This is a genomic window from Flavobacterium sp. (assembly GCF_025352425.1).
Lineage (GTDB): Bacteria > Bacteroidota > Bacteroidia > Flavobacteriales > Flavobacteriaceae > Flavobacterium.
Map to the genome: position 1 here is coordinate 1 of NZ_JANXTI010000052.1, position 43,279 is coordinate 43,279.

Here is a 43,279-nt window from a genome sequence, read left to right on the forward strand (position 1 = left end):
TTCTAAAACTCTAAAATAATTTTTTACTATATTTGACATAGATATTGGTTTGTTTGGCGACATCAAGATACTGAATTTCAGTATCTTGACTAATATCTAATCAATTTATTTTACTTCAAATAATTACACCCAACGGGTTAATATATTGTAAGTTATATTGTAATTTTAGGTTTAACTTGCTATCTGAAAATATACTTCCATGAAAAAGGTTAAAACCATTTATTATCTAGACGACGATTTCGACGATTTAGGCTTATTCAAAGAAATTGTAGAAGAATTGGGGCATAATGTAAAGGTGTTTTCCAATGGTAAAAAAATGCTATTAACCCTAGAGATTAAAGAGGACAAGCCGGATTTTATTTTCTTAGATATTCATATGCCCGTCCTTAATGGAGAAGAAATCTTAGAAATAATCAAGAAATCAGATGATTTAAAAGATATACCTGTTGTAATGGTCTCAGGGGCTTACCCAAAAAAACTACTTCAATATTGTGCACAATTGGGAGTCAAATGTCTTGTGAAAAAGCACAATTTTCAAGAATTCAAGCAGAACATCAGTGATGTGTTAAAAGAATTAGAAGTTGCTAAGGTATAATTTCTCCAAAATTTAATTTAAATCACTGAAATCTCTAAGTCAAATCTTTATGTTAAATATATTCTTAACTCATAATCCGTAACTCATAATTCTTTTATCTTTGCCGACTGATTAAAAGAACTAAATGAAATTTGATTTATTACTAAAAGACCCCAATTCAAAAGCCCGCGCCGGAAGTATCACTACAGATCACGGCGTTATTGAAACTCCAATATTTATGCCTGTCGGTACTGTCGCTTCGGTAAAAGGGGTACATCAGCGCGAACTAAAAGAAGAAATCAATCCTGATATTATACTTGGAAATACCTATCATTTATACTTGCGTCCACAAACCGCTATTTTAGAACAAGCTGGCGGTTTACACAAATTTATGAATTGGGATAGAAATATCCTCACCGATTCCGGCGGTTATCAAGTGTATTCGCTTTCGGCTAATCGGAAAATTAAGGAAGAAGGCGTAAAATTTAAATCACATATTGATGGTTCGTACCATGTTTTTACTCCTGAGAATGTAATGGAAATTCAGCGAATAATTGGTGCCGATATCATTATGGCTTTTGATGAATGCACACCTTATCCGTGTGATTATCGTTATGCGCAAAAATCCATGAAAATGACTCACCGGTGGCTGGACAGATGCATTAATCACTTAGAAAAAGTGCCCACAAAATATGGATATGACCAAACTTTCTTCCCTATAGTTCAGGGAAGTACTTATAAAGATTTGCGTCAACAATCAGCAGAATATATTGCCAATGCGGGACAACAAGGAAATGCTATCGGAGGACTTTCTGTAGGCGAACCAGCCGAAGAAATGTATGCCATGACCGAAGTGGTTTGTGATATTCTCCCGGAAGACAAGCCACGTTATCTGATGGGCGTTGGAACTCCTATAAATATTCTGGAAAACATTGCCTTAGGAATTGATATGTTTGACTGCGTGATGCCCACACGGAATGCTCGTAACGGAATGTTATTCACCGCCAACGGAACAATCAATATCAAAAATAAAAAATGGGAAGCCGATTTTTCACCGCTGGATGAAATGGGTTATACGTTTGTGGACACCGAATATACGAAAGCCTATTTGCGCCATCTTTTTGCTGCGAATGAATACTTGGGTAAACAAATTGCCACCATTCACAATTTAGGGTTCTATATGTGGTTGGTTCGTGAAGCAAGAAAACATATCTTAGCGGGAGATTTCAGAACATGGAAAGACATGATGGTAAAAAATATGAGCCAAAGATTATAGTCTATGCTAAAAATAATTGACCGATATATTCTCAAACGCTACCTAGGAACATTCGTCGTAATGTTGTTTATGTTCATCCCTATTGGGATAGTGATTGATGTTTCGGAAAAGGTCAATAAAATGATTGAAAATCACGTTGCTTTCTCAGCTATTGCAAAGTATTATTTGGATTTTACTATTTATTTTGCCAATCTTTTATTTCCTATATTTTTATTTCTTTCGGTCATTTGGTTTACTTCGAAACTTGCGAATAATACCGAAATTATTGCAATACTTAGTTCCGGAATTTCGTTTTCAAGATTTCTGAGGCCTTATATTATTGGGGCAACCATTGTATCGGTTTTTACTTTGGTGATGACAATATATTTAGTGCCAAATGCAAGTGCCGGTTTCAATAGTTTTAGATTCACTTACCTTAATAATTCGGGTGTAGCAGGAATGCGTGATGATACTGATGTGTTTCGCCAAATTAGTAAGGATGAATATATTTTTGTCAGTAATTTTAATGAAGTTTCAAAAATGGCGTTTAATTTTTCTATGGAAAAATTTGAAGGTGATAAGTTAAAATATAAGTTAGTAGCAGGGAGAATTAAATGGAATCAAAAAGAAAAAACGTATACATTATACAATTACAGCAAAAGAAAAGTTGGAAAATTTGGTGATATTATCGAGTCGGGCGAAGTCAAAGACACTGTTTTTAAATTTGATTTAGAAGATTTAACGCCAGTAGTTTACATTGCCGAAACCTTGCCTTTAAATGAACTTAATAAATTTATTGACAAAGAAAAAGCGCGTGGTTCGTCTAATATCAATATTTATTTAGTAGTGCTTTATAAAAAATACAGCATTCCTGTTTCGGCTTTCATATTAACTATTATAGCGGTTTCAGTGTCGTCTATGAAACGCCGAGGTGGAATGGGAACTAATTTAGCTATGGGGATTCTTCTCGCATTTTCTTTTGTCTTTCTGGATAAAATTTTTGGAGTCCTGGCCGAAAAATCTTCAGTGCCATCATTACTGGCAGTTTGGACACCAAATATTGTTTTTGGAATCTTAGCCATTTTTCTTTTGCGAAATGCCAAGCGATAACCTGAAAAGTTATTTGCATCTCCATGTAATAGTATTTATTTGGGGATTTACAGCCGTGTTGGGCGCCCTTATTTCACTTGATGCTTTGCCGTTAGTATGGTTCCGAATGCTCTTTGCTGTTGGATTTATTGCTATTTATATATACTTCAAAAAGTTGCCTTTAAGAATTTCGAACAAAACTTTCCTGCAATTCATTTCTGCCGGACTCATCATTGCTCTGCATTGGTTTACCTTTTTTCATGCAATCAAAATTTCAAACGTTTCGATAACCTTAGCTTGTCTTTCAACAGGAGCTTTTTTCGCTTCACTGCTGGAACCCATTTTGTACGGAAAAAAAATTGTCTACTACGAAGTTTTCTTTGGTTTGCTTGTTGTCTTTGGACTTTATATAATTTTTAAGGTAGAAGGAAACTATTTATTGGGAATGCTTACTGCCTTAACCTCTGCTTTTCTTTCCGCGCTGTTTGCCGTTATCAACAGCAAGTTTGTAAAACAACACGATGCAGTAGTTATCTCTTTTTACGAGCTCAGTGGAGGCGTAGTGTTTTTTTCTTTTCTATTATTATTCACTAATAGTTTTTCTGCCAGTTTCTTTATGCTTTCCTCACAGGATTTCATGTACTTAATGATTTTGAGTTCAATATGCACGGCATACGCGTTTATTGCTTCCACTTCAATAATGAAGTTTTTAAGCCCTTATACGGTGATGCTTACCATTAATTTAGAACCCATCTACGGAATCATTTTGGCAGTATTAGTGTTTAAGGAAAAAGAAAGAATGAGCTTTGAATTTTACATCGGCGCATTCCTTATTTTACTGACAGTTATTCTGAATGGTATAATAAAATCACGTAAAAAATTGAGCTAAAGTTGTTTACAAATTATATGTAAAAAGGGGATTTTATCACAACTTAAATTTTATATTTGCTATTCGATTATACAAAAATAGTAACTTATGGAATATTTAGATTTTGAACTTCCGATTAAAGAATTAGAAGAACAACTCGATAAATGTCAAATAATTGGTGCGGAATCAAATGTGGACGTCACCAATACATGCAAACAGATTGAAAAAAAATTAGAGGAAACCAAAAGACAAATTTACAAAAACCTAACTGCGTGGCAGCGTGTACAATTATCCCGTCACCCAAACCGACCCTATACTTTAGAACATATTACCAACCTGACAAAAGGTACGTTTTTGGAACTTTTTGGAGACAGGAATTTTAAGGATGATAAAGCAATGATTGGCGGTTTAGGTCAAATAGATGGACAATCGTTCATGCTTATCGGACAACAAAAAGGAATTAATACTAAAATGCGTCAGTTGCGTAATTTCGGAATGGCAAATCCTGAAGGATATCGTAAAGCATTACGTTTGATGAAGATGGCTGAAAAGTTTAACATTCCTGTAGTGACCTTGATTGATACTCCCGGAGCCTATCCAGGATTAGAAGCAGAGGAAAGAGGGCAAGGAGAAGCTATCGCCAGAAATATTTTTGAAATGGTTCGTCTGAAAGTGCCAATTATATGTGTTATCATAGGAGAAGGCGCATCCGGTGGTGCACTTGGAATAGGTGTTGGAGATCGGGTTTTAATGATGGAAAACACCTGGTATTCTGTTATTTCTCCCGAATCCTGTTCTTCGATTTTATGGAAAAGTTGGGAATATAAAGAGCAGGCAGCTGATGCTTTGAAACTGACTTCTACAGATATGAAAAAATTGAAATTAGTTGATGATATTATTCCGGAACCGCTTGGTGGAGCCCATTACGATAAGGTAACCGCTTTCAAAACCGTGGAGCAATATATTATCAAAGCTTTTAACGAACTGAAAGATTTATCAACAGAAGAACTAGTTTCTCAAAGGATGGACAAATACAGCAAGATGGGCGAATATAAAGAATAATTTCTTACAAAAATATTTAAATCCGAAGCCCAATGGTTTCGGATTTTTTTTTGGTTATTAACAAAAACAAGAAACTTATAAACACCTTTATCGGATAACTCTATCCTTAAAAATACATCAAAATAGTTACATTCGCTTCATGGAAAACTTCAGAAATATAAACCCAATTAAAGTAGATAAAACTACCATAATAAATTTAGAAAAAGGCAAGTTGCCACCGCAGGTTCTCGACTTAGAGGAAGCCGTATTAGGCGCTATGATGATTGATAAAAAAGGGGTTGATGAGGTTATCGATATTTTGCAGCCGGATGCCTTTTACAAAGAAGCGCACAAGCATATTTTTGAAGCTATTTTTCAGTTATTCACAGATTCTCAGCCCATTGACTTATTAACAGTTTCTGCTCAGCTGAAAAAGAACGCCAAATTAGATTTAGCCGGTGGTGATTTTTACCTAATTCAGCTGACGCAAAAGATTTCTTCTTCTGCACATATTGAGTTTCACTCCAGAATTATTTTACAGAAATACATCCAGCGAAGCTTAATAAAAATCTCATCCGAAATCATCGAAGAATCTTATGATGAAACTACAGATGTTTTTGACTTATTGGACAAAGCGGAATCAAAATTATATGAAGTAACACAGGGTAACATCAAGCGAAGTTCGGAAACGGCTCAAAGTTTGGTAATCCAGGCCAAAAAACGAATCGAGGAAATTGCCAACAAAGAAGGCTTAAGCGGAATTCCTTCCGGTTTTGAAAAGTTGGACAAAATAACTTCTGGCTGGCAGCCTTCCGATTTGATTATTATTGCAGCCCGTCCGGGTATGGGTAAGACCGCATTTGTGCTTTCTATGGCGAGAAATATTGCTGTAGATTTTGGTCAGCCTGTGGCGCTTTTTTCCCTTGAAATGTCTTCTGTCCAGTTAATTACGCGTTTAATTTCTTCCGAAACCGGTTTGTCTTCCGAAAAATTGAGAACTGGAAAATTGGAGAAACATGAATGGGAGCAACTTTCCACGAAAGTGAAAGACTTAGAAAAAGCGCCGTTATATATTGATGATTCACCTTCGCTTTCCATCTTCGATTTGAGAGCCAAAGCGCGTCGTTTGTCTTCGCAACACGGAATCAAGCTTATAATTGTTGATTACCTTCAGTTGATGACTGCCGGTGGAAGCAACGGAAAAGGAATGGGCAATCGCGAGCAGGAAATCTCTACCATTTCGAGAAACCTAAAAGCATTAGCAAAAGAATTGGAAGTTCCTGTAATTGCATTGTCTCAGTTATCGCGTGCGGTTGAAACCCGCGGTTCAAGCAAACGCCCATTGCTTTCCGACTTACGTGAATCGGGTGCGATTGAGCAGGATGCCGATATTGTTTCGTTCATTTATCGTCCGGAATATTACAAAATTGATGAATGGGACGATGAAGAGCAAACTCCAACTACGGGTCAGGCGGAATTTATCATTGCAAAACACAGAAACGGTTCTCTTGAAAATATTCGTTTGAAATTCATAGGAAACCTCGGTAAGTTTGATAACCTTGAAGAATACGGAAGTTCATTTGACGATTTACCTTCAAAAATGAATCACGATGATAATCCGTTTCAAACGAAAAATTTACCATCACCGAATGAGGCTTTTGGAAGTAATATCAATTCCAATGACGACGATAGCGACGTTCCTTTCTAAAATACAATCCCGATTAATCTCGATTTGATATTAAGAGGAGAATGTCCAGTGGACATTCGGTAAAATAGCTGAGATATTTTTGAATACTTCAGCTATTTTTTTATGTTTTTCTTCACACTTAATCTGTTATCTTTGGGTATTATTTTACTAAAATGTTCAAAAAAACAATCTATATTTTTCTGGTACTGATTTCCTTTTCCGCAAAGGCAAATTTTATATTGCTGCCGATGGATGAAACTACACAAAAAAATCACCTTAAAGCATACGGAATTACCTATTGGGCATTAGACAAACAATATAAAGCCAGTTGGCTTTTGAATTATCGAGGCGGTTCATTTTTGTTGCCCGATGTTTCGGAAATCAGAAAGGAATGTCAAATTCGGGGCGTGAGTTTTGAAATTTTATCAGACGCGGAAGAACAATCTATCCTGGCAGATATTTCCAGTCCGTCACAGAATATGGAAGCGGTTGTACTTGAAAAAGCACCCAAAATTGCTGTGTATTCGCCACCCGGAAAACAACCTTGGGATGATGCTGTAACAATGGTTTTAACCTATGCTGAAATTCCGTTTAAAGTGGTTTACGATGAAGAAGTTTTAAGTGACCAATTGCTTTTATACGATTGGCTACACTTGCACCACGAGGATTTTACAGGCCAATATGGGAAGTTTTATGGTGCGTATCGAAATGCGCCTTGGTATATCGAACAAAAGAAAGATGCCGAAGCGTTGGCTGCCAAATTAGGTTTTGCCAAAGTATCTCAGGATAAATTGGCTGTTGCCAAAAAAATTCGCGATTTTGTAATTGGTGGAGGATTTATGTTTGCCATGTGTTCTGCAACTGATAGTTTTGATATAGCTTTAGCGGCAGATGGTGTAGACATTTGTGAACCAATGTTTGACGGCGACGATAGCGAACCTAATTATCAATCGAAAATTGATTACAACAAAACCTTTGCTTTCAAAAATTTTATTCTGGATAGAAAGCCTGAGCACTATGAATTTTCAGATATTGATATGACTGAAAAACGCCGTATTCCCTTTGAGAAAGACTATTTCACCTTGATGGAATTCTCAGCAAAATGGGATGTTATTCCAAGTATGTTGTGTCAAAACCATACTCAGTTGGTCAAAGGTTTTATGGGACAAACCACTTCTTTTGATAGTGAGTTGATAAAATCGAATGTGTTGATTTTAGGAAAAAATGAATTGAATGGCGAGGCTCGCTACATACACGGACAAAAAGGAAAAGGGTTCTTTACGTTTTATGGCGGACACGATCCCGAGGATTACCAACATAGAGTAGGAGATGAAGCAACTGTTTTAGACCTGCATCCAAACTCTCCGGGCTTCCGATTGATATTGAATAACGTTTTATTTCCGGCTGCGAGAAAGAAACCGCAGAAAACTTAGGCCTTCATAATATCCTCAATAATTTTAAGATGATGTTTGGTGTGCAATTTCAAAAACCAAATCGCACTTTTCAATTTCAATTCTCCAAAAAATGGATGTGTAAAGTAACTTTTAGTAGGAAGCTTTCCCATGTTGATAATGTTCTTTCTGGCAAGTTCGAGTTTGGTTTTTAATTCTTCAAACGTTGCAACATCAACAGGTTTAACTGCTTTTGGAACTTTTACTCTACCTCTCGGAATTGTATTTACGATTTGGATTAAGAGTCGCGTTTTATTAAATTTCCATTTGTAATTTGCAGGATTAGAGTTTTTCAGTTCTTCTACTACAGCATTAATAACAATTAAACTATGGTCAATTTTCCATCCGATAGTTGATTGAGAAACAGCCAAATTGGTTTTTTCGTAATTTGGAATTTGATTTTCGAGTTTGTCTAAAATTAATTGGAGTTTTTTCATAAGCAAATCTTCTAACTCTCCATTCCTTCGGTCATTATTTACAGTTTTGATATTCTTGTGCAATCTTAATAAGGTTGTCTTCAATTTTTAAATCAAATTCATTTTTTTTAATATCTTCCGACAGGCTTTTGCATGCTTTTAAATAATCGGCCAATTGTACACTTAAATTTTCACTGCTTCTGCGGTCTAACATTTGTCCTTTGGCTTCGGTTGTAATTTTAATAATGTATTTTTCAATTTCTACAGGATCGTGTAATACCATGATTTTATCTTCTTTGTGAATCATTTGGAAGAAAAAGGCATTATCAAAAGCAAAATTACCAATGTTTTGCATTTTTTTCATGGCTTCTCCTTTAACTGGCAATCCATAATAAAAAGTTTCCTTGTTGTTTTCAGTGATACAGAAATAGGCTTTGCTACTCGCTTTGAAGCTTTTAGTGCGTTCCTGATTTTTTTCGTTTTTATATTTGATACTGACTCTTTTTCCAAAATTATCTGCGGCATCTTCCGGTAATACCTGCCCCGTTTCATTGAGGTCTAACATTTGAAAATAAATGCTGATAACACCATCATAACGTTTGCCTTCTTCATCAATCAAATATCCTTTTTTGTTATAAATGTTGACACTTCTTTCTTTTGCCAAAGCTATTTTAGCCGCAAGTAGTTTGGCATTTTCATCACGAATTTGGTGTCCGAGAGTGTAGCCATGAGATATTAAGTCACATAAGAATTCGTACAGGAAAGTTGAGTTTCCTTCAGAATACATGCTTTTAGTGGCATACTCATAGTTTTTGCCATCAAATGTTGTTACTTTATAATTCGCCATCATACTGACAAAACCTAAAGAGGCTGCTTTATTGCCATCAATATCATAAATGTGTACATAATCGCGTGCACCGCCGCCAACTATGTATGGTTCAGTAACCATACGACCGACAATCACCAATTTTCCTGCGTTGGTAAACGTAATACTTTTGTCATTTTGGATTTGTGGATTGTACTGAGATTTTATTTGTTGTACTTTTTTCTTTTGCGCGTCGCCTTCAATTTTGGCTGATGCAACGGTTTTGCCATATTTATCACTAAGGCTTTCCCTTTGTGTTTCAAAGAAAGTCGCTAAGGCTTTATCGTTTATGCCGGAAGCATCAAGTAAATTATATTTTACCGTTAAATTGTGGGCAATAATACGTTTTACGTCAAAAGCAGTTATCAGCACATCATGCGGAATTTCGGTTTTGATTTTCCCGTCAGCATTAGTTACTTCGAGCCATTGATAAAACTGCGTGTCATTTACAGACAATCCTTTGAAATCAACAGAAAATTTCTTTTCGCCACTTAGTGTTGAGAAATCGTAATGATTACGGTACGGTTCGTTGATGATAGCTATTTCTACTTTGTCATAAAGAATTTTGTCTTTTTTAATCTGGATTTTTTGACCAAAGGTCAAGCAGGTTATTAGTAATGTGCAAATAAGAAAAATTATTTTTTTCATTTTTTCATTTTTTGAATAACAAATGTAAGGTAATCCATTTTTACTTTTATGATTAACAGATGTTTTTGATTTATTTTACGGTTATTAATTAAACAAAAATCCCAAACTTATAGGTTTGGGATTTTGTGTTGTTATTTATTCTTCACTTTCTTTATCTAAATACTCCTGAACAATATTGATTGCATTCGTAACAACATCGCTCAAAGCCGTAATAAAAGTACCTTCTTGTGCATTGTTGATGGCGTGTCTGATTGCTTCAACTTCTTTAGGAATAATTTCATGCGTAACATTTTTGCCGCTATCAGCTATTCCTTCCAAAATCAAACCAATTATTTCTTCCTCGGTTCTGCCACGCAAATATTTCTCTTGACGGATGATGATATGGTCAAACATTCTTGCCGCAATAGTAGCGCATTCTTTAATATCTTCGTCACGACGGTCGCCAACTCCGGCAATAATTCCGATTTTTTTGGTGGCTTCAACAGAACCTAAATATTCTTCGACACCTCTATATCCTGATGCATTGTGAGCGAAATCTATTAAAACCTTGAATCTTTTGAACTCAAAGATGTTCATTCGACCCGGAGTTTGTGCCGCACTTGGAATAAATGTCTGCAATGAAAGGCTGATATCTTCTGTTTTGAAACCTTGTAAATAAGCAGCTAAGGTCGCAGCCAAAACATTGGCAATCATAAATTTGGCCTTTCCGCCCATGGTTAACGGAACATGAGTCGCTCTTTCGACTCTCATTTTCCATTCGCCTTTCTTGATGGTAATAAATCCATTTTCATAAACCGCAACAATCTTACCTTCTTTTGAAAACTGCTTTACTTTTGGATTGTTTTCATCCATACTAAAATAAGCGATATTGCAACTTAATTCATTGGCAATCTTCAGACATTGTTCGTCTTCGGCATTTAAAATTGCCCAACCATCTTTCTTAACACTTTTTACAACCGTACTTTTTACACGAGCCAAATCATCTAAAGTATGAATGTCACTTAGTCCCAAATGATCTTCCTGAATGTTGGTAATAATGGCAATATCACAACGGCTAAAACCAAGACCGGAACGAAGAATTCCGCCACGGGCAGTCTCTAATACAGCAAACTCTACTGTTGGATCTTTCAAAATATATTCGGCAGAAACGGGTCCGGTTGTATCGCCTTTTTCCATCATGTGGTTTTGGACATAGATTCCATCAGAAGTTGTGAAGCCGACCTTGAATCCATTATTTTTTACAATATGGGCTAAAAGTCGGGTAGTTGTTGTCTTCCCATTGGTGCCGGTAACCGCAATAATTGGAATACGACTTGGTTTTCCCGGAGGATAAAGCATGTCAATGACCGGTGCTGCAACGTTTCTCGGCAAACCTTCCGATGGTGCAAGGTGCATTCTAAAGCCTGGCGCAGCATTTACTTCCAGAATGCAGCCTCCATTTTCTTTCAAGGGTTGGGTTAGGTTTTCCGCCATTATATCAACACCGCAAATGTCTAATCCAATGACACGCGAAATTCTTTCGCAAAGGAAAATATTTTCAGGATGCATCATATCAGTTACATCAATAGAAGTTCCGCCAGTGCTCAAATTCGCAGTTGATTTGAGATAAACAACTTCGTCTTTTTTAGGAACGGTTTCTAAGATATAATTTAATTTTTCTAATAAATCGGTTGTATCTCTATCAACATCAATTTGGGTTAAAACATTTTCATGTCCATAACCGCGACGTGGATCTTTATTGGTTTCCTCAATTAATTGTTGGATGTTATGTTTCCCATCGCCTTTCACGTGCGCAGGTTCACGTTTGGCTGCAGCCACTAATTTATTATCAATGATTAAAACCCTAAAATCATAACCTGTGATAAATTTTTCGACGATAATGCGATGGCTATATTTCTTGGCGTAAGCCAATCCTTCTACTGCACCTTCTCTTGTTTTTACATTGATAGAAGCGCCTTTGCCGTGATTTCCATCCAATGGTTTTAATACAATTGGATAGCCAATTTTTTTAATTATTTCATCTAAATCTTCTTCATCAACACAAATTCCGCCATTGGCAACGGGAATCGATGCCGCATCGAGCATTTTCTTGGTTTGCTCTTTGTTGCACGCAATATCCACAGCAATGCTGCTGGTTTTGCAAGTAATTGTAGCTTGAAAGCGCATTTGATTGATACCATAACCCAATTGTACCAATGAGTTTGTGCCTAATCTAATCCAGGGGATATCTCTAGATACGGCATCTTCAACAATACTACCCGTTGATGGACCAAGACGCACACGCTCTCTGATTTCACGCATTTTCTGAATATCAGCTTCAAGGTCATATGGTGTTCCGGCAATTAGAGCTTCGGCTATTGCTACGGAACTTTCGGCAGCAAACATTCCAACATTTTCTTCGGTATAACTAAAAACTACATTATATATTCCGGGTGTTTTGGTTTCTCGGGTTCTTCCGAAACCTGTTTCCATTCCGGCTAACGTTTGAATTTCTAAAGCAATATGTTCAATCACATGTCCCATCCAGGTTCCGCGTTCAATGCGCGAAAAGAATCCGCCGCGAACACCTTCAGAGCAGCGGTGCTCAATCATAGTGGGGAACATAGCTTCTATCCTTTCACGAAAACCATCAATTTTATTGGTTGGAAATTGTTCCATTTCTTCCAAATCGAGACGCATTTGGATTAATTTTTTACGTTGGACACTCCAAATATTAGGACCGCGAAGTGCCTGAATCTTATCTATTTTCATGATTAGGAATAATTAGTAAAAGTAATTAGTAATGATTTTGTTAAAAATAGGAAATTTTTATTGTTGAAATGTATTTTTTTTACAGAAATGGTAAAAAAGTAAAACTGTCTTTTAAGTTGTATTGATTTTCAGATTTTTAGGGTGACTGAAACACACGACAATTTCATTCTAGCCCCGATGGAAGTGGCACGAAGTAGAACGGACAGCGGGAACACGGAAACCAAGAAAGCCAGAAACACCCGCTCCTAAATAAAATCAATTATTTTTTGATATAACTCGGCGTCATGCATGCTGTGTCCTAAACCTTTCGTTTCTATATAGATGGCGTTTTTCCAAGTGTTGGCATATTTGCGACCTTCATCAATAAGTACGACTTTATCTTCAATATCATGTGCAATGAATGCTTTCTGTGTAAAGTTTTCGGCAAATTTATGGCCCGAAAAATCATTGATATGAATGTTAAATTTTTGAAAATAATAATCCTCTAGCCCGGATTTTATTTTGTCGTTTAAACCTAGAAGTTTTACAAAATTGTCGCTTAAAATCTTAAAATCTGAGGGAGCACCAAGTAAGACCACTTTTTCTAAATTGGAATTTTTGTACTTGTTCAGATAGTAAGTAATGGCTGCACCGCCTACAGAATGGGCGATTACAGTTTGGGGTTGGTATTTTTGAGTTAGTACATTAATATATTCGGCATATTTGGGTGCGTTAAACTCTTTGCCGGCACTCAACCCATGAGCGGGCGCATCAATGGCGATGATGGTTCTTCCCAAAGGTTTCAAATGGTTCAATAATTTTTTCCATCTGGATGCGTTGCTCTCCCAACCATGAACCAATAGTATTACCTCTTGATTTCCATGCCAGATATAGGTCTGGAATTTTTCGTTTTCGTATTCAAAAGTTTCATAGGTTGCGTTCTGTAAGGTTTTTGGCAATTTTTCTTTTTGGATTCTGCCTTTTCTGGGCTGACTGAAAAGGTGGTAGGCTTTATTTTTGGCCGATTCCAGATTGAAATAGCTCAAGATGTTGAGGTATAATCCAATAGATTTTGTGATAATAAATAATTGAATTTTCTTCATAAAAAAATCCCGAAAACATCGGGATTAGGGTATTATAGGTGAGCAAATAATTTTTGCATTTTCTCTCTTTCTTCTTCTGCTAAGGAAGCATCAACTAAGATTCTTCCGGAATGCTCATCAGTGATGATTTTTTTTCTGGCGGCAATTTCCACTTGTGTTTGCGGTGGAATTGTAAAGAATGAACCAGCAGAAGCGCCACGTTCAATGGATACTACTGCTAAACCATTACGAACGCTAGAACGGATTCTTTTGTAAGCGGCCAAAAGTCTTTCTTCGATTTGTCCTTCATATTCCGCTGATTTTTCGATTAGGAAGGCTTCTTCTTTTTGAGTTTCAGCCATAATATCGCTCAATTCTGCTTTTTTATGTTTTAGATGCGTAGATTTCTGATCTAATTTTTCTTTAGAATTTGAAATCACTTCTTTCTTATGTTCGATAGTAGCTTTTAATTCTTTTATTTGTTTTTCGGCCAATTGAATTTCCAATTCCTGGAATTCTACTTCTTTAGTCAATGAATTGAATTCTCTATTATTACGAACATCTTTTTGTTGAACCGTATATTTTTTTATGGCTACTTGATGATCATCAATTGCATTTTTTTTAGTTTTGATTTGCTCTTCAATAGTAACCAAATCACTTTTTAACTTATCTAAACGTGTACTTAAGCCAGTAACTTCATCTTCTAAATCTTCCACTTCCAAAGGCAATTCGCCTCTTACATTCCTGATTTCATCAATTCTTGTATCTATGATTTGAAGGTCATAAATAGCTCTTAATTTGTCTTCAACATTTAATTCTTTTGTAGCCGCCATATTTTATAAGTACTTAACTGGATTTGTATTTTCTTCCGAAAAAATGATTGCAAAATTAAGGTTTTTTTTCTTAAGAAATTCAACAATATAATTTTTTGTAAATCTTTCACTTTCAAAGTGTCCAATATCTGCCAAAACCAATTGATTTTCACCTTCATAAAAGTTATGATACTTCAAATCGGCAGTCAGGAAAACATCTGCATTCGCCTGAATAGCGTTTTTAATCGCAAAACTTCCCGAACCGCCAAGCACAGCAACCTTTTTAATAGGTTTTCCAAGAAGAGCACTATGTCGAATTCCGCCACATTGCATTTTGTCTTTTACGAATGCCAAAAACTGAACTTCAGACATTGGTTTTTCAAGTTCGCCAATCATTCCGAGGCCAATATTCTGATGGGAATTTTGTAAATCGTAAATCTCATAAGCCACTTCTTCGTAAACATGATTGGTAAACAATGCTTTTAGGATTTTGGATTGCAGGTGTTTTTCAAAAACAACCTCAATTTTGACTTCATTTGTTTGGGTTAATTCACCTTTGTTTCCAATAGTTGGATTGCTGTGTTCATTGCCTTGATAAGTGCTGAAACCTTCCGAATTGAAACTGCAGTTGGCGTAATTTCCAATGGTTCCGGCGCCAGCTTTGCCTAAAGCGAGACGAATTTGTTCCGCATTTTCAGGAACCGTATACGTTACAAGTTTTTGAATAAAGTTTTGTTTTGGAACTAAAATGGTAGTGTTAATCAAACCTAATGCATCAGAGAAGATTTTATTGACTCCATCTTTGTGATTGTCCAAAGCAGTATGAACGGCATAAATAGCGATATCATTTTTAATAGCTTTAAGTACAGAACGTTCAACATAATCCTTCCCCGTAATCTTCTTTAAACCTAAGAAGATAATAGGATGGAAGCACACGACCAGGTTGCATTTCTTGGAAATCGCTTCGTCAATCACGCTTTCTAAAGCATCATGGCAAACTAAAATTCCGGTTGCGACATTTTCCTGATTTCCAACAAGTAAACCAACGTTGTCAAAATCTTCGGCATACGCCAAAGGCGCCATTTCTTCAAGGATTAAGAGTATTTCTTTTATCTTCATTTTATGTTGCCCATTGGTTTAAATATTCCTTAATTGTCCAAATGCCATTTACTTTTTCAAGCAGCATAAAACTACCACTGTTGTGTTCAATACTTCGGTAGAACGCAACTTTTACTAAAGCATTATTTCCATCTCCAAAATATATTGGTTTGCTGATAATCATTAAACGTTGGTTGTTTTCACCATAGCGGTCCGAGACAATTTTATATTCTTCAAAAGACAAACACGCATTGACTTTGCTTTTCAAATATTGATTTTGATTGTCAAATAAGAGATTATAAGCGGTAGACCAGTCTTCGTCGACAGTAATGATGATTTGGCTTTTGATTTCCGCAGCATTCTTCTTAAGGAAATCACTTTTTGAAATAACTTCCAGAACTTCCTCGTTGTTTGGTGCTTTTTTGCAATAAAAACTCAGCAACTGAAGTCTTCCTTTTGCGATTACTTTTTCGTCTTTATAATATTTGGAAAAAATTATCTTCAATATAGCCGAGTTATCCGCTTCCTGCGAAAAAGCAACAGGAGAAATCAGCAGCAAAACGAATAAGATTTTTAGTAATTGGGGTTTCATTTGCATTGTCTAAATCAAATAATTTCATTCAAATATAAAAAATCGTTACTTTCGTAGGATGATTTTGTTGCGAAAATTACTCTTTCCTTTTGCCATATTCTATGGTTTTATCACTTCTTTAAGAAATTATCTTTATGATAAAGGTATTTTAAAATCGTATTCGTTTGATATTCCCGTTATTGCTGTGGGAAATCTGACCGTTGGTGGCACCGGAAAAACACCACAGATTGAGTATTTAATCAGGCTGCTTTCACCAAAATATAAAGTAGCAACCTTAAGTCGGGGTTACAAACGAAAATCGGAAGGTTTTGTTTTGGCAGATGCTTCTTCAAATGCAGAAATTCTTGGGGATGAACCTTTTCAGTATTTTAAAAAATTTTCAAACATCCAAGTTGCGGTTGATACTGACAGACGAAATGGGATTGAACAATTATTGAAACAAGAAACGATTCCCGAAATCATTCTGTTGGACGATGCTTTCCAACATCGCAAAGTAAAAGCTGGTTTTTATATCCTTTTAACGACTTACGGCGATTTGTTTTGTGATGATTTTATGTTGCCAACAGGAAACCTTCGCGAAAGCAGAAATGGAGCGGAAAGGGCGGACCTAATTATAGTTACCAAATGTCCGCTGAAAATTTCTGAGCTTGAGCAGCAAAATATCAAAAAGAAACTGGGTTTTGACCTGCCTGTTTTTTTTAGCAGTATTGATTATGATGATAAAGTTTATAATGAGACAAAAAGCATCGCAGTAGGCGAAGTAAAGACAATGAAAAAAATATTAGTAGCCGGAATTGCCAAACCAAAGTATTTTTTCGATTTTTTAAAAGCTGATACTGATGAAATTATAACATTTCCGGACCATCATCATTTTAGCGAAATCGAAATTTTATCTTTAAAAAAACAGGGTAAAGACAAAATCATCGTCACAACTGAAAAAGATTTTGTACGTTTGAAAGCTAAAATTTCAGAAACGCAATTATATTATTTACCAATCAAAAGTAAGTTCGTGAGCAATTCGGAAACTTTTGACCAAATCATTTTAAACTATGTGGGAACTTGTACAGGAAACCGTTAATTATATAAAGAATAAAACCAACTTCACGCCGGAATATGGTGTTATTTTAGGTTCAGGATTAGGAAGTTTTACCGATGATATCACTATTGAATTTACATTACCATACAACGAAATTCCAAATTTCCCTGTATCAACTGTTCAAGGACATAAAGGAGCGTTGGTTTTTGGAACTATCGGAACCAAAAAAGTTGTTGCCATGCAAGGACGTTTTCACTTCTATGAAGGCTATGATATGAAGCAAGTCACCTTCCCTGTTCGCGTTATGAAATATCTTGGTATTACTAAATTGGTTGTTTCTAATGCTTCAGGCGGTGTGAATTCTGATTATGAAGTAGGCTCAGTGGTAGTAATCAAGGATCATATTAATTTTTTCCCCGAACATCCGTTACATGGAAAAAATGACGAACGTTTTGGACCACGGTTCTTGAATATGAACGAAGCTTACAATAAAGCTATGATTAAAAAAGCAAAGGAAATAGCTGTTGAAAATAATATCACGGTTTATGATGGCGTTTACCTTGGTCTGCAAGGCCCAACATTTGAAACTTTTGCAGAATATAAAATGGTAAAAATTCTTGGTGCCGACTGCGTTGGAATGTCCACAGTTCCTGAAGTTATTGTCGCACGCCATATGGGAATAGAATGTTTTGGATTATCTGTAATTACCGATATGGGAGATGAGGAAACAAGCATGGAAGATGTTAGCCATGACGAAGTTTTAAAAGCTGCAGCAAAAGCAGAACCTCATGTTAGAAAATTAATTAAAGAATTGATTCTGCAGTTTTAACTCAAATTCGCAGCAATAATTTCATAGAAATTTTCTGGGTCAAAAGGTTTAGTGATTACATCGGTCATGCCAAATGACATAAGCATTTCCCTATTTTCGTTCAAAGAAATCGCCGTCAAGGCAATGATGGGTTTTTTTGTGTCAAATTTCCGAATTCGCTCCGTAGCAATGGTTCCGTTTATTCCTGGTAAATGAACATCCATCAAGACTAAATCGAAATCATTTTCCTTGCTAAGCAATTTAACCGCGTCTTCGCCATTGTCAATAATTTGACATACAATTTCTTTTTTCTCGAGCATTTTTTTGGTCACCATTTGGTTGATTTTGTTATCTTCCACCACCAAGATGTTTTTGCCTATCAATACCGAGTCCGAATAGGATTTTTCTTTTTTCACTACAATTTCTTTAGTTCCGTGCAGTAGATTTAATTCGAAATCAAAAGTAGTTCCAACACCAACTTTGCTGATTAAATTCACTTCGCCACCTAATAAATCAACCACTTTTTTAACAATGGTCAGACCTAAACCTGTTCCGCCGTATTTTCTGTTAATTTCAATAGAACCTTGCGAGAAACTTTCAAAAATAGTTTCCTGTTTATCCTCAGGAATACCAATGCCCGTGTCGCTTATCGCAAAATTTATTCTGGAGTAATCATCACCGGTTTCGACTACTTTGACTGTAACTTTTACTTCGCCATTTATGGTAAACTTCAGCGCATTATTAATTAAATTGATAAATATTTGTGACAATTTGGTAGGGTCGCCAAGCAGAATTTCCGGAACGTTGGGGTCTATTTCCAAAATAAATTTATTCTCGTTTTTGGATGCAATTTCATGCATCGCATTTTTAATATCCAACAACAATTGTTTGATATTAAAATCGATATATTCAATTTCTATATTATTCGAGTCGATTCGGTTAATTTCCAGGATTTCATTGATGAATGTCAAGAGGTAATTTCCCGAAAATTTCAAAGAATTTAAGTAGTGTATTTGATTCTCCTTAGGATTATCTTCAATCAATAAATGGGTAATTCCATTGATGGCGTTAAGTGGCGTTCTGAGTTCGTGGCTTACGGTTGATAAAAATTCTGCTCTGGCTTTTGAGGCTTTTTCCGCATTGTCTTTTGCAATTTGTAATTCGAAATTTTTCTCTTTTAGCGTATTGTTAGATTGTTTTCGGATGATGTTATTTTTATATAACGACAAACTCAAAAGTGACAGGATAGTAATCAGGGCAATTGCTAAAATGCTGATAAGCTTGGCAAATTTGTTGGTTTTCTGTTGCGTTTCATTTTCTTTCGCCATTTGATTAATGGCTTTCATTCGCTCGCTTTCCTTAAAACTCACATAGTCACTAATATTTAATTTTTTGTTGTATAAATGGGAAAGGCTGTCTTTTAAAGCTAAGTGTGCTTTTAAATACGTATACGACTTTTTTAAGTCAAGTAATTTTTCATAAGATTTGCTTAAATCCAAAAGTATCTTTGCTTTTTGATCTAAGTTTTTATCATCTGAGCTTAACTGCAATGCTCTATTGAGATAGTTTACACTTAAGTTGTTATGATTTAATTTTTGTTCAATTGTTCCGAGTTGGTAAAGCGCTTCAGCTTTGGTTTTGAAAACATCTTTTGTATCGTCTTTTGAAATGATTTCGTTAAACAACTTAGAAGCTAATTCCGTTTTTCCGTTGTTTTTATATAAAATCCCTTTTTGCAAATTCATAAAAGGCGAAGCGTCAATTTTTAATAGATTATAGATAGATTCTGCTTTATCAAAATTGTCTTCGGCTTTATCAAATTCTTCCAAATTCATGTAGCAAAGCCCAATGTTATAATAGCAAAAAGCATAGTCGGTTGATGGTAGAAGTAAATTGTAGATATTAGCACTATTCAAAAAGGACTCTAACGCATCATTCATTTTTTTTAACTCAAAATACGTTGTTCCAAGAAAGAATAATGCGTCAGCTTTTCCTTTTATATTATTGTGAAGTTTAGCATAATTATAGGCTTTCTGGGAGAAAGCAAGAGCAGATTTATAGTTGTTTGTTTTTTTATTGAAGTTGGCCAACTGGATGTAATAAGCAGTGCTGTCAATTTTATTAATTGATGGTTTTTGTCCAAAAAAGACAACTGGAATAAATATGAAAATCCAAATCCATTTCATTTTGTGAGGCCAGATAAATTATGCTGTTAAAAATAAGGAAATTATTTTTTTAACAACAGTATTAAATCAATTATTCGGGAAGAATAACCAATTTCGTTATCATACCAACCTACAACCTTAACCATTTTACCGATGACAGAAGTTAATTGGGAATCAAAAAGACAAGAGTTTTGATTGCCGATAATATCTACTGAAACTATCGGATCTTCTGTATAATCTAAGATTCCTTTAAGTGAAGATAGGGACGCTTTTTTAAACGCAGCATTGATTTCCGCAATGGTAACTTCTTTTTTCACATAACAGGTTATATCGGTCAAAGAACCATCAGGAACAGGAACGCGAATTCCACTACCGCCAATTTTTCCTTCCATTTCGGGAAAGATTTTAGTTAGCGCTTTTGCGGCGCCGGTTGTTGTTGGAACAATACTTTGGCTTGCTCCTCGCGCCCGACGCAAATCTTTATGGGGCTGGTCGTGTAAGCTTTGATCAGTTGTATAGGAATGTACGGTAGTGATATACGCTTGCTCAATGCCGCAAAGGTCGTTGATGATTTTAATCATTGGAGCTGCATTATTGGTTGTGCAACTGGCGTTAGAAACTATCTTTTCAGTTCCGTCTAATATGTTTTCGTTGACACCAAGAACTACGGTTTTAATTTCAGCAACTTCAGAAGGAGCAGAGAGAATTACTTTTGTGGCTCCAGCCAGAATATGTTTATTGATATCTTCGAAAGTGTTGTATTTTCCTGTGCATTCTATTACGAAATCAATGTTATTCCATTTAAGGTTTGAAATTTCCTTTTCATGGAAAAATAAATAAGATTTTCTATCTACGATTATCGACGTATCGTTATAGGAAACATTTAATGGTAAAACGCCATGGATACTGTCATATTTTACCAAATGCGACATAGTTTTGTTATCAGCAATGTCATTGATGGCGATAACTTCAATCGAAGGATGATTGAGCAGCAATCGAAAAAGACTTCTTCCAATGCGTCCAAAACCGTTGATGGCAATTTTTGTTTTCAAATTCGTACTTCGTAATTGTTAATTCTAAAGAATATGTTTTTCTGCGTGATAAGAAGAACGCACTAACGGACCACTTTCTACATGACGGAATCCCATTTCCTTACCTAGTTTTTCATATTTAGCGAATTGTTCCGGAGTAATGAATTCTTTAACAGGCAAATGCTTTTTACTGGGTTGAAGGTATTGGCCAATGGTAACGATGTCGACATTTTGTTCACTCAGATCCTTCATAGTTTGTATTACTTCTTCTTCGGTTTCTCCAAGACCAAGCATGATACCCGATTTGGTTCGGCGTATTCCCTGGTCTTTCAGATATTTTAAAACCGCCAAACTCCGGTCATATTTTGCCTGAATACGGACTTCACGCGTTAAACGGCGAACGGTTTCAACATTGTGTGAAACTACTTCAGGATTGGCTTCTACTATTCTGTCGATTATTCGTTCAACGCCTTGAAAATCAGGGATAAGTGTTTCCATAGTTGTGTCAGGATTCATTCTACGGATTGCCTGAACGGTTTCCAACCAAATGATAGAACCCATATCTTTTAAATCGTCACGGTCAACACTCGTAATTACCGCGTGCTTTATTTTCATAATTTTTATGGAACGCGCAACTTTTTCGGGTTCATCCCAATCTACTGTTTCCGGGCGACCGGTTTTTACACCGCAAAAACCACAGGAACGCGTACAAATATTCCCCAGAATCATAAAGGTTGCGGTGCCTTCGCCCCAGCATTCACCCATATTTGGGCAACTGCCGGAAGCGCAGATGGTGTTGAGATTGTATTTATCAACTAGACCCCGTAGTTCGGAGTATTTTTGACCGATAGGTAGTTTTACCTTAAGCCATTTTGGCTTACCTATATGTAAATTAGTATCAATAACTGATTCCATTCTTTATTTTTTGCGATACAAAGATACAAAGGTAAATGTTAGAATGGCGATAAGATGGTTTGGATTTTTTATTGTTTGGAATTCGCTCTTTTTCCCTGTTCGCGATTCATAATTGCGAGAAACGGCTGTTACTAGAAGTTGTGCCAAGTTTGATTTTTACGCAACATTTCACGTAATACTTTTCCAGTTTCTACTTTCCACACGTTCTTTTCAGCAACATTATTTAATAAAAAATTCCACGCAAAAAATTATATGCAACAATTTATGCGCAATACTTTCTGCGTATCAAATTCTACACAATAATTTCTACGTTACAATTCCAAGTAATATTCCGCAACATTTTTTTCGAATAGCGTTTAAATTTCTGTGTTTTATTTACCGAGAAATAAGGAAGAAGACTTGAATTTAAAAGTGAAAGTTCTGAGAAAAAGCGGAATTTCTAGTAACGTGCCGCGGCTTTGCGACAGTTGCGAACTTCGGAACGAATTATTTTCCAGTAAGATAATATTTCTTGCGAAACGCAAACGTGAACTTACCACAAAATTCGCAATTGCCAGAAACGGCTGTTACCAGCTGGCGTTTTAAGTAAAAAATTCAGGAATTACTATTCATCATCATCTTTTTCATATCCTTCATAATAGTATGACTGTTCAATTCCTTTAAAAATAACTTCTCTATTGTTTATTTCGTCAGTTAAGTTTTGACTTAATAAAGTTCTTAATTCCAAACCATTAATTGGGCTTCTTTCCATAGCTTGTAAGTAAAGTGATTTATCTACAAATTGCCAATTCACTAATTTTTCAATCCTTGTTTTTAAAATCATATCGAGCCATATACGCATTGTTCTTCCGTTACCTTCCATAAAAGGATGAGCTATATTCATTTCAATGTATTTTGAGATAATTTCTTCGAAATTGTTCTCAGGCATTTGCTCAATTTTTACCAAAATTTCGTTTAAATATATAGCGTTTGCAAATCTAAAGCCGCCTTTTGATATATTATGTTTGCGCACTTTTCCAGCAAAATCGTATAAACCATTAAAAAGATAATAATGTATCTCCATAAGACCTTTTGTTGTTCCAATTTCGATATTGTCAATATCATTTGATTCGAACAAACGATATGCATTTTCTAAACTATTTTTATCAATATTTTTCATATAAAATCAGATTTATACATCTGTATGTTTATTGTCAAAAATACTTCAAATGATTGTCATTTACTTCAAAAGACTTTACTTTTTTTGGAAGTAATTAATAGTGTTGATTTCCGCGGTGTAGCGTCCTGAAATAGGTTGACATTTTTTTACTCTGTTTTCAATTCAAATTTAGATAAATAATTTCTTTATTCCTACGATAAGATTTATATGGCATATCGGCATTTAAATGCACGCTAACAGGCGTTCTTCCATTTAAGCTGTCATGTGGTCTTAATGTGTTATAAACCTTTACAGCGCGTCTTACCATCTTCTGGGCAATTGTTTTGTTAGGAATAGTTTGATTAAGTCCAAACTCATATTTCATGGTTTTGTTCAATCGTTCTGCAAGCGCATTTTCATAAGGATCATATTGTTCGGTCATGCTTACTAGGATATCATTGTCTTGCAATATTTTGACGTATTCTGGCCAACAGTAATGGAATCCTCTGTCGGAATGATGAACTAGTTTTCTTTGGGGATATTTTCTATTTTTCAAATCCATTTTAAGCGCCTCTAATGATAATGAAGCTTTCATATTGGTTGCTATATGAAAGCCCATTACTTGTTTTGAATAGGCGTCGGTTACTAAAGCTAAATAGGCATTTTTCCCATTTAGTCTTAGATTACCCACCAAAACTTTCTTTCGGTTTAATGCTTATTTTTTTAGTTTTTAAATCATAATAGATATATCTAACTTCGGTATCATCTTGAATATATATATAACTCTTATTCCAGTTATGGTATGATTTAATTCTAGATTTGGGTAGAAGTTGAGCAATAATTTCTTTTTTAGCCACATTTCGCCCAATATATTGTCGGTAATAATTAGAAAAGTTTTCACCTTTTATTTTTATTTGCTTTTCAATTTCTCTAATATCATTTATACTAGGCGAAAAACTTTGCTTATTATTGGCAAAATACTCTTTTGTAAATATTATTCCCTTTATTCCTTTTTCATTGAAACATATAGTTTTTTGGGATTGTACGGTTGAGAAAATTAGAATTATTAGTATTGAAATAAATGTTTTCATATTAATAGATTTTAAATTTTAATTAAGGGCATCCGCCTGCAGTTAATTCTTGACTCCATACGCTTGCATAAGTTTGTCTTGTTGCTGGTGGTAGATTACCCCATGCAGTAGTATTGTGTAGACCTGACCAAGATATACCAGTTAGCGTTTCAGGTGATACGGAAATGTTTGCGGCGGTACAATATTCTTGAAGAGCAGTAACCATTTTTGTTACATAAAAATTAGCCATGTATTCATGATCTGGATTGGATTATTCATGTTGTTAACATATGCGTTCCATAGCGATGGAAAATCATTAGGATTTGGAATTAAATCTCCATCGCCTTCAGAAATAAGAAGTCTAATTGTTTCGGCATGGATTAATTCGTGTAGCATTGTTTTTGCAATCCAAATTTTTGATGCAGAGCTAATCATATTTGAATTAAGAGCAATATTTGCAAAGGTATCACCAAGTTGATAAGTTGTTCTACCATTTAAACAATTAGTTGAAGAGCATGTTCCTAAATTCGCAATATCCCAATCTAGATTAACAATTGGTTTTTCTCCAGAAAAATTTCTTAACAATCTTGCCATTAATCTTGTTTGTTTCATTTGGCCATACACGTTATTAGTGCATGGATTCGCTTCTAAATCGGTGCTATTAACATGCTTGCTTTCCCAAATAAGATCCTCCAAAATTTCCTTCGCTAAAATGCTAGCTTCATTACAATTGTCGCTTTTATATATATAATTCTGTAACGTATTGCATTGGTCATAATTATCATATAGCCATATTCTTGAATCGTTATCCAAACCTGATAAAAATGATTGTGTACACTTATCATATGGTGATAGAATACCAATTTGAGTTTTTATAGGGCATGGATCTGTTTCAGGTTCTTCAGGAGTGGGTGTGCCAATTGGGTCAAAAAAGCGCATAAAAACTTTAGAAGTACCTGGCGGAGGATATGGCGAATGCACATGAATAGCACTTGCTGGATTGTCTCTTGGTGTATCGGAAAAAAGCATAGCAGCAATCAAATCTACTATACCATTTCCACCTGTTCCATGACCTAAATTATCGCCACAATTTAAGCACCCTCCTCCGGGAGGAGGGTTGTTGTTGTCATTTCCACCACCTCCAGGCGTTGTAATTGTTGGTACTTCTCCTATATGAATTATCAAATCAGGATCAGGACATGGTGTGTCATTATACAAAACAAGGTAAGAAACTGTTCCTTTAAAATCTTTAAAGTCTTGAGTTAATTTATACTTTTCTGCAAATTCGTCAGTCATCGTATACTCAAAAAGTTTAACTACTGAATAGCCATCTTTTTCTTGGAAGAGTAAATTATAAAAAACTTTGTAATTATCTGTCGGTCGTAAAACCTTAAAGGTGTAATTTTCCTTTCCAAGACTATCTATAACTTTTAACACTTCGTCAGATTCTATTGTTCCAATACCTGTAATAACTACTCTATTATAACTACCTGCAATAGAAGAACCTTTAATTCTGATTTTGTTATTAACTCTGTCAAATATTTGTTGTGCTTTAGTTCCAGTTAAGGTTTCATATTTAAATTTGTAATCTTTTTTTATTTTCTCTTCATACAAATCTTTTTCGCAACTGAAAAGCAAAATAAGTGAGACAATCAATAAGGGCTTCGCAATTTTTTTAAATAGGTCTTTCATAATTTTTGTTGTTTAAAATTAATGTTTTGTAACAGATTTTTTTGACATTGATTGCCATTATAAAATGGCATTTTAATCTGTTCAAAAGACCAAGGTGGTATTGTCTTATTTGAACGCTTAGAAATTTGGCTATTTCAAATGTAAGTTAAAAGTGTTAAAGAAAAACAAATTGTACTTCTTTTTTTACGATTAACCATAATTGACGGACAGCAACGTCTTACGACTATCACATTAATTTATATCGCACTTTACAGACTTGCAAAGGAACTTGACAACCAAATGCTAGTTAACCGAATTCAGAAAACGTATTTAATAAATGAATTTGCACCCGAAGAAGAAAAGCTGAAATTAAAACCAACCGAAAATAATAAAGAAGCACTTCGACATATTCTAAATTCAACAGATGGAGAAGAATTTAAAGGCTATTCAAAAATTATAGAAAATTTTGATTATTTCAGGTCAGCAATTAATGCGGAGAACTTTGAAGTTATTCAGCGTGGACTTTCTAAACTCATTTTCGTTGATATTGCACTTGACAGACAAAAAGATAATCCGCAAAGAATTTTTGAAAGTCTGAATTCAACCGGTCTTGAATTATCACAAGCCGACCTTATTAGAAATTATATTCTAATGGGGCTTTCAAGAACAAATCAAGACAGAATTTACAAAAGCTATTGGGAAGTAATCGAGAAAAACGCAAAGGATGAAACATTGAATAAAACTCGTGTTTCTGAATTCATTCGTGATTACTTAACTCTTAAAAACAAAGAAATACCAAACAAAGGTGACGTTTACGCAAAATTCAAAGAGAAATATCCAACTTCCACCATTGACGAATTGGAGCTTGTTCTCACAGAATTAAAATCATTAGTTAAGTATTACAATAAACTAACTAACCCGAAAAACGAACCTGACAAACTAATACGAATTCAACTTGAATACATCAACAGGTTAGAAATAAATGTTGCGTTTCCTTTCTTAATGAAGGTTTATGAAGATTTTTCAAATGACATAATTGATAAAGCAACTTTTATTTCAGTTTTATCGACAGTTCAATCATTCACATTCAGACGTTTCATTTTAGGCTTGCCGACCAATGCACTTAATAAAATATTTATGGGCTTATACGACAAAGTTGAGCCTAACAATTATTTGTTTTCAATTCAAAAATCTTTACTTCAAAGGTCAGGTGTTCAGCGTTTCCCAAGAAACACAGAAACGATAAACGCACTAAAAGAAAAAGATGTTTACAACATTAAACCTAAAAACCGAACCTACTTATTAGAACGACTTGAAAACTTTCAAAACAACGAACCAGTAGCAATTGAAGGAAATTCCGACATAACTATTGAACATATTTTTCCGCAAAACCCTGACCCAAAATGGAAAATTGAATTAGGTGCGGACGAATACAATTTGATAAAAGAAAACTATCTCAACACAATCGGCAATCTTACTCTCTCAGGCAACAACGGCAAATTAAGTAACAAGCCATTTCTTGACAAGAAAGTAATGAATGTTGATGGCAAAGAGCAAGGTTATACTTTCAGCAGACTGTGGCTAAACAGAGATTTGAAAGAAAAATCAAAATGGGATAAAACAGAAATTGAAGAACGAGCAAATACTATTTCTGAACGCTTTATTAATATTTGGGAAATTCCTAAAATTGACATTGAACTCGAAGCAACTAATGACGAAATAAACATTTTTGATGCAGAAGACCCAAAACACAAGAAGTTAGAGTATGCTATTTTCTTCAATCAAAAACTTGAAGTTACACAAGTAGCAAAACTTTATATTGAAGTGTTCAAACAATTATTCGACTTACAACCAGAAACCTTTTTTACATCAGAAATTGGCGACCGACTTAGTTTGACAAAAACACCTGAAGCGAATGGATTAAGACAAGCAGTTCCAATAAGTGAAACATATTTTATAGAAGCAAACATTGACAATATGGGCAAGTTCGACAGAATAAAACAAGCCTTGACAATTTTTGGATTTGAAGACGAATTATCAATCAAATATGCTGACTAGAAAAGAAGGGCGAAGGCATAACAGCACCTACAAGAAATTGGGGGTTCAGTGGTTAATTGAACATCCAACCTCGCATCAACATTTGTGCTGGCTTGACAGTTTTGTGCTCCGAAATCCCCAACTTCTTGTAGCTGCAAAACGTTATGGGCAAGTTTACCGCAGAAAACTGCAAATCAGAACGTTAAACGAAAAATTGAAAACAAAAACTTTTAAAATTAAAATATGGCTGTCTACAAATTAATAGCAAAAGGTAATTATGGAAATATGCCTAAAGGTTATGAATTTCAAGTTGTTTCATCAACCATTCCAACTCCAGATGCGAAAGATATTGAAAATGAAATCGATAGACTTGGATTTAATTCACAAGCAAAATCATATAAAAGTGCAGGAAATTTTGAGGTTAAGAAAATTTAATAATTTGAACAATTAAAAATAAAAATTTAATGAATATCCAAGAAAGACTTTTAGAAATTTGGAATGAAAAATATATTAACGAATTGCCTGAAATAATTAAGGAAAGAGGATTTAATTATTCAATAAACAATGAACAAAAAGATATTCTGATTACTGGAATAAATCCATCATTTAGAAAAGGTGATGAAAATGGTAATGTGTGTTTCGATTTTAAGATAATCGCAAAAGAAACTAAATACGATACATATTGGACTAAGTAAAGCAAATGTTATTATTTGGATAAATAATATTGGGAAAAAAGAAGGAAGTTATTCAAATGGAAGCCCTTCGATGAGAAAATATGCTGAAATAAACTTTATTGAAAAGACAACAAAAATAATTTATAAAAGAATTGAAATCGCATATTTAGGGAATGCTCCACAATACATCGAAAGACAAGTCGGCTATTCAAATTATGACGAATTTTTCGGAGAAAGACCTGATGTGAAAATTCAAACGGCAATTATGGATGAAATTATTTGGAGTTTGAAAAACAATCCTGAAAATTATGTAGATAAATAATAATAAAGCCAGCTGGTAACAGCCGTTTCTCGCAATTGCGAATTTTGTGGTAAGTTCACGTTTACGTTTCGCAAGAATTTTTATCTTTAACGGAAAATAAGAAGTTCCGAAGTTCGCAACTGACGAGAAGCGGCGGAACGTTATATGAAACCCGTGAGCTACACGGAACGTTGAAAAGAAACTGCTCAAAAATCCACTATTTAAAAAACAATTACAAAATAAAAACCTTTACCTTTACTAAATGGTTTTCAACTTAAAAATACTTTTCATTTCTCTAATTTCGTGCTGTTATTTAAACACAGTATTTGAATTTTCAGACATTGAAGAAAAGCAAAATTTTCAAAATGAAACTCATATTTATATCTATCAATCTCCTTTAGATATAAGCACAACAAAAATTGAATCTCAAAAACAATTAAACGATACTTTATTTTACGCAAAACCAGAAATAGTTATAACTCAAAAATATATTTCTGAAAATGTAGCTAACTACAATCTTAATAAATATTCAGAACCACCCGAAAGGCGTTACATTCTTTACTCTTCACTATTAATTTGATATTATAAATAAAATTACTGTTACATAAATTATGTGACAAACATTCTATTTTATTTATAATATCAAATTACACTAAAATGCTAAACATATCATTTTTAGACCTTTCCTCGTTTACAGGATTAGTCGCCACAGTCGTGCTATCTTTCAACTTCCTTTTAGGAATGTTATTAAGCACAAACTACAAACGTCAAACGTATTGGAAAACGCTACCCAAAAAAATCAAAAACATTAATCTGTTCGTTTTTCATAATTGGACAGCCTACATCGCTTTATTTTTGGTCGTTCTGCATCCAACATTACTACTATTTGATGCTTCAACAAAATTCAAACTCATTGACATCATTTTTCCAATCAACGCACCAACACAAAAACTATTTGTTGCTTTTGGAACACTTTCAATGTTTGCAATAGTTACGGTTATCATAACAACCCAAAAAATAGTGAGAGATAAAATGAGTTTTCGCACTTGGAAAAACATACACCTTATTTCTTATGGTACGGCAATGCTATTTGTAATTCACGGAATAATAATGGACCCCTTATTAAAAAACCGCCCTGTCGATATTTTTGATGCCGAAAAATTAGTATCAGAACTTTGTCTAATTGTTTTAATTGGGGCTACTTTTATGAGATATAAATTCCACATTAACTCTAAAAAAGCAAAATGAAAAATTTATATTTATCATTGTTGCTCTTGTGTTTCATTAATTCAATAGCGCAAAATGACAGCATCAAGCATTTTAGTTATAATCCCGATGCAGGCTTACAGTACAAGAAAAATGATTTTCAATGGACAACTTGGGCATTTGCCGAAAGATTATTTTCACCAAATCAACTTCCTGTGTGGCGAAGAGCTCGGCAAGGAATGGAGTTTCAATTACCAAGTTATCCATTCAAAATAAACGGAAATAAATACCGTTCCACGGTATTTTACGAAGTTGATTTTACGGATAACAATTTCTTCCAAGATAGTAAACGCTTCAAAATTTTGGAAAACTTATTTGTAACTTTTCAAAATACAAATGACCCAAATAAATTCAGAATATTGTTTGGCGAAAACACTAGCATACTTTCACGAGAAGATAATTTGTCGTCAGGTAATCTTCCAACAATAAACCGAAGTTTAATACTAGAACAACACGGAAACACAAATAGTTTTGGCACACAATGGGGATTTCAAATTCAATCACAAATCAGTAAAAAAACTTTTTTACAAGCATCGATGCAAGACAATCGGGGTTCGCTCAATCAAGACCAACCCAATTTTCAATTTTGGAATGCATTAGCAATCAAAATAACACAAGCACTAATTCAACCTAATGATAAAAGTGTTGAAAAACTAAATATCGGTTTTGCAATCGACCATACACGCAACATAAATAACAAAAGTTTCACACTACTTTCGGCAATAAACAATGAAAATCTTGGTAATACATCAGCAACCGGAAACAAACTAACTTTTGAAAACAATGCAGATTATACAAACAAAATCGGAAGTCATTATTATACATTAGAATATGAAGCAATATATTCTAATTACTCCAACCAAAACTTAAATGTTTCAGGCGGTTACGGACAAATACAATTTCAAGTATTTGAGAATACTAAAATGGGCGATTTAGTTCCGTTTGTACGATATGATTTAGTTACACTAAATAATCAAATAGAAAACGCAACAGAACAAGCACTAAGATTAGGAGTTAATTATAATTTACCTTTCACAAATAAGTTAATCAATTTCCATGTCGAATACGCACATCATTCATTAAAAGGTTCACAAACCACAATCACAACATTACAAAATCAATTCGACGAATTCAGATTTGGAATTCGAGTAAACGCAACAAGATATTTACGATTTTAAATTTAATCGTTAGAAAATAAATCTTACAAATATTTTTTTGCTATTTTTGGTTTACTATTAATTCAAAACCAACTTATTATGGCATCAACATCCGAAGTAGGACACGCAAAAAACATTGCAAACCTAAATTTATTAAACACTAACATTATTGCTTTGGGCGCAACATACAACCCAAGTAATCCAAAATTACTTTTACCAAATTTACAAACCATCTACACAACATCTTTTACCCAACAAGCGAGTGTAAATAATCTGGTTGCACCCTACTCTGTTGCGGTAGATGAAAGAGAAGTAATCTTCAAGCCTTTAAACCGTGAATTAACCAAACTCCGAAAAGCCTACAAAGCAACAGAGGGAGTTACACAAGTGCAACTTGAAGATTTTATGACAATCATTCGTAAACTGAAAGGGATTAAAAAATCAAAAGATAATCCCTCAACCGACCCGAAAGATGAACAAGACAGCTATTCAACTTCACAAATGAGTTACGACCAACGTACAAACACAATGGATTTGTTAATCTCATTATTACAAAACACACCAAATTATAACCCAAACGAAAACGAATATAAAATCGCAACCTACCAAGCCAAAAAAGCTTCTATGCTGGTTAAAACCCAAGCCGTTGCAGACACTTTCATACCTTTAAACAATGCTCGTAGCACAAGAAACACAACACTATACAATTCAGAAGATAACCTTGTAGATACTGCTAACAAAGCCAAAGATTACCTATTCACAATCCTTGATGCGAGTTCAGCACAATACAAAGCTATCTCAAAAATAAAATTCAAAAAACGCTAAACCGAATAAGCAATGTCCAAATCGAACAAAGCCTTGGCGCAATCGAACAAGGCTTTGGCTCGACTAAACAAGACACAGGCACAATCGAAATAAGCATAGTCCAAAATAAACAAGACAATGTCCAAATCGAACAAGGCTTGGGTTCAATCAAACAAGACAATGTCCGAACTAAACAAAGCTATGTCCCGAGTGAAATAAACGAAGTCCAAAACAGAAAGTGGAAGAGCGAAACAGATAAAGAAGCTAAATAAAAAAAGCGGGCATCATATAACAGCCGTTTGGCAAGATTGCGAATTTTGTATTAAGTTCACGCTTCCGTTTCGCAAGAAGTATTATATTAGTGGAAAATAAACGGTTACGAAGTTCGCAACCTCGCCAAGCGGCGGAACGTTGTGTGCCCATATTATCGAACCGCCAATTCCGTTAAGCCTGATGCTGTGTAAACGTCATCGTGAACATAAACTATACTCCCAATAAAGTGAGCATTTGTCTTGTCGTTTTTACCCGTTTCGATAATGTCGTGAAGTAGCTGTTTACATTGAAAAAGTGTCCAGTCGTAATTTCTCTGATAAACAGGAATGGCAAATGTTGTTTCATTTGTCGCTAAGAATTTATCTACTTTGGTTTCGTTTGCTTTCATATTTTATTTCTGTCTGTCTGTTTGTTTACGACTTCCGTAGAAACTGTTTGCTAACGTTCCGCCGCTTCTCGTCAGTTGCGAACTTCGGAACGGATTATTTTCCGTTAAAGATAAAAATTATTGCGAAACGTAAACGTGAACTTATAACAAAATTCGCAATTGCGAGAAACGGCTGTTGTGTGCTGTTTTTTTATTTAATTTTCTTTTCAAATCTTCTTTTTGAACGTGCAAAAGCCGTTTCCTCCCAAGTAGAATCAAATCCTTGCCAAAAAATTCTTATCGTATAACTTCCCATATTTGTCCAAATTAAAACATCCATATCGTCATATTTGAAATAGATATTGTTGTTATCACCATTTTCATTTAAGAATTTTTTATTTTCTTCAATCGAAGTCACAATTTTATTTAAAAACTCAATTGCTTTTTCTTTTTCGAGATTCTTGAATGAATAACCTTGATACAAAACACCAGCTTCGTTCCAATAGTCACCATAAAAACCTAAAATTAAACCTTCTTTTTGTTTCGCTTCACATTTATATAACAAAGTTGTAAGTTCCCCTGAACTTGCCGCAGCAAGTGGAATAACTTCAAAAGGAACTATTTGTTCAGTAGTACCTAAAACATTTTTAAATAAAAATTCTTTGGATTTAAAGAGTGATATTTCTTTACTAAATTCTTTAGCTGTCCAAATATTATTGCTATTTACTTTAACTTGCGAAAAAGAATATGTTATTGACAATAAGAATGTTAAGGTTAAAAATTTAATTTTCATTTTTGTTTATTTTAGTTGTTTTTTAAGTTTTCAATTCTTTGATGAACAACTGCAAATTCTTCATCTATCATTTTTAGTTTATTAGAACTTATATTCGTTAATTGCTTTATCATATCATAAATCCCAATTATTTTATTCATTAATATATTAAATATGAATGTTACGCAGATAACAATAAAAATGCAGATATTTTTATATGAAAGTTTTGTTGTATCATCGTTTATTGAAATTAGAATAAACACTATTGGTAAAATATATAAAAGTCCAAATTCAAAATATTTTACTATTTTATATTTTGATGATTTTTTAATCAATTCGGGTAATTTTCTGCCAATTAAAAACATTTTTCCACTTAACCAAAAAAAACAAAACATTACCAATTCTACAATTAGTGAATCTTTATTTTCTATTATCCAATTTTTAATGATTTCAAAAGTCATCTTTTTTTTGTTTATGGTCGGTTTTCTGTCGCTCGAAAATAGCACACAACGTCCCGTGGCTTCACGAAGTGGCGAACTTCGTAACCGATTATTTTCTGTTAAAGATAAAATTTCTTGCGGAAAATAAACGTGATTTTACCACAAATTTCGCCATTTTGTGAAACCGCTGTTGTGTGAAGTGCCATTATTTAAGATATATTTCATTTTTAACGTAAGTATTATTCAGCCAAAAACAATGCTTTGTGTATTCATTTTGTTTTGTTAATTTGTCTTTTTTCGGCAATTCAAAAGTATCAGAAGCATCTTTTGCGTGAGGACGAACGTGAGAAATTGAACTAAATTTCTTGCTGGGAAAATTCGTGAAACGAATTTCCTTGCCTTTTTTATTAGTTTTTATTTCTTTTACGATTTCGCCTTTTGCAACAATTTGTTTTGTTTTTGTCCAAACTTTTTCAACTTCGATTAAGTCCAAATATGGTATATTCCAAAATTTAACTTTTCTTAAAATAAGTTTTTCGTTCTCAAATTGAAAGAATACAAATAGAAATTTATGTTCCAAAATGTCTTTGAAATCAGAATCTTCCCACTCTTGATTAACAATTTCTTTATACTTAAAATTCGGAAACGAAATGTCTTCTTTTGGCAAATCATTTTCTTTTAAACGCACGGTTTTTACAATAATTTCTGCTTTTTCAAACTCTTCGATTTCTTTATCAAGTTCAATCCCAAGAATTGCTTTTGTCAAATTTGCGTAAAAACTTTTTGCTTTTATGTTTATGTCAATTTTCAGAATTTTTATAATTTCTTCCTCTGTTTTTCCGTAAAATAGTTTGAATTTTGAAACTACAATTTCTTCAATTGTTTGTTTTTTAGCAACTTGAGCGTTAGGAATTAGTTTTCCGTAAATTCCTTTACTTTCGTTTGCAATTGATGCAATGATATGATTTACATATCCTTGCTTAAAAGAATATGCTCTTTGTTTTGCTGGAATTTCGCTAAATGGTTGTTTTCTAACAGACAAAGCAGTTGCACCTTTGGTGCAAGCACCAAGATAAAAAGTGTCGCCTTCAGAAAGTTCGTGTGCTTTTCCTTCAGCGATTTTTTTTGTAATTAATTCCCAATCTTTCCTTATAATTTCTAAATCTGTTGATGGAAAACTCCATTCATCAACAAGTTTTATTAAATAATCTAAAATGTCAAATCCCGCTTGATGTAAATAGAAAATCAAAAGAATGCTTGCATTCTTTTTGAAAAAATCACTATTTTCAAAATTCTGATTAACAACATTAACGTAGTTAATGATGTTCAAAACTAATCGCTCTTTAGAGCGAAATTCGTCATTTTTCAGTTGCTTTAATGGAGAAGATTTTAATTCCATTCCAATTTGTGCAAAATCAGCTTCCGCCAAAGAATTTGGTTCATAACCAAAATAGAATTTCTCTAAAACTTGACCAAAGTTTCCTTTTCCTGAATATGAGTGCTCCAAAACTTTTGAGTCGCAAACTTGTCTTAAAGATTTACCTTTTAACTTTTTTGCATACTCGATTACAGAGTTTTTGTCGCTTGGATTATACTGTAACTTCATTATTTATTTTTTGAGTTAAAGCAATTCCAATTTTTTCTATTACTCCAACAACCAAAGCATTTCCCATAAAAAAAGCACGTTTTGTGTCGGTAACTCCGTCAAATTTTGTGTGATTATCTGGAAACATATTTAATCTTTCAAGTTCAACTGGCGATAATCTTCTATAACCTTTTGCTGTTTTTATTACGTGTTTAAATCTCGAAGCAGATTTTCCGCCTTCGCCTGTAATTATTGTTCTTGATGGTTTTTCTAACGGATCTGGAAAAATCATTCCACCTTCACTATAATTGTATTCAAAACCTTGAGAATTTTTTCTCATTTCTTTTTTTGCACCTTTTAAGTAAAACCATTTATCCAAATCTTCTTCGTTTATATAAAACTCCTCGGTTACTTCTCCATTTTGAATTATATCTTTTAGGATTGTAAATTTGTCTTCGTAACTTGGTTTAGTTTTTATTGTAGTTACAATTCCATCAATCATAATTCCTGTATTTTCAAACATTCCTGTTTTTCCATTTTTGTTGAAATTTTCTGAAATTTCAACAATATCTCCTTTCAATTGGAATTCATTTGGAAATAAAATATTATCTGATTGAACAGGAAAAGCATTCGCCAATGTTCCATCTTTAAGCAACCAATCGTTTGAATTAGTTTCTTTAATTTCGTTATAAATTGTTGAATTTCGGGAATATGCTAAAATAAAAATTCTTCTTCTTCTTTGTGGCATTCCATATTCAGCAGCGTTTACAACACGCCATTCAACTGCGTATCCTAATTCATTTAAACTTTTTAGAATAATTGCAAAATCTCTTCCACGTTGTCCTGATGGAGAAATTAAAAGTCTATCAACATTTTCTAAAAATAAATATTTAGGTTTGTTTACTTTTTCGCTTAATATTTTATGAATTGACCACCACAAAACACCCTTTTTCCCTATCAATCCTTTTGAATTTTTTAGCGTTGTAGCAACCGAGTAATCTTGACAAGGAAAACCACCAACTAACAAATCGTGATCTGGAATTTCAGATATTTCTACACTTGAAATATCATTATTTGAATGTTTTGAGTTTTCCCAACGGCTTTCATAAACCATTGAAGCGTGTTGCACTTTGGTAGATGGTTCCCATTGATTGCTCCAAACAACTTCGTATGGAGTTTCAAATTCTTCTTTATAATTAGATGATGAGGATTTATTATTCCAACCTTCTAAACCAAGTCTGAAACCGCCAACTCCTGCAAACAATTCTACAACTTTTATTTTATTTTCCATCGTGAATAGTTTTTAAGTAAATTGCTTTCTCTTCTGCTACTTTTAGGACTTCTCCGATATTTTCTTCGTAATAAATTGTGTTTGCAATTTGGTCACTTAACCAGCTTGTAATTAATTTATTTTTATCTAAATCGTAAAATTCCGCAAACTTTTCAACTTGTTCTTTCGATGGTTTTCTTTCGCCACGTTCAAATTTACTGACAATTGCTTGGTCAATGTCAAGTGCAGATGCAACTTGTCTTAACAAAAGTCCTTTGTTTTCTCGTTCAATTTTGATAATATCTCCAAATGTTTCCATAAGACAAAATTTGTTTTGACAAAAATAGTCAAATTAATTTTAGAAACAATTTTTTTAAAGATTATTTTGTTAGATGCAGTTTTTTCAGCGTCTCGCAAGGCATTTCACACAACGTTTCGGCGCTTCTCGTCAGTTGCGAACTTCGGAACTTTATATTTTCTGTTAAAGATAAAACTTCTTGCGAAACGTTAACGTGAACTTACAACAAAATTCGCAATTGCGAGAAACGGCTGTTGGCAGATGCCGTTTTTAGGTTTGCAATTATTCCTTGATGAATTTTTTATAAACTTTTTCATTTTCTATCTGAATTTCCATTAGGTAAATTCCCTCAGAAAGATTTTCTACATCAATTTCATTAATGTTTTGGATTTGCGTCAAAACTTCCTTTCCAAATGAATCAAATATTGTTATTTTTTCAATTTCTGCATTATTTTTTATCTGGATAACATTTTTTGTTGGATTTGGAACAATTTGTAGTCTATTGTTGTTTGAATTTGATATGAAATTATCATTAGATAAAGTAATAAGATAATTATATGCTACTACTGAGCAAACCGAAGAACCAGTTGCTGCCCAAGGACTAACATTTGTAGGAGAACAAATTGATCGGACAAAATATGCATAACAATCAGTAGATTGAGGCAAATCTGTTATATAAAATGTAGTTGTTGAAGTAATTATTCCAAATGTAGGCAATGCGTCGCCTACGCTAAAATTAGGTATAACTGCAACTTCCCAAGCAGTTGCGGTACCGTTTTCAGTCCAACTTAATTCTACATTATCTAATAATGCAATATTTGACGGTGCAGGACATTGACCGTTACTAATTAAAAAGGCAAGAGATATAATTAAAGTTATAATTTTTTTCATAATGGTTATTGTTTATGTGTTTTCTATGTTCTGTGTAGCTCGACGGTTTCTGCCAACGTTTCGCTGCTTGGCGTCAGTGGCGACAAGTTGAACGTGTTGGTGTAAATATAAGAAAGTTTTCCGGCTTTCGATTTTCCGTCTAAGGAAAATCGGAACCAGCCATTGCGCCAAACAGCTGTTATAAGCTGGCTTCGTATTCCCATTGGTAAGTTTCATATTTCACTTCCAATTATTTTCTATTATACACTTTCTGTTTCACTTTCGCCCAAGCTTTGTTTCGTTGAGACATTGTCTTGTTCGATTGCGCCCAAGCCTTGTTCGATTAGGACATTGTCTTGTTTACTTTGGACTATGCTTATTTCGATTGCGCCAGTGTCTTGTTCAGTTGAGCCAAAGCTTAGTTCGATTGCGCCGAAGCTTTGTTCGATTTGGACATTGCTTATTCTACTTCAGCGGATGCTTATTTCACTTTGGCGGAAGGCTTGTTCATTTTGGCGGGTGTCTTGTTCATTTTCTGAAAAGTTAGTTTCAAAGCTACTTTTTCGGTTTCTTATAACGTGAATTTCCTTTACCGCAAAATTTTTGAGAAGCTAGCTTATAACGTTCCGCCGCTTCACGCAGTGGCGAACTTCGGAACGAATTATTTTCCACTAAGATAATATTTCTTGCGAAATGGAAGCGTGAATTTACCACAAAATTCGCAATTGCGAGAAACGGCTGTTGGCAGTAGTACTTTTTATTCTGGAGCTTTCCATTTTATTTTCTTCTGTATTTCTTCAACCTTGTAATCTCCAATCTCTAAGATTTCTCCTCTATCATTTATGTAACCATATTTTTTACATTCAATGGAGTAGTGGTGGCAATCACTATGATTTGCTTCTTCTGCCAATTCCCATGGTTTTTTTTCACAACTTTCTCCAATAATTGCTTTCCCTTTATAAAATGAAGATGCTATTTCAAATTTAGGTTTTATGATAATTTTCCCTTTATAATCTGCAAATCCAATTTTATCATTCTCATCGACAATTCTAATTTTGTTGTCAATTATTTCATCAGGAGTAGGTTCTCCATAACTTGTGTTATAGACTTTGAATAAAATCTTTTCATTAATGTCAATTGCTGACCAACCTCTTTCTCCTTTGATCATGAAAATAGCAAAGTATTTGTATTTATCATCATTCAATGAAATGACATATTTTGCTGTGTCCAGCTCTTTTATTGTTTCTCCTTTTTCATTAACCAAATAATAAATTGACTTCCAATTTTTAGTTTCTACTTCTTTTATTTTGAACTTTGTTTGTCCAATACAATTCAGTGAAATTAAAAGTGAAAATAGATAAGTTAAATGTCTCATTTTACGATTTTTCGGAGTATTACTGCCAACGTTCCGCCGCTTCTCGTCAGTTGCGAACTTCGGAACGAATTATTTTCTGTTAAAGATAAAAATTCTTGCGAAATGTGAACGTGAACTTACAACTAAATTCGCAATTGCGAGAAACGGCTGTTATAGGTAGCCCGTTTTTACTTTTTTCCGCCTCTTGTTTTTCTTCCGCCTATCATTTTCTCTTCCGTATGTTTTGGTTAAGCTTCCCTCTGTCAATATTTAACTTCCGTGCATCAATATTTAATTTCCATATCTCAAGGTATCGCTTCCGCCCTTCAATATCTAACTTCCCTGTACCAGAATAAAACTTCCGCCTGTCAATATTTTTCTTCCGTGTGTCGAGATAAAGCTTCCGCAATTGAATATTATACTTCCGTAAGGTCGTGTTGAGTTTCCGTGTAGCTATTATTTTTTCTCTTCCTTTGGTGGTTGGCTATTTTGGTTTGAAACTACTTTGGCAAAGCTAAAAAGTTGTTGTTTCTTTTTGTCGGTTTTATAAAAATTGCTTGAGATTTTGGCTATGCTTATCACTTGGTCGTAGATTCCGTTGAATGCTTGTATTGCTTCGTCCGTTATTTCTTGGCGTGTTCCTTTGTATGTTTCCTGACTGATATTGGCATTTTTTAAAGTGTCTGCATATCCAATTATGTTGTCAATTGTTACTTGTGCTGTTCCTTTTGCAATGATTTCGGCATTTAGGGTTGCATCCATATTGGTTTTAAATTGGAACAACAAATTGACTAAGCCTTCTTGGTCTCCATTCTGTGCTAACTTATGATAGGTTGTGAAACCGAGTTGCGTAAGGATTTCTGTTTTTTGTGTGGGATTGGCTTTAAAGTCTTGTTCAATTTGTACTTTAAATTCGGCAAGGTCATTTAGTGCCTGTGCCTGAATACTTAGAACAATTTGGGTAGCTTTCCGCATATCTTTTGCTGCATCTTTCCCCAAATAAGTATTGGTTGTATTTTCAATATTTGTTTTTAAATCTTCAAAAAATGGGTCAGCCCAAGTTGTTCTTTTAGATTGTAGTAATGTTTTGTTGGCGATTGCGTTTTCGATAATTGTAGCTGTTGCGGTTAGCATTTCTACATCTTTAGTTTTGTACTTTCTAGGAATGGAGTTCGACATAAGATTTATTTTTAAGAAGTTATATTCAAAAATAATAAATTTTTCTTATGAAATAAAAATGTAGGAAATAAAAAGCAGTTTTGGCGAAGCCAAAACTGCTTTTTATTTAAGGCTGTTTGATTAAAGTATAGTACCCACCAGGAATATTTGGTTCTGGAGATGATGGTGTGCCTTTTAAATGACCAGATATTGCCCAGAGAATAATTATTTTTATTGCTGGTTGTCCACCTTCAATAACTCTTCTTACTATAAAAGAATCTGTCACATTATCTGTTAAATCATCTACAAAACCTAAAGATATTGCTTTCTCATTTGGTGCACATTCTGGGCAAATACCACTTGAATTGGTAATGATGTTATTACCATGAATTGAATAATTTGTTCCATCGGCTCTGTTAATTGCTAACCTACTTAATGTATTTGCTATTTCAGTACCATTTTTTATATATTGATATTCGCCAACTATTAAATCTTCGTAATAATAGTTATTCATTGAAGACATTATTTTTTTCTGCAATACTATTTTTAGAGATGTTGTACCATCAGTATAAATATAAGTGCCTACAAATGGGTCTAAAACATTTTGAATATCTTTATAATATGCTCCATGTATTTCATCACCATTGTCATTTTGTATATCAATAGTTTGTGCTTTACAACTTACTGTTATTGTAAAAAGAAATAATAATTTTATTATATTTTTCATAATTGTATTTTTTTAATTGTTAGTGCAAGGTACTGATTTTACTCCTGATGGTTGACTACTGTCTAATTTTAATGTTTCCCAATTATCAAGGTTGTCATCTGTAGCTTTGAGAATATCAATACCAAATTCTGAGAACTCTTCTAAAAATGTTTTTTCTAATAAGGGAGTTTGATTATTCGTGCTTTTATATTTTTTTGCTTGCTTATTAAGGATTGCTTCAATTTTTTGCTTTTCAGATTTCCCTGAATATTTAGGGCTATTCCATATATCATTAACTTTAGTTGTAAAAGCTAAAAGGTTAGTTATTTTAATTGCATATGTATTTATTATTCCAGCTGCATCTTTACAGACTATCATTGTGAAAACATCTTTTTGACGGAAAGGGGGAACGTGTGATACACAATCTTTTAACCATTTTAAATCTCCAAATGATGGTATTGCATAAGTTATATTTGAAGGATGACAGTGTGCTGCACCAATAACATATTCGCCAAATGATAATTCAACATGATTACTTTCGTCACTTTCTTTTTCTGTTTTAGGGTAGTTATATGTTCCATCAGGATTTGGGTTGGGAGATTTTTCAACTTCAACACCAAATTCTTTTGTTTCATCTAGTTTGGTTTTTAACCAATTTATTTCGGGTTTCATATCGCCAGAATTAGGTTTAGATAAATCTGCTAAATCTCTACAAGGACTTTTTGAGGTTGGCGGTAAAACTAATAAGCCATCATCAATTGGAGTAGTTGTAATACTATTATCTTGAGAACTTCCACTGCCATTTTCGCTACCCGTTCCATTATTTCCACTACTTATACCGCCACTATTAAATACGCATTCGTGTGATGTAATTATATCAGTGCATTCTAAATCTGCAGGTTCATTTGGGTGTTCCTCAATCCATGTAATTACTATAGTTATATCAATACAAACAAACGATTGTGCCTCAACAGGATATTCCACTCCGTTTTTTAATAAAGCTTGGTATTTTATTTCCCGTTGATTTAATTCCTCTTTTGTATAATTGCTTAAATCCTCTTTAGTATAATCATAGTTAACAATATAAACATCATAAGCATTACTGGTGTTTTTATTGAACGTAATGTTTTTAATTTTTACCGTGCTATCAGATTGAATTATAGGGAAAGTGTAGGATTCTTTTCCGTCTTTTGAAATATAGATGCCTTTTTCATCATCATAGAATAGTCCTGAATTTTCATCATAGACTAATTTGGAATTAGCATTTTGTTGCAAACTTTCAGCTTGTAAGCGATTTAAATAGTTTGCGGCTTCGTTGAGTTTAATGTCTGAACGCAACTTAAAATCCTTCATAGAACATTTTTTGACAATGATTTTATTGTCTTTTGCAACATCTTTTTCCGCTTCGCAACTACTAAAAGTAATGCCAATAAGAAAAAGACAGATCAAACTAATGAGTAATTGGTAGAATTGCGATTTGTTTTTTTTCATAATTATATGGTTTTAAAGTTAATATTATTTTTTGCATCTTCATTTTGCATAAGATGGGCGTAAAAGGATTTATTAGTTCCCTTTTATAAGGAATCTTTTGAATGTAATTATGAAAAAAAGATTTCTATAACACTCACTACAGTGTTATAGTTGCTAACCAAGACTAGAAGTGGTATTTGTCTTATTTAACTTTTTGATAATCTGTAATTCAAATGTAGGTTAAAAGTGTTAAAGAAAAACAATTGAACGTCTTTTTTTGCACGTTGTCTTTTTACAATGAGGCATAACGTTCCGCCGCTTCTCGTCAGTTGCGAACTTCGGAACGAATTATTTTCCACTAAGATAATATTTCTTGCGAAACGTGAACGTGAACTTACCACAAAATTCGCAATTGCGAGAAACGGCTGTTATGTG

Annotated in this window: 42 protein-coding genes; 16 read left to right on the top strand and 26 right to left on the bottom strand. The window is 33.9% G+C overall.

From position 1 onward, the window contains the following. The first annotated feature begins 199 nt into the window (after window positions 1-199). The 7 genes from Q0Q99_RS07045 to Q0Q99_RS07075 all read left to right on the top strand — a co-directional run bounded on the left by Q0Q99_RS07045 (window position 200) and on the right by Q0Q99_RS07075 (window position 7,947). Window positions 200-595 carry a response regulator gene (locus tag Q0Q99_RS07045; RefSeq protein ID WP_293893500.1) on the top strand — a complete coding sequence of 132 codons (396 nt, stop codon included), beginning with the start codon at window positions 200-202 and terminating at the stop codon, window positions 593-595. Window positions 596-719: 124 nt separating this feature from the next. Further along, window positions 720-1,850: a tRNA guanosine(34) transglycosylase Tgt gene (tgt, locus tag Q0Q99_RS07050; RefSeq protein WP_293893503.1), complete on the top strand. Its 1,131-nt coding sequence runs from the start codon at window positions 720-722 to the stop codon at window positions 1,848-1,850. Between the two features lie 3 nt (window positions 1,851-1,853). Continuing rightward, entirely contained in the window at window positions 1,854-2,939 is a 1,086-nt protein-coding gene (locus tag Q0Q99_RS07055) for an LptF/LptG family permease (protein ID WP_293893506.1), read from the top strand. After that, the gene (locus Q0Q99_RS07060; RefSeq protein WP_293893509.1) at window positions 2,926-3,807 is read left to right on the top strand and encodes a DMT family transporter; all 882 of its coding nucleotides are present in this window, start codon (window positions 2,926-2,928) and stop codon (window positions 3,805-3,807) included. The genes Q0Q99_RS07055 and Q0Q99_RS07060 overlap by 14 nt, the downstream gene beginning before the upstream one ends. A gap of 87 nt (window positions 3,808-3,894) precedes the next feature. Next, complete coding sequence (locus Q0Q99_RS07065) at window positions 3,895-4,848, top strand: acetyl-CoA carboxylase carboxyltransferase subunit alpha (protein WP_293893512.1); 954 nt, start codon at window positions 3,895-3,897, stop codon at window positions 4,846-4,848. Between the two features lie 139 nt (window positions 4,849-4,987). Then, entirely contained in the window at window positions 4,988-6,535 is a 1,548-nt protein-coding gene (dnaB, locus tag Q0Q99_RS07070; RefSeq protein WP_293893515.1) for a replicative DNA helicase, read from the top strand. A gap of 152 nt (window positions 6,536-6,687) precedes the next feature. Beyond that, complete coding sequence (locus Q0Q99_RS07075) at window positions 6,688-7,947, top strand: asparagine synthetase B (protein WP_293893518.1); 1,260 nt, start codon at window positions 6,688-6,690, stop codon at window positions 7,945-7,947. On the opposite strand, the gene Q0Q99_RS07080 is transcribed toward Q0Q99_RS07075, so the two are convergent. From Q0Q99_RS07080 to Q0Q99_RS07110, 7 genes are all read right to left on the bottom strand, one after another. Then, on the bottom strand, window positions 7,944-8,402 hold the full coding sequence (locus Q0Q99_RS07080; protein WP_293893521.1) for a DUF1569 domain-containing protein: 459 nt from the start codon (window positions 8,400-8,402) through the stop codon (window positions 7,944-7,946). The genes Q0Q99_RS07075 and Q0Q99_RS07080 overlap by 4 nt on opposite strands. Window positions 8,403-8,436: 34 nt before the next feature. After that, entirely contained in the window at window positions 8,437-9,894 is a 1,458-nt protein-coding gene (locus Q0Q99_RS07085) for a hypothetical protein (RefSeq protein ID WP_293893523.1), read from the bottom strand. A 135-nt stretch (window positions 9,895-10,029) separates the two neighbouring features. Further along, complete coding sequence (cphA, locus tag Q0Q99_RS07090; protein ID WP_293893526.1) at window positions 10,030-12,645, bottom strand: cyanophycin synthetase; 2,616 nt, start codon at window positions 12,643-12,645, stop codon at window positions 10,030-10,032. A 245-nt stretch (window positions 12,646-12,890) separates the two neighbouring features. Continuing rightward, the gene (locus tag Q0Q99_RS07095) at window positions 12,891-13,727 is read right to left on the bottom strand and encodes an alpha/beta fold hydrolase (protein WP_293893529.1); all 837 of its coding nucleotides are present in this window, start codon (window positions 13,725-13,727) and stop codon (window positions 12,891-12,893) included. Window positions 13,728-13,759: 32 nt separating this feature from the next. Then, on the bottom strand, window positions 13,760-14,539 hold the full coding sequence (locus Q0Q99_RS07100; protein ID WP_293893532.1) for a C4-type zinc ribbon domain-containing protein: 780 nt from the start codon (window positions 14,537-14,539) through the stop codon (window positions 13,760-13,762). Between the two features lie 3 nt (window positions 14,540-14,542). Then, window positions 14,543-15,637 carry a Nif3-like dinuclear metal center hexameric protein gene (locus tag Q0Q99_RS07105; protein WP_293893535.1) on the bottom strand — a complete coding sequence of 365 codons (1,095 nt, stop codon included), beginning with the start codon at window positions 15,635-15,637 and terminating at the stop codon, window positions 14,543-14,545. Between the two features lies 1 nt (window position 15,638). After that, the gene (locus tag Q0Q99_RS07110; RefSeq protein ID WP_293893538.1) at window positions 15,639-16,208 is read right to left on the bottom strand and encodes a hypothetical protein; all 570 of its coding nucleotides are present in this window, start codon (window positions 16,206-16,208) and stop codon (window positions 15,639-15,641) included. Between the two features lie 58 nt (window positions 16,209-16,266). Here Q0Q99_RS07110 and lpxK point away from each other — a divergent pair, with 58 nt between their 5' ends. Together lpxK and Q0Q99_RS07120 are read left to right on the top strand one after the other, a co-directional pair. Beyond that, window positions 16,267-17,286, top strand: coding sequence for a tetraacyldisaccharide 4'-kinase (lpxK, locus tag Q0Q99_RS07115; protein WP_293893541.1), 1,020 nt, complete (start codon window positions 16,267-16,269; stop codon window positions 17,284-17,286). Further along, window positions 17,258-18,073 carry a purine-nucleoside phosphorylase gene (locus tag Q0Q99_RS07120; protein ID WP_293893544.1) on the top strand — a complete coding sequence of 272 codons (816 nt, stop codon included), beginning with the start codon at window positions 17,258-17,260 and terminating at the stop codon, window positions 18,071-18,073. The genes lpxK and Q0Q99_RS07120 overlap by 29 nt, the downstream gene beginning before the upstream one ends. On the opposite strand, the gene Q0Q99_RS07125 is transcribed toward Q0Q99_RS07120, so the two are convergent. The 7 genes from Q0Q99_RS07125 to Q0Q99_RS07155 all read right to left on the bottom strand — a co-directional run bounded on the left by Q0Q99_RS07125 (window position 18,070) and on the right by Q0Q99_RS07155 (window position 26,063). Then, window positions 18,070-20,238 (bottom strand): ATP-binding protein, encoded by a 2,169-nt coding sequence (locus Q0Q99_RS07125; RefSeq protein ID WP_293893546.1) that lies wholly within the window; start codon window positions 20,236-20,238, stop codon window positions 18,070-18,072. The genes Q0Q99_RS07120 and Q0Q99_RS07125 overlap by 4 nt on opposite strands. Before the next feature lie 41 nt (window positions 20,239-20,279). After that, the gene (gene gap / locus Q0Q99_RS07130) at window positions 20,280-21,269 is read right to left on the bottom strand and encodes a type I glyceraldehyde-3-phosphate dehydrogenase (protein ID WP_293893548.1); all 990 of its coding nucleotides are present in this window, start codon (window positions 21,267-21,269) and stop codon (window positions 20,280-20,282) included. Window positions 21,270-21,293: 24 nt separating this feature from the next. After that, entirely contained in the window at window positions 21,294-22,163 is an 870-nt protein-coding gene (gene lipA / locus Q0Q99_RS07135) for a lipoyl synthase (RefSeq protein ID WP_293893550.1), read from the bottom strand. Between the two features lie 604 nt (window positions 22,164-22,767). Then, window positions 22,768-23,322, bottom strand: a complete 555-nt coding sequence (fic, locus tag Q0Q99_RS07140) for a protein adenylyltransferase Fic (protein WP_293893552.1) — start codon at window positions 23,320-23,322, stop codon at window positions 22,768-22,770. Between the two features lie 157 nt (window positions 23,323-23,479). Then, the gene (locus Q0Q99_RS07145; protein ID WP_293893555.1) at window positions 23,480-23,992 is read right to left on the bottom strand and encodes an integrase core domain-containing protein; all 513 of its coding nucleotides are present in this window, start codon (window positions 23,990-23,992) and stop codon (window positions 23,480-23,482) included. Then, window positions 23,985-24,392, bottom strand: coding sequence for a hypothetical protein (locus Q0Q99_RS07150; RefSeq protein ID WP_293893558.1), 408 nt, complete (start codon window positions 24,390-24,392; stop codon window positions 23,985-23,987). Before Q0Q99_RS07150 ends, Q0Q99_RS07145 begins: the two co-directional genes overlap by 8 nt. A gap of 210 nt (window positions 24,393-24,602) precedes the next feature. Then, window positions 24,603-26,063, bottom strand: a complete 1,461-nt coding sequence (locus tag Q0Q99_RS07155; protein WP_293893561.1) for a hypothetical protein — start codon at window positions 26,061-26,063, stop codon at window positions 24,603-24,605. 198 nt (window positions 26,064-26,261) lie between these two features. On the opposite strand from Q0Q99_RS07155, the gene Q0Q99_RS07160 reads away from it, so the two are divergent. The 7 genes from Q0Q99_RS07160 to Q0Q99_RS07190 all read left to right on the top strand — a co-directional run bounded on the left by Q0Q99_RS07160 (window position 26,262) and on the right by Q0Q99_RS07190 (window position 32,302). Continuing rightward, window positions 26,262-28,100, top strand: coding sequence for a DUF262 domain-containing protein (locus tag Q0Q99_RS07160; RefSeq protein ID WP_293893611.1), 1,839 nt, complete (start codon window positions 26,262-26,264; stop codon window positions 28,098-28,100). A 222-nt stretch (window positions 28,101-28,322) separates the two neighbouring features. Continuing rightward, window positions 28,323-28,514 carry a hypothetical protein gene (locus Q0Q99_RS07165; RefSeq protein ID WP_293893564.1) on the top strand — a complete coding sequence of 64 codons (192 nt, stop codon included), beginning with the start codon at window positions 28,323-28,325 and terminating at the stop codon, window positions 28,512-28,514. 29 nt (window positions 28,515-28,543) lie between these two features. Beyond that, the gene (locus Q0Q99_RS07170) at window positions 28,544-28,774 is read left to right on the top strand and encodes a hypothetical protein (RefSeq protein WP_293893566.1); all 231 of its coding nucleotides are present in this window, start codon (window positions 28,544-28,546) and stop codon (window positions 28,772-28,774) included. A 70-nt stretch (window positions 28,775-28,844) separates the two neighbouring features. Then, window positions 28,845-29,075, top strand: a complete 231-nt coding sequence (locus Q0Q99_RS07175; RefSeq protein WP_293893568.1) for a hypothetical protein — start codon at window positions 28,845-28,847, stop codon at window positions 29,073-29,075. 636 nt (window positions 29,076-29,711) lie between these two features. Then, complete coding sequence (locus Q0Q99_RS07180) at window positions 29,712-30,302, top strand: ferric reductase-like transmembrane domain-containing protein (protein WP_293893570.1); 591 nt, start codon at window positions 29,712-29,714, stop codon at window positions 30,300-30,302. Beyond that, a complete protein-coding gene (locus Q0Q99_RS07185) occupies window positions 30,299-31,498 on the top strand; it encodes a hypothetical protein (RefSeq protein ID WP_293893572.1) in 1,200 nt (399 codons plus the stop codon). The genes Q0Q99_RS07180 and Q0Q99_RS07185 overlap by 4 nt, the downstream gene beginning before the upstream one ends. A gap of 78 nt (window positions 31,499-31,576) precedes the next feature. Then, window positions 31,577-32,302, top strand: coding sequence for a hypothetical protein (locus tag Q0Q99_RS07190; protein WP_293893575.1), 726 nt, complete (start codon window positions 31,577-31,579; stop codon window positions 32,300-32,302). Between the two features lie 403 nt (window positions 32,303-32,705). Here the strand turns inward: Q0Q99_RS07190 and Q0Q99_RS07195 are convergent, their stop codons facing one another. The 12 genes from Q0Q99_RS07195 to Q0Q99_RS07250 all read right to left on the bottom strand — a co-directional run bounded on the left by Q0Q99_RS07195 (window position 32,706) and on the right by Q0Q99_RS07250 (window position 42,865). After that, entirely contained in the window at window positions 32,706-32,942 is a 237-nt protein-coding gene (locus tag Q0Q99_RS07195) for a DUF262 domain-containing protein (RefSeq protein ID WP_293893578.1), read from the bottom strand. 190 nt (window positions 32,943-33,132) lie between these two features. Further along, window positions 33,133-33,714 (bottom strand): hypothetical protein, encoded by a 582-nt coding sequence (locus tag Q0Q99_RS07200; RefSeq protein ID WP_293893580.1) that lies wholly within the window; start codon window positions 33,712-33,714, stop codon window positions 33,133-33,135. Window positions 33,715-33,725: 11 nt separating this feature from the next. After that, complete coding sequence (locus tag Q0Q99_RS07205; protein WP_293893582.1) at window positions 33,726-34,154, bottom strand: hypothetical protein; 429 nt, start codon at window positions 34,152-34,154, stop codon at window positions 33,726-33,728. A 184-nt stretch (window positions 34,155-34,338) separates the two neighbouring features. Beyond that, window positions 34,339-35,739, bottom strand: a complete 1,401-nt coding sequence (locus Q0Q99_RS07210; RefSeq protein WP_293893584.1) for a Sau3AI family type II restriction endonuclease — start codon at window positions 35,737-35,739, stop codon at window positions 34,339-34,341. Beyond that, window positions 35,723-37,009 (bottom strand): DNA (cytosine-5-)-methyltransferase, encoded by a 1,287-nt coding sequence (gene dcm, locus Q0Q99_RS07215; protein WP_293893587.1) that lies wholly within the window; start codon window positions 37,007-37,009, stop codon window positions 35,723-35,725. The genes Q0Q99_RS07210 and dcm overlap by 17 nt, the downstream gene beginning before the upstream one ends. After that, on the bottom strand, window positions 36,999-37,307 hold the full coding sequence (locus tag Q0Q99_RS07220; RefSeq protein ID WP_293893590.1) for a helix-turn-helix transcriptional regulator: 309 nt from the start codon (window positions 37,305-37,307) through the stop codon (window positions 36,999-37,001). The genes dcm and Q0Q99_RS07220 overlap by 11 nt, the downstream gene beginning before the upstream one ends. A gap of 261 nt (window positions 37,308-37,568) precedes the next feature. Next, window positions 37,569-38,177, bottom strand: coding sequence for a T9SS type A sorting domain-containing protein (locus Q0Q99_RS07225; protein ID WP_293893593.1), 609 nt, complete (start codon window positions 38,175-38,177; stop codon window positions 37,569-37,571). Window positions 38,178-38,200: 23 nt separating this feature from the next. Next, complete coding sequence (locus Q0Q99_RS07230) at window positions 38,201-38,380, bottom strand: hypothetical protein (protein WP_293893596.1); 180 nt, start codon at window positions 38,378-38,380, stop codon at window positions 38,201-38,203. Between the two features lie 533 nt (window positions 38,381-38,913). Continuing rightward, window positions 38,914-39,531, bottom strand: coding sequence for a WG repeat-containing protein (locus tag Q0Q99_RS07235; RefSeq protein ID WP_293893599.1), 618 nt, complete (start codon window positions 39,529-39,531; stop codon window positions 38,914-38,916). A gap of 435 nt (window positions 39,532-39,966) precedes the next feature. Further along, entirely contained in the window at window positions 39,967-40,689 is a 723-nt protein-coding gene (locus tag Q0Q99_RS07240; protein ID WP_293893602.1) for a hypothetical protein, read from the bottom strand. Window positions 40,690-40,795: 106 nt separating this feature from the next. Beyond that, on the bottom strand, window positions 40,796-41,395 hold the full coding sequence (locus tag Q0Q99_RS07245) for a DUF6705 family protein (protein WP_293893605.1): 600 nt from the start codon (window positions 41,393-41,395) through the stop codon (window positions 40,796-40,798). 12 nt (window positions 41,396-41,407) lie between these two features. After that, the gene (locus Q0Q99_RS07250) at window positions 41,408-42,865 is read right to left on the bottom strand and encodes a hypothetical protein (RefSeq protein ID WP_293893608.1); all 1,458 of its coding nucleotides are present in this window, start codon (window positions 42,863-42,865) and stop codon (window positions 41,408-41,410) included. Window positions 42,866-43,279: the final 414 nt, after the last annotated feature.

Bases quoted from the DNA above. Each gene is read 5' to 3' on its own strand.
- Q0Q99_RS07165 (WP_293893564.1), top strand. From the start codon at position 28,323: ATGGCTGTCTACAAATTAATAGCAAAAGGTAATTATGGAAATATGCCT.
- fic (WP_293893552.1), bottom strand. From the start codon at position 23,322: ATGAAAAATATTGATAAAAATAGTTTAGAAAATGCATATCGTTTGTTC.
- Q0Q99_RS07060 (WP_293893509.1), top strand. From the start codon at position 2,926: ATGCCAAGCGATAACCTGAAAAGTTATTTGCATCTCCATGTAATAGTA.
- Q0Q99_RS07210 (WP_293893584.1), bottom strand. From the start codon at position 35,739: ATGAAGTTACAGTATAATCCAAGCGACAAAAACTCTGTAATCGAGTAT.
- Q0Q99_RS07185 (WP_293893572.1), top strand. From the start codon at position 30,299: ATGAAAAATTTATATTTATCATTGTTGCTCTTGTGTTTCATTAATTCA.
- Q0Q99_RS07230 (WP_293893596.1), bottom strand. From the start codon at position 38,380: ATGGGAATACGAAGCCAGCTTATAACAGCTGTTTGGCGCAATGGCTGG.
- Q0Q99_RS07205 (WP_293893582.1), bottom strand. From the start codon at position 34,154: ATGACTTTTGAAATCATTAAAAATTGGATAATAGAAAATAAAGATTCA.
- Q0Q99_RS07155 (WP_293893561.1), bottom strand. From the start codon at position 26,063: ATGAAAGACCTATTTAAAAAAATTGCGAAGCCCTTATTGATTGTCTCA.
- Q0Q99_RS07250 (WP_293893608.1), bottom strand. From the start codon at position 42,865: ATGAAAAAAAACAAATCGCAATTCTACCAATTACTCATTAGTTTGATC.
- Q0Q99_RS07195 (WP_293893578.1), bottom strand. From the start codon at position 32,942: ATGAAAGCAAACGAAACCAAAGTAGATAAATTCTTAGCGACAAATGAA.
- Q0Q99_RS07120 (WP_293893544.1), top strand. From the start codon at position 17,258: ATGTGGGAACTTGTACAGGAAACCGTTAATTATATAAAGAATAAAACC.
- Q0Q99_RS07190 (WP_293893575.1), top strand. From the start codon at position 31,577: ATGGCATCAACATCCGAAGTAGGACACGCAAAAAACATTGCAAACCTA.
- Q0Q99_RS07075 (WP_293893518.1), top strand. From the start codon at position 6,688: ATGTTCAAAAAAACAATCTATATTTTTCTGGTACTGATTTCCTTTTCC.
- Q0Q99_RS07150 (WP_293893558.1), bottom strand. From the start codon at position 24,392: ATGAAAACATTTATTTCAATACTAATAATTCTAATTTTCTCAACCGTA.
- tgt (WP_293893503.1), top strand. From the start codon at position 720: ATGAAATTTGATTTATTACTAAAAGACCCCAATTCAAAAGCCCGCGCC.
- Q0Q99_RS07235 (WP_293893599.1), bottom strand. From the start codon at position 39,531: ATGAGACATTTAACTTATCTATTTTCACTTTTAATTTCACTGAATTGT.
- Q0Q99_RS07200 (WP_293893580.1), bottom strand. From the start codon at position 33,714: ATGAAAATTAAATTTTTAACCTTAACATTCTTATTGTCAATAACATAT.
- Q0Q99_RS07125 (WP_293893546.1), bottom strand. From the start codon at position 20,238: ATGAAATGGATTTGGATTTTCATATTTATTCCAGTTGTCTTTTTTGGA.
- Q0Q99_RS07065 (WP_293893512.1), top strand. From the start codon at position 3,895: ATGGAATATTTAGATTTTGAACTTCCGATTAAAGAATTAGAAGAACAA.
- Q0Q99_RS07225 (WP_293893593.1), bottom strand. From the start codon at position 38,177: ATGAAAAAAATTATAACTTTAATTATATCTCTTGCCTTTTTAATTAGT.
- Q0Q99_RS07220 (WP_293893590.1), bottom strand. From the start codon at position 37,307: ATGGAAACATTTGGAGATATTATCAAAATTGAACGAGAAAACAAAGGA.
- lpxK (WP_293893541.1), top strand. From the start codon at position 16,267: ATGATTTTGTTGCGAAAATTACTCTTTCCTTTTGCCATATTCTATGGT.
- cphA (WP_293893526.1), bottom strand. From the start codon at position 12,645: ATGAAAATAGATAAGATTCAGGCACTTCGCGGTCCTAATATTTGGAGT.
- lipA (WP_293893550.1), bottom strand. From the start codon at position 22,163: ATGGAATCAGTTATTGATACTAATTTACATATAGGTAAGCCAAAATGG.
- Q0Q99_RS07180 (WP_293893570.1), top strand. From the start codon at position 29,712: ATGCTAAACATATCATTTTTAGACCTTTCCTCGTTTACAGGATTAGTC.
- Q0Q99_RS07170 (WP_293893566.1), top strand. From the start codon at position 28,544: ATGAATATCCAAGAAAGACTTTTAGAAATTTGGAATGAAAAATATATT.
- Q0Q99_RS07105 (WP_293893535.1), bottom strand. From the start codon at position 15,637: ATGAAGATAAAAGAAATACTCTTAATCCTTGAAGAAATGGCGCCTTTG.
- Q0Q99_RS07085 (WP_293893523.1), bottom strand. From the start codon at position 9,894: ATGAAAAAAATAATTTTTCTTATTTGCACATTACTAATAACCTGCTTG.
- Q0Q99_RS07240 (WP_293893602.1), bottom strand. From the start codon at position 40,689: ATGTCGAACTCCATTCCTAGAAAGTACAAAACTAAAGATGTAGAAATG.
- dcm (WP_293893587.1), bottom strand. From the start codon at position 37,009: ATGGAAAATAAAATAAAAGTTGTAGAATTGTTTGCAGGAGTTGGCGGT.
- Q0Q99_RS07095 (WP_293893529.1), bottom strand. From the start codon at position 13,727: ATGAAGAAAATTCAATTATTTATTATCACAAAATCTATTGGATTATAC.
- Q0Q99_RS07045 (WP_293893500.1), top strand. From the start codon at position 200: ATGAAAAAGGTTAAAACCATTTATTATCTAGACGACGATTTCGACGAT.
- Q0Q99_RS07245 (WP_293893605.1), bottom strand. From the start codon at position 41,395: ATGAAAAATATAATAAAATTATTATTTCTTTTTACAATAACAGTAAGT.
- Q0Q99_RS07110 (WP_293893538.1), bottom strand. From the start codon at position 16,208: ATGAAACCCCAATTACTAAAAATCTTATTCGTTTTGCTGCTGATTTCT.
- Q0Q99_RS07175 (WP_293893568.1), top strand. From the start codon at position 28,845: ATGAGAAAATATGCTGAAATAAACTTTATTGAAAAGACAACAAAAATA.
- Q0Q99_RS07100 (WP_293893532.1), bottom strand. From the start codon at position 14,539: ATGGCGGCTACAAAAGAATTAAATGTTGAAGACAAATTAAGAGCTATT.
- Q0Q99_RS07080 (WP_293893521.1), bottom strand. From the start codon at position 8,402: ATGAAAAAACTCCAATTAATTTTAGACAAACTCGAAAATCAAATTCCA.
- Q0Q99_RS07055 (WP_293893506.1), top strand. From the start codon at position 1,854: ATGCTAAAAATAATTGACCGATATATTCTCAAACGCTACCTAGGAACA.
- dnaB (WP_293893515.1), top strand. From the start codon at position 4,988: ATGGAAAACTTCAGAAATATAAACCCAATTAAAGTAGATAAAACTACC.